The sequence below is a fragment of the Saccharopolyspora galaxeae genome, assembly GCF_016526145.1.
In the GTDB taxonomy this organism is placed as follows: Bacteria; Actinomycetota; Actinomycetes; order Mycobacteriales; family Pseudonocardiaceae; genus Saccharopolyspora_C; species Saccharopolyspora_C galaxeae.
In genome coordinates this window covers 171,973-229,643 of the sequence record NZ_JADDUE010000009.1, presented here as the reverse complement: position 1 = coordinate 229,643, position 57,671 = coordinate 171,973, and the positions used below count along the sequence as shown (strand labels likewise).

At 70.3% G+C, this 57,671-nt stretch carries 45 protein-coding genes and 1 tRNA gene (2 of these 46 only partly in view); 23 read left to right on the top strand and 23 right to left on the bottom strand.

Translation table 11 applies throughout. The annotated features are described in order from the left end of the window. Window positions 1–935, bottom strand: the 5' portion of a protein-coding gene (locus INP57_RS21175; RefSeq protein WP_233628029.1) for a TerC family protein. It extends 82 nt beyond the left edge of the window; the window shows 935 of its 1,017 coding nt (coding positions 1–935); its start codon is at window positions 933–935; its stop codon lies off the left edge, out of view. 543 nt (window positions 936–1,478) lie between these two features. Between INP57_RS21175 and INP57_RS21170 the strand changes: the two genes are divergently transcribed. The 7 genes from INP57_RS21170 to INP57_RS21140 all read left to right on the top strand — a co-directional run bounded on the left by INP57_RS21170 (window position 1,479) and on the right by INP57_RS21140 (window position 10,540). Beyond that, window positions 1,479–4,295, top strand: a complete 2,817-nt coding sequence (locus INP57_RS21170) for an alpha/beta fold hydrolase (RefSeq protein WP_200072028.1) — start codon at window positions 1,479–1,481, stop codon at window positions 4,293–4,295. Beyond that, on the top strand, window positions 4,295–5,254 hold the full coding sequence (locus INP57_RS21165; RefSeq protein WP_200072027.1) for an ABC transporter permease: 960 nt from the start codon (window positions 4,295–4,297) through the stop codon (window positions 5,252–5,254). The genes INP57_RS21170 and INP57_RS21165 overlap by 1 nt, the downstream gene beginning before the upstream one ends. A gap of 70 nt (window positions 5,255–5,324) precedes the next feature. Continuing rightward, complete coding sequence (locus INP57_RS21160) at window positions 5,325–6,215, top strand: LysR family transcriptional regulator (RefSeq protein ID WP_200072026.1); 891 nt, start codon at window positions 5,325–5,327, stop codon at window positions 6,213–6,215. Window positions 6,216–6,463: 248 nt separating this feature from the next. Beyond that, window positions 6,464–7,660 carry a CaiB/BaiF CoA transferase family protein gene (locus INP57_RS21155; RefSeq protein WP_200072025.1) on the top strand — a complete coding sequence of 399 codons (1,197 nt, stop codon included), beginning with the start codon at window positions 6,464–6,466 and terminating at the stop codon, window positions 7,658–7,660. Next, entirely contained in the window at window positions 7,657–8,394 is a 738-nt protein-coding gene (locus INP57_RS21150; RefSeq protein WP_200072024.1) for an acetoacetate decarboxylase, read from the top strand. Before INP57_RS21155 ends, INP57_RS21150 begins: the two co-directional genes overlap by 4 nt. 8 nt (window positions 8,395–8,402) lie before the next feature. Then, window positions 8,403–9,353, top strand: a complete 951-nt coding sequence (locus INP57_RS21145) for a 3-hydroxyacyl-CoA dehydrogenase NAD-binding domain-containing protein (protein ID WP_200072023.1) — start codon at window positions 8,403–8,405, stop codon at window positions 9,351–9,353. Between the two features lie 2 nt (window positions 9,354–9,355). Next, a complete protein-coding gene (locus tag INP57_RS21140) occupies window positions 9,356–10,540 on the top strand; it encodes an acyl-CoA dehydrogenase family protein (protein ID WP_200072022.1) in 1,185 nt (394 codons plus the stop codon). A gap of 195 nt (window positions 10,541–10,735) precedes the next feature. Here INP57_RS21140 and INP57_RS21135 read toward each other — a convergent pair whose 3' ends face one another. The 4 genes from INP57_RS21135 to uvrB all read right to left on the bottom strand — a co-directional run bounded on the left by INP57_RS21135 (window position 10,736) and on the right by uvrB (window position 17,913). Beyond that, on the bottom strand, window positions 10,736–11,848 hold the full coding sequence (locus tag INP57_RS21135) for an FAD-dependent oxidoreductase (RefSeq protein WP_200072021.1): 1,113 nt from the start codon (window positions 11,846–11,848) through the stop codon (window positions 10,736–10,738). A 76-nt stretch (window positions 11,849–11,924) separates the two neighbouring features. After that, the gene (locus INP57_RS21130; protein ID WP_200072020.1) at window positions 11,925–13,376 is read right to left on the bottom strand and encodes a hypothetical protein; all 1,452 of its coding nucleotides are present in this window, start codon (window positions 13,374–13,376) and stop codon (window positions 11,925–11,927) included. An 84-nt stretch (window positions 13,377–13,460) separates the two neighbouring features. After that, window positions 13,461–15,467, bottom strand: a complete 2,007-nt coding sequence (locus tag INP57_RS21125) for a P-loop NTPase family protein (RefSeq protein ID WP_200072019.1) — start codon at window positions 15,465–15,467, stop codon at window positions 13,461–13,463. A 289-nt stretch (window positions 15,468–15,756) separates the two neighbouring features. After that, a complete protein-coding gene (uvrB, locus tag INP57_RS21120) occupies window positions 15,757–17,913 on the bottom strand; it encodes an excinuclease ABC subunit UvrB (protein WP_307850196.1) in 2,157 nt (718 codons plus the stop codon). A 91-nt stretch (window positions 17,914–18,004) separates the two neighbouring features. On the opposite strand from uvrB, the gene INP57_RS21115 reads away from it, so the two are divergent. Together INP57_RS21115 and INP57_RS21110 are read left to right on the top strand one after the other, a co-directional pair. Then, entirely contained in the window at window positions 18,005–18,568 is a 564-nt protein-coding gene (locus INP57_RS21115) for a ribonuclease FAU-1 family protein (protein WP_200072018.1), read from the top strand. A gap of 139 nt (window positions 18,569–18,707) precedes the next feature. Then, a complete protein-coding gene (locus tag INP57_RS21110) occupies window positions 18,708–19,214 on the top strand; it encodes a DUF402 domain-containing protein (protein ID WP_200072017.1) in 507 nt (168 codons plus the stop codon). Window positions 19,215–19,224: 10 nt separating this feature from the next. Here the strand turns inward: INP57_RS21110 and coaE are convergent, their stop codons facing one another. Further along, window positions 19,225–20,421 carry a dephospho-CoA kinase gene (coaE, locus tag INP57_RS21105; RefSeq protein ID WP_200072143.1) on the bottom strand — a complete coding sequence of 399 codons (1,197 nt, stop codon included), beginning with the start codon at window positions 20,419–20,421 and terminating at the stop codon, window positions 19,225–19,227. Between the two features lie 184 nt (window positions 20,422–20,605). After that, window positions 20,606–22,141 carry a 30S ribosomal protein S1 gene (rpsA, locus tag INP57_RS21100; RefSeq protein ID WP_200072016.1) on the bottom strand — a complete coding sequence of 512 codons (1,536 nt, stop codon included), beginning with the start codon at window positions 22,139–22,141 and terminating at the stop codon, window positions 20,606–20,608. Window positions 22,142–22,742: 601 nt separating this feature from the next. Between rpsA and INP57_RS21095 the strand changes: the two genes are divergently transcribed. From INP57_RS21095 to INP57_RS21080, 4 genes are all read left to right on the top strand, one after another. Beyond that, window positions 22,743–23,645 carry a class I SAM-dependent methyltransferase gene (locus INP57_RS21095; RefSeq protein ID WP_200072015.1) on the top strand — a complete coding sequence of 301 codons (903 nt, stop codon included), beginning with the start codon at window positions 22,743–22,745 and terminating at the stop codon, window positions 23,643–23,645. A 63-nt stretch (window positions 23,646–23,708) separates the two neighbouring features. Next, window positions 23,709–24,641 (top strand): GNAT family N-acetyltransferase, encoded by a 933-nt coding sequence (locus INP57_RS21090; RefSeq protein WP_200072014.1) that lies wholly within the window; start codon window positions 23,709–23,711, stop codon window positions 24,639–24,641. A gap of 33 nt (window positions 24,642–24,674) precedes the next feature. Further along, window positions 24,675–25,319 carry an ATP-binding cassette domain-containing protein gene (locus INP57_RS21085; protein ID WP_200072013.1) on the top strand — a complete coding sequence of 215 codons (645 nt, stop codon included), beginning with the start codon at window positions 24,675–24,677 and terminating at the stop codon, window positions 25,317–25,319. Further along, the gene (locus INP57_RS21080) at window positions 25,316–27,382 is read left to right on the top strand and encodes a YhgE/Pip domain-containing protein (protein ID WP_200072012.1); all 2,067 of its coding nucleotides are present in this window, start codon (window positions 25,316–25,318) and stop codon (window positions 27,380–27,382) included. Before INP57_RS21085 ends, INP57_RS21080 begins: the two co-directional genes overlap by 4 nt. 55 nt (window positions 27,383–27,437) lie before the next feature. Here INP57_RS21080 and INP57_RS21075 read toward each other — a convergent pair whose 3' ends face one another. After that, a complete protein-coding gene (locus tag INP57_RS21075) occupies window positions 27,438–27,851 on the bottom strand; it encodes a VOC family protein (RefSeq protein ID WP_200072011.1) in 414 nt (137 codons plus the stop codon). 252 nt (window positions 27,852–28,103) lie between these two features. Beyond that, entirely contained in the window at window positions 28,104–30,794 is a 2,691-nt protein-coding gene (gene polA / locus INP57_RS21070) for a DNA polymerase I (RefSeq protein WP_200072010.1), read from the bottom strand. Window positions 30,795–30,899: 105 nt separating this feature from the next. On the opposite strand from polA, the gene INP57_RS21065 reads away from it, so the two are divergent. Further along, window positions 30,900–31,292 carry a PaaI family thioesterase gene (locus INP57_RS21065; RefSeq protein WP_200072142.1) on the top strand — a complete coding sequence of 131 codons (393 nt, stop codon included), beginning with the start codon at window positions 30,900–30,902 and terminating at the stop codon, window positions 31,290–31,292. A gap of 16 nt (window positions 31,293–31,308) precedes the next feature. On the opposite strand, the gene INP57_RS21060 is transcribed toward INP57_RS21065, so the two are convergent. Both INP57_RS21060 and INP57_RS21055 read right to left on the bottom strand, forming a co-directional pair. Continuing rightward, window positions 31,309–31,920 (bottom strand): ANTAR domain-containing response regulator, encoded by a 612-nt coding sequence (locus INP57_RS21060; protein WP_200072009.1) that lies wholly within the window; start codon window positions 31,918–31,920, stop codon window positions 31,309–31,311. Between the two features lie 147 nt (window positions 31,921–32,067). Then, on the bottom strand, window positions 32,068–34,830 hold the full coding sequence (locus tag INP57_RS21055) for an AAA domain-containing protein (protein WP_200072008.1): 2,763 nt from the start codon (window positions 34,828–34,830) through the stop codon (window positions 32,068–32,070). A 285-nt stretch (window positions 34,831–35,115) separates the two neighbouring features. On the opposite strand from INP57_RS21055, the gene INP57_RS21050 reads away from it, so the two are divergent. Further along, window positions 35,116–35,189, top strand: a tRNA-Leu gene (locus INP57_RS21050). 319 nt (window positions 35,190–35,508) lie between these two features. Here INP57_RS21050 and INP57_RS21045 read toward each other — a convergent pair. Genes INP57_RS21045 through INP57_RS21035 form a run of 3 tightly spaced genes read right to left on the bottom strand, consistent with a single transcriptional unit; the run spans window position 35,509 to window position 38,528 of the window. Further along, on the bottom strand, window positions 35,509–35,757 hold the full coding sequence (locus INP57_RS21045; RefSeq protein ID WP_200072007.1) for a hypothetical protein: 249 nt from the start codon (window positions 35,755–35,757) through the stop codon (window positions 35,509–35,511). 26 nt (window positions 35,758–35,783) lie between these two features. Then, on the bottom strand, window positions 35,784–37,127 hold the full coding sequence (locus INP57_RS21040; protein ID WP_200072006.1) for a TRAP transporter large permease subunit: 1,344 nt from the start codon (window positions 37,125–37,127) through the stop codon (window positions 35,784–35,786). 45 nt (window positions 37,128–37,172) lie between these two features. Then, entirely contained in the window at window positions 37,173–38,528 is a 1,356-nt protein-coding gene (locus INP57_RS21035; RefSeq protein WP_200072005.1) for an RraA family protein, read from the bottom strand. Window positions 38,529–38,567: 39 nt separating this feature from the next. On the opposite strand from INP57_RS21035, the gene INP57_RS21030 reads away from it, so the two are divergent. Continuing rightward, window positions 38,568–39,428 (top strand): IclR family transcriptional regulator, encoded by an 861-nt coding sequence (locus INP57_RS21030; RefSeq protein WP_200072004.1) that lies wholly within the window; start codon window positions 38,568–38,570, stop codon window positions 39,426–39,428. Window positions 39,429–39,460: 32 nt separating this feature from the next. Here the strand turns inward: INP57_RS21030 and INP57_RS21025 are convergent, their stop codons facing one another. Continuing rightward, on the bottom strand, window positions 39,461–40,540 hold the full coding sequence (locus tag INP57_RS21025) for an Ldh family oxidoreductase (protein WP_200072003.1): 1,080 nt from the start codon (window positions 40,538–40,540) through the stop codon (window positions 39,461–39,463). 270 nt (window positions 40,541–40,810) lie between these two features. Next, window positions 40,811–41,989, bottom strand: coding sequence for an ROK family transcriptional regulator (locus tag INP57_RS21020; RefSeq protein ID WP_200072002.1), 1,179 nt, complete (start codon window positions 41,987–41,989; stop codon window positions 40,811–40,813). A 121-nt stretch (window positions 41,990–42,110) separates the two neighbouring features. Here INP57_RS21020 and INP57_RS21015 point away from each other — a divergent pair, with 121 nt between their 5' ends. Beyond that, window positions 42,111–44,873, top strand: coding sequence for a glycoside hydrolase family 3 C-terminal domain-containing protein (locus tag INP57_RS21015; protein WP_200072001.1), 2,763 nt, complete (start codon window positions 42,111–42,113; stop codon window positions 44,871–44,873). A 336-nt stretch (window positions 44,874–45,209) separates the two neighbouring features. Continuing rightward, window positions 45,210–46,364 (top strand): xylose isomerase, encoded by a 1,155-nt coding sequence (gene xylA / locus INP57_RS21010; protein ID WP_200072000.1) that lies wholly within the window; start codon window positions 45,210–45,212, stop codon window positions 46,362–46,364. Window positions 46,365–46,413: 49 nt separating this feature from the next. Here the strand turns inward: xylA and INP57_RS21005 are convergent, their stop codons facing one another. Together INP57_RS21005 and INP57_RS21000 are read right to left on the bottom strand one after the other, a co-directional pair. Next, window positions 46,414–46,908 carry an MmyB family transcriptional regulator gene (locus INP57_RS21005; RefSeq protein ID WP_200071999.1) on the bottom strand — a complete coding sequence of 165 codons (495 nt, stop codon included), beginning with the start codon at window positions 46,906–46,908 and terminating at the stop codon, window positions 46,414–46,416. Between the two features lie 78 nt (window positions 46,909–46,986). Beyond that, window positions 46,987–48,060, bottom strand: coding sequence for a glycoside hydrolase family 18 protein (locus tag INP57_RS21000; RefSeq protein WP_233627975.1), 1,074 nt, complete (start codon window positions 48,058–48,060; stop codon window positions 46,987–46,989). Between the two features lie 693 nt (window positions 48,061–48,753). Between INP57_RS21000 and INP57_RS20995 the strand changes: the two genes are divergently transcribed. From INP57_RS20995 to INP57_RS20975, 5 genes are all read left to right on the top strand, one after another. Then, a complete protein-coding gene (locus INP57_RS20995) occupies window positions 48,754–49,059 on the top strand; it encodes a hypothetical protein (RefSeq protein ID WP_307850195.1) in 306 nt (101 codons plus the stop codon). Continuing rightward, the gene (locus INP57_RS20990) at window positions 49,049–50,302 is read left to right on the top strand and encodes a cupin domain-containing protein (protein WP_307850194.1); all 1,254 of its coding nucleotides are present in this window, start codon (window positions 49,049–49,051) and stop codon (window positions 50,300–50,302) included. The genes INP57_RS20995 and INP57_RS20990 overlap by 11 nt, the downstream gene beginning before the upstream one ends. Then, the gene (locus INP57_RS20985) at window positions 50,299–51,183 is read left to right on the top strand and encodes a sucrase ferredoxin (protein ID WP_200071998.1); all 885 of its coding nucleotides are present in this window, start codon (window positions 50,299–50,301) and stop codon (window positions 51,181–51,183) included. Before INP57_RS20990 ends, INP57_RS20985 begins: the two co-directional genes overlap by 4 nt. A gap of 147 nt (window positions 51,184–51,330) precedes the next feature. Further along, a complete protein-coding gene (locus INP57_RS20980; protein ID WP_200071997.1) occupies window positions 51,331–52,335 on the top strand; it encodes a 1-aminocyclopropane-1-carboxylate deaminase in 1,005 nt (334 codons plus the stop codon). Window positions 52,336–52,790: 455 nt separating this feature from the next. Then, complete coding sequence (locus INP57_RS20975; protein ID WP_200071996.1) at window positions 52,791–53,264, top strand: XRE family transcriptional regulator; 474 nt, start codon at window positions 52,791–52,793, stop codon at window positions 53,262–53,264. Here the strand turns inward: INP57_RS20975 and INP57_RS20970 are convergent. The 5 genes in view from INP57_RS20970 to INP57_RS20950 are tightly spaced (at most 30 nt apart) and all read right to left on the bottom strand, a layout consistent with a single transcriptional unit that may run on beyond the window. Beyond that, on the bottom strand, window positions 53,206–54,054 hold the full coding sequence (locus INP57_RS20970; RefSeq protein WP_200071995.1) for a TIGR03619 family F420-dependent LLM class oxidoreductase: 849 nt from the start codon (window positions 54,052–54,054) through the stop codon (window positions 53,206–53,208). The genes INP57_RS20975 and INP57_RS20970 overlap by 59 nt on opposite strands. Before the next feature lie 15 nt (window positions 54,055–54,069). After that, a complete protein-coding gene (locus INP57_RS20965) occupies window positions 54,070–55,260 on the bottom strand; it encodes an MFS transporter (protein ID WP_200071994.1) in 1,191 nt (396 codons plus the stop codon). A 30-nt stretch (window positions 55,261–55,290) separates the two neighbouring features. Further along, window positions 55,291–56,076 carry an alpha/beta fold hydrolase gene (locus INP57_RS20960; RefSeq protein WP_200071993.1) on the bottom strand — a complete coding sequence of 262 codons (786 nt, stop codon included), beginning with the start codon at window positions 56,074–56,076 and terminating at the stop codon, window positions 55,291–55,293. Between the two features lie 26 nt (window positions 56,077–56,102). Continuing rightward, window positions 56,103–57,167, bottom strand: a complete 1,065-nt coding sequence (locus tag INP57_RS20955) for a zinc-dependent alcohol dehydrogenase (protein WP_200071992.1) — start codon at window positions 57,165–57,167, stop codon at window positions 56,103–56,105. 8 nt (window positions 57,168–57,175) lie between these two features. Then, window positions 57,176–57,671, bottom strand: partial view of an acyltransferase family protein gene (locus INP57_RS20950; protein WP_200071991.1) — the 3' portion only. The gene runs 689 nt beyond the window's last position; 496 of the gene's 1,185 nt are visible here — the last part of the coding sequence; its start codon lies beyond the right edge, outside the window; the stop codon is at window positions 57,176–57,178.

The following is a 57,671-nucleotide window of genomic DNA, read 5'->3' as shown; positions in this document are numbered from 1 at the left end:
ACCAGCACCACCACGATCACGCCGAGCGACATCCAGTTGTTGATCTCCAGCCAGGTCGGCACCAGGTGGTACTCGTGGAATGCGTGCAGCACCAGCTTGATGCCGATGAACCCGAGGATCACCGAAAGCCCCACGTTCAGGTAGACCAGCCGGTCCACCAGCCCGCCGAGCAGGAAGTACAGCTGCCGCAACCCCATCAGCGCGAAGGCGTTCGCGGTGAACACCAGGAACGGGTCCTGCGTGATGCCGAAGATGGCCGGGATGGAGTCGACCGCGAACAGCAGGTCGGCGCTGCCGATCGCGACGATCACCACGAACATCGGCGTCAGGTAGCGCTTGCCGTCGATCTTGATGATCGATTTGGTCTCGTGGTAGTCCTCGGTGACCGGGAAGACCTTGCGCACCCAGCGCACCACGATGTTCTCTTTGTACTCCTCGTCCTCGTCCTTGTTCCGGATCATGCCGAACGCGGTCCAGATCAGGAAACCGCCGAAGATGAAGAACACCCACACGAACTGCTGGATCAGCGCCGCGCCGACGGCGATGAACGCACCGCGCATGACCAGCGCGAGCAGAATGCCGATCAGCAGCACCCGGTGCTGGTGGATGGTGGGTACCGCGAAGCTGGACATGATCACCATGAAGATGAACAGGTTGTCCACGCTCAGCGAGTACTCCGTTATGTAGCCGGTGAAGTACTCGATCGCGAAGTGCGCATCACCGAAGATCCACACGCCGATGCCGAAGGCGATCGCGCACGCGATGTAGAACACCACCCAGCGGGCCGCTTCGCCGGTGGTCACCTCGTGCGGTTTGCGGTCCACGATGACCAGGTCGAGCAGCAGCAGCAATGCCAGCCCGCCTAGCGTGGCCGCCCACACCCACCAATGCGCGTGCAGCGTGTCCGCTGCTTGGGCCTGGGGTGCGGCCGCCATCAGCTGGACACCCATGGATCACCTCCGGTTCAGGGCATGCGCCGGGACCGGAGGTCTCTTCCACCGGCGAACCGGCCGGCGGCACCGGGCCCCTCCCGGCGACGCGCCGGGAGAACGTGACCGTGATGACGATGCCGCCGCGAAGGAATACTCCCCTCCACAACGTTGCCAAGATTGTCACTTATGCGCGGTCCCGACCACCAGTCGGGGTGATGATCGGCACGAGTGCACGCGGAACGTTACGACTGCAGATTCTCCACCGGCAACTTCCTGGTCATCGGCTCACTCGAAGTGGGCGCAGCGACGTCGCGCTGTGACCAATCACATTCGATCGAACCAGCGTTGAACCGACCATCGGGGGATGGACTCGGCGCGTCGCGTCGCTACGATCACCGCGCCCGCCCCAGGCCCACGTGGCGGGACCGCACTCGGGGATGCGGCCGTGCACCGACGACTCGACGACCGTGAAGGTGGCGGCGCGGCAGGCGGCCGATTGCTGTTCGGTTGCTGCTTCATAGCGTCTTCGCCTTCACCCGCTCCAGGATGAAACCGTTGCCGCCTCGTTCCCCTAATGTCCGGACCGTGTCCCCGACCTCCCGCCGCAATGGCCTGCTGCTGCTCGTGGTTCTCGTCGTCGTGGCATTGGCCGCGAGCGTCGCGCTGTGGCCGGGCCGGACCGCCGCACCAGCGCTGCCGCAACCGCGGCAAGTGCTGATCGACGTGGCCGACGGGCCGGGCGGGCAGCAGCGCGCCCAGCTCGACGCCACGCTCTACGCGCCCGCCGACACACCGGCCCCGGCGGTGGTGCTCGCGCACGGCATCGGCGGGGACAAGAACACTTCCGCCGCGCAGGCCCGCGAGCTGGCTCGCCGCGGGTTCGCGGTGCTCACGTACTCGGCGCGAGGGTTCGGCGCCAGCACGGGCCGCATCGCGCTGAACTCGCCGGAATACGAAGTCACCGACGCGCGCCAGATCGTGGACTGGCTCGCGCGCCAGCCCGAGGTGCTGCGCGACGCCGACGGCGATCCCCGGGTGGGCGTCACGGGCGATTCCTACGGCGGGGCGTTGAGCCTGCTGCTGGCGGGCACGGATCCGCGGGTGGACTCGATCGCGCCGGTGATGACCTACAACGACCTCGGTCAGGCGCTGCTGCCGAACTCCGCGTCGCGCGCCCCGATTCCCGCGGACAGTCCGGCGCGCAGCGCTTCCTCCCCGCAGGGCGTGTTCAAACGGGCCTGGGCGGAGCTGCTGTTCTCCGCCGGCGCCACCCGGCAAGGCGCCGACTCCGGTGGTTCCGCCGGGCCGAGCCAGGCCAGAGCCACCCCCACACCGCCCGCGACCTGCGGGAACTTCCAGGCGGACGTGTGCGCGGCCTACACCGAGCTCGCCCGCACCGGCCGCGCTTCGCAGCGCACGCTCGACCTGCTGGCCGCGGCATCGCCGAAGTCCACCGGGCCGATCCGGGTGCCGACGCTGCTGGTCCAGGGCGAGCGCGACACCCTGTTCGGCCTGGACCAGGCGGAGGCGAACGCGCGGCAGATCACCGACGCGGGCGGCCTGGTCAAGCTCGTGTGGTTCGCCGGTGGTCACGACGGCGACCCGCCGGGACCTCGGGTGCATGCCAAGGTGGCGGACTGGTTCGCGTTCCACCTCGGGCTGCCCGGCCCGCAGCGCGACCCGGGCAGCGGGTTCGAGTACGACGTTCCCGGGACGCCGCGGCGCGACGGCGAGATTCCGGTGCGAACGGTCGCGGCGCCCGCCTATCCCGGGCTGGCCGCCGAGCGCACTCCGCGCTTTTCGCTGCCGCTGCGCGGTGCGGCGGCGACGGTGGTGAACCCACCCGGTGGCTCGCCCGGTTCCACGAGTTCGCTGCCTGCGGCCGGAGCCGCTCAGCACGGCGACGAGTCCGCCGCGCGCGATCTGCCCGGCCAGGTCGCGGCGTTCCGCACCGATCCGGCCTCGTCCCGGACGTTGATCTCCGGTGCCGCGCAGACCCGGTTGTCGGTGTCCTCGGTGCCCGGCCAGCCCGCGACGGGCGACGCCGTGCTGTTCGCGAAGCTCTACGACATCGATCCGGCGGGCAGGCGCGACCTGCTGGGCGACTCGGCCGCGCCGATGCACGTGACCGGGCTTTCCCCCGATGGCAAGCCTTCCGAGGTGAACGTTTCGCTGCCCGGTGTCGTGCACTCGCTGGAGCCGGGCCACCGCCTGGAACTGGCGGTGACCACGACCGATCAGGCGTACGCGACGCCGGTGGAGCCTTCCGTGCATCGGGTTGCCCTGACCGGGAACAACGCCGTGTCGGTGCCTTCGGTGCGCGGGACGACCGTGTCCGCGGCGACTTTCCCGTTCGCTCCGCTCGCAGGCGCCGGAGCCGTCGTGCTGCTGGCGTTGCTGGCCTGGGGCGCGTCCCGGCTGCGCGGCCGGGCGCAGGCTCCGGACGAAGCGCTGGCCGAGGTGCCGTTGCAGATCAGCGAGCTGCACAAGACTTATCCGCACCGGATCACCGCGCTGTCCGGGTTGTCGCTGCAGGTGCAGCGCGGCCAGGTCGTCGGGCTGCTCGGGCCGAACGGAGCGGGCAAGACGACGACGCTGCGCACGCTGCTCGGCCTGTTGCGGCCGGATTCCGGCTCGGTGCGGGTCTTCGGCCATCCCGTGCGCCCCGGCGCGCCGGTGCTGTCCCGGGTGGGTTCGCTGGTGGAGTCGCCCGGGTTCCTGCCGCACCTGTCCGGGTTGGAGAACCTGAAGAACCACTGGGCCGCCACCGGCCGCCCCGCGCTGCAGGCCCGCTTCGACGAGGTGCTGCAGATGACCGGGTTGGACGAGCACGCCGACCGCCGCACGGCGACGCTGAGCCGGGGCATGCGGCAGCGGCTGGCCATCGCGCAGGCCATGCTCGGGCTGCCGGACCTGCTGGTGCTGGACGAACCGTTGAACGGGCTGGATCCGCCGCAGATCCACCGGCTGCGCGAGATCCTCCGCCGCTACGCCGAGACCGGCCGCAGCGTGCTGATCTCCAGCCACCTGCTGTCCGAGATCGAGCAGACCTGCACGCACGTGGTCGTCCTGCACCGCGGTGAGGTGGTCACCGCGGGCGCGGTGGACGACGTCGTCGCGCTCGACGGGCAGGCGACCTTCCGGGTCGACGATCCGGAGCAGGCCGCCGAGTCGCTGCGCCGGCTGGAGGGACTCGGCGCGGTGGAGGTCGACGGCGATCTGCTGCACGCCGACCTGGCCGGGCAGCCCCGGTCGGTGGCGGTGAACGTGCTGGTGGCTTCGGGAGTGGCGATCAGCCAGGTCGGCCCGCGTCGCCGGCTGGAAGACGCCTTCCTGGACCTGGTCGGAGAGGAGCGACGCTGATGACGCAGGAACCGGCCACTCAGCAGGAGCGGGCCACCCAGCAGGAGCCGTCGCAGCACGCAGCGGAAACCGACGCAGCGTTGCTACCGGTCAGCGGCCTGGACGCGACCCAGCCGGACGGCAGCGTGCGCGGCTACCGCGCGTCCCGGACGTTGCCGGTCCGGGTGGAGCTGGCCAGGCAGCTCAAGCGCAGGCGCACCCGGTTCGCGCTGGGTTTCCTGGCGTTGCTGCCGTTGCTGCTGCTGGCCGCGTTCGAGATCGGCGACGCCGGTTCCGCCCGCCGCGCCTCCGGTGAACTGGTGGATCTGGCCACCGGCAGCGGGCTGAACTTCGCGATGTACGCGCTGTACTCCTCGGCCCCGTTCTTGCTGGTGGTGATCGTCGCGCTGTTCTTCGGCGACACCGTCGCCAGCGAAGCTTCCTGGAGGAGCCTGAAGTACCTGCTGGCCGCGCCGGTGCCGCGGGCCCGCCTGCTGCGGCAGAAGGCGCTGGTCGCGGCGTTGCTGTCGCTGTGCGGGCTGGTGCTGCTGCCCGCGATCGCGCTGGCGGTCGGGGTGTTCTGGTACGGCCCGGGAGACCTGGTGAGTCCTTCGGGCAGCGTGGTGCCGTTCCCGCTGGGCGCGCTCGACCTGGCGCTGGCGGTGGCGTTCCTGGCCGTGCACCTGAGCTGGGTCGCCGGTCTGGCGCTGTGCCTGAGCGTGCGCACCGACGCGCCGCTGGGCGCGGTCGGCGGCGCTGTGGTGCTGTCCATCCTGTCGCAGATCCTCGACCAGATCTCCGCGCTCGGCGGCCTGCGCGCGTACTTGCCGACGCACTACGCGACGTCGTGGACGGGACTGCTGGGCGAGGGTCCGGAATGGGCCGGTGTGGTCCACGGCGCGTGCTCGGGCGTGATCTACGCGGCGGTGTTCACCGCGCTGGCGCTGTGGCACTTCCACCACAAGGACGTCACCAGCTGACGCGTTCGGCGGCCCGCTGCCGGGCCCTGCGCGAGACGAGTTCGAACACGGGCGCATAAGCTGCTCCGCGATGGAGGTCTTCCACCTGCGCTACTTCGCGGCCGTCGCGGAGAACCTGAGCTTCTCCCGGGCGGCCCGCGAACTGCACATGGCGGTGTCGCCGTTGAGCCGCCGGGTGCGGGACCTCGAGCGCGAGCTCGACGTGCGCCTGTTCGAGCGGGATTCGCACAACGTTGCGCTGACCCCGGCCGGATCGGCGTTGCTCCCGCTGGCGCGCGAGGCGTTGGCGCGGTTCGACGAGATTCCGCGGCGGCTGCGCCAGGAGCTGGGCGCGCAGCCCGCCGTGGTGCACATCGGCATCGCTCCCGCCTTGAACGAGCGGCTGCGGAACCTGCTCAAGGAGTTCGAAGCCGCCCAGCGGTTCGAGGTGCGCCGCTGGCCGGGCGGCAGCCTGGACCTGGCCGGTCAGGTGCGCCGCCAGGAACTGGAGCTGGCGCTGGTGCACCTGCCGGTGCACGTGGCGGACGTGCAGGTCCGGGAGGTCATGCGGGAACCGGTGGGCGCGGTGCTGCCCGCCGCGGAGTTCGCGGGGCGCAGCTCGGTGTCGCTGGCCGAGTTGGCCGACCACGTCTTCGTGCGCCCGGGTTCGGGCATGAACCCCACGTACTTCGAGCAGCTCGAGGTGCGGATGGCCGCTGCCGGGGTGCACCGCTGGACGACGTTGAACTCGCTGGACTACTCGGGCACCGCGGAGTTCGTGGCCAGCGGCGGCGCGTTCGCGGTCACCATCCTCGGCAGCGGCGAGTCCTTGAGCGGCCCGCGCCGGGACGACGTGGTGGCGCTGCCGTTCGCCGATTTCGAACCGGCGCTGTCCACCGGGCTGATCTACCGCTGCGACCGGGCCGCACGCGGCGGTGACCTGCACGAACTGCTCACCGAAGCGATCACGGCGCTGGGCTGAGGCGCGCCCGGCGGTGTGCTGCCGGGCGGCCCCGGGTAATTCGAGGTGGCGGGCGTCCACGAACACCGGGCGGTGCAGCGGAAATCCGCGACCGCCGAGCTACCCGCTGAAATACCGCATCCCGCTGGACCGCTGCGGTCACGCCGTCGTTCTCCGATCGGGCGCACCGATCGATTGCCGCTGCGCGCGACCCGCTCCTAATGTCGTTAGTGAAGCAAACGAAATCGCCTCGTCCGGGAGTGCCCTGCATGAACGCCCCTGCCACCACCGCGACCTCGGGCCGGGAGGGCCCGCTGGCCGGGGTGCGCGTCATCGACATGTCCACTGTGGTCATGGGGCCGTACGCGGCCCAGATCCTCGGCGACCTCGGTGCCGACGTCATCAAGATCGAGTCACCGAAGGACACCGTGCGCAACAGCACGCAATACCGGAACACACCGGGCATGACACCGCTGCACCTCAACGTGAACCGGAACAAGCGCAGCGTGTCGCTGAACCTCAAGGACGAGGCCGGCCACGATCAAGCGCTGCGGCTCATCAGCGGCGCCGACATCCTGATCACGAACATGCGGATCGGTGCGCTGCGCCGCCTCGGGATGGACTACGACAGCCTCGCGGCCGAGCACCCGCACCTGATCTACGCGCACGCGCAGGGATTCCGCCCCGATTCCGAACGCGCCGACCTCGCCGCCTACGACGAGACCGTGCAGGCCGCCTCCGGCTTGCTCGACCTGGCCGAGCGCGCCGGGGACATCGGCTCGCCCGCGGTGCTGCCGAGCATCTTCGGCGACAAGGTCGCCGCGCTGACCATCGCCTACAGCACGCTGGCTGCGCTGCACCACCAGCGCGCCACCGGGCAGGGGCAGCTCGTCGAGGTCCCGATGACCGACACGCTGCTGGCGTTCAACATGGTCGAGCACTTGCAGGGAGCGGTGTTCGAGCCGCCGATGAGCGGCACCGGTTTCCCGCTGTCGATGAACAAGGGGCACCGGGCGCGGCCCACCAAGGACGGCCAGGTCATGATCATGCCGTACACCCCGCAGAACTGCCGGGACCTCTTCCGCGCCGGTGGCCACCCGGAACTGGCCGAGGATCCGCGGGTCAACGGCGAGGTGCTGGACGCCCGCGCGCACGGCGCGGCGATCGCCGAGCTGATCGAGTCGGTCACGCCGAACCTGACCACCGACGAGTGGATCGAGGTTTGCACCAAGAACAGCATCCCGGTCGGCCCGGTGCTCAAGCTGGACGAAGCCGCCGAGGACCCCTACGTCCGGCAAGGACACCTGCTGGACCTCGGTGAGCACCCCAGCGAGGGCTCCTACCGCGTCGTCGGGGTGCCGATGAACTTCTCCGCGACGCCGGCCTCGGTGCGCGAGCACGCGCCGATTCCCGGCCAGCACACCGACGAAGTCCTCGACGAGCTGGGCCAGGGAGGTCAGCGGTGAAGCGTGACGAAGTCCTGCGCAGCTTCACCACCCCGCTCGGCGCCCCCGCGTACGCACCCACCGCGGCCCGGTTCACCGACCGCGAGTACCTCAACGTCGTGTACCGGACCGACCCGGACGCGCTGCGGGCGGTGGTGCCGGAGCCGCTGGAGTTCGACGAGCCGCTGGTGCGCTTCGAGATCATGAAGATGGGCGAGGTGACCTCGTTCGGCCCGTACGTCGAGTCCGGGCAGGCGATCCCGGTGCGGCACGGCTCCGAGCACGGCGAGTACCTGCACGCCATGTACCTGAACAACTTCCCCGCCACCGCCGCGGGACGGGAGCTCAGCGCCTACCCGAAGGTGATGGGTTCGCCTGCGCTGTTCGCCGACCACGCCGCTCTGGTGGGCACGTTGGACTACGGCTCGCAACGGGTGGCGACCGCGACGATGGGCTACAAGCACCACGCGCTGGACCTGGACGAAGCGAAGGCGCAGATCACGGTGCCCACGTTCATGCTCAAGCTGGTGCCCGGCTACGACGCCGCGCCGCGGATCGCCGAGCTGGTGCGCACCCAGATCACCGACATCGTGGTCAAGGAGGCCTACACCGGCCCGGCTCGGCTGCAGCTGTTCGAGCACGCGCTGGCGCCGCTGGCGGATCTGCCGGTGCGCGAGGTCGTCTCGGCCAGCCACATCGTCACCGATCTCACCCTGGGTCCGGCGCGCCCGGTCCACGATTACCTCGCCGAATGAGGGAAGAAATGCCGAGCGATCCACAATGGACGAACGTGGCGGTGGTCGGGGCGGGCACCATCGGCCTGTCGTGGGCCGCCTTGTTCGCCGCGCACGGCCACGACGTGCGGATCACCGACCCGCGCGAAGATCTGGAGCAGCTGGTGGCCGACGCGATTCCGTCGCTGTCGGCCGGAATACCGGACTCCGACCCGGAAGACCTGCGCAGCCGGGTCCGCCCCGTGCACGACCTCGCCGAGGCCGTCGCCGACGCGGACCTGGTGCAGGAGAACGGACCGGAGCGACTCGAGTCCAAACAGGACCTTTTCGCCGAAATCGCCCGGCTGGCACCGGATGAAGCGGTGCTGGCCTCGTCCAGCTCCGGCATCGTCGCCTCCGAGATCGCCGCGAAACTGTCCGAACAGGACGCTGCCCGCGTGTTGATCGCGCACCCCTTCAACCCGCCGCACGTGGTGCCGCTGGTGGAGATCGTGCCGGGCGAGCGCACCGCGGAGCCGGTGATCACCCGGGCGATCGAGTTCTACCGCACGCTCGGGAAGACCCCGGTGCGCGAGCACAAGGAGGTCTCCGGTTTCGTCGCCAACCGGTTGCAGAGCGCGCTGATGCAGGAGGCGATCTCGCTGGTGCTGGACGGCGTGGTCAGCGCCGACGAGCTGGACACCGTGATGAAGTCCTCGCTCGGCGGCCGCTACGCGACCGTCGGCCCGTTCGAGAGCTTCCACCTCGGCGGCGGCCCCGGCGGCATCCGGCACATGATGCAGCACCTCGGCCACGGCATGGCCCGGCGCTGGGGCGATCTCGGCCACCCGGCGCTGACCTCCGGCGCGATCGAGGAGATCGCCGGGCAGACCGAGTCCGCCTACGGCTCCGGCCCGGAGGCGTACCGGGCGCGTTCCCAGCGGCGCGACCGCAAGCACCTGGCGCTGCGCGCAGCGCTGCACGACGAATCTGCGAGGTAACAATGCCCAGAAAGGCCAACTCCGAACCCGACTTCTTCGGCTACGCCGAGCTGCTCAGCGACGCCGAGCGGGCCGAGCTCGCCGAGATCCGCGACTACCTGCAGCGCGAGATCGCCCCGATCGCCAATGGCGCATGGGAACGCGCCGAATTCCCGCCCGAGGCGATCGGCAAGTTCGCCAAGCTGCGGCTGGCGGGCTACTCGTACCCGGAGTTCGGCGACGGCAAGCAGCGCAGCCCGCTGTTCCCCGGTTTCCTGAGCATCGAGCTCAACCGCGTCGATCCGTCGCTGGCGGTTTTCGCCGGTGTGCACAACAACCTCGCCATGGGCAGCATCTACGGCGGCGGTGACCAGGCGCAGCGGGACCGCTGGATGCCGCAGCTGGTCGGCATGGACAAGATCGGCGCGTTCGCGCTGACCGAACCCGAGGGCGGCTCGGACGTCGCAGGCGGGATGCGCACCACCGCCCGCCGCGACGGCGACGAGTGGGTGCTCGACGGCGCCAAGCGCTGGATCGGCAACGGCACCTTCGCCGACGTGATCGTGGTCTGGGCCCGCGATGTCGCCGACGACCAGGTGAAGGGCTTCGTCGTCGGCCACGACACCCCCGGCGTCACCGCCACCAAGATCGAAGGCAAGGTCGCGCTGCGCACCGTGCAGAACGCCGACATCGTGCTGGACGGCGCCCGGGTTCCGGAGGCCGACCGGCTGCAGAACATCGACAGCTTCCGGGACACCGCGAAGGTCCTCGCCCGCACCCGCGGCGGCGTGGCGTGGCAGGCGCTCGGGGTGGCGCTGCGGGCCTACGAACTGGCCCGCGAGTACGCGGTCGGCCGCGAGCAGTTCGGCAAACCCATCGGCGGCTTCCAGATGATCCAGGACCTGCTGGTGAAGATGCTCGGCAACGTCACCGCGATGTTCGGCATGGTGGTGCGGCTCAACCAGCTCACCGCCGAAGGCAAGGCGGGTGCGGATCAGGCCGCGCTGGCCAAGGCGTTCACCACCACGCGGATGCGCGAAGTCGTGGCGTGGGCGCGGGAATTGTTCGGTGGCAACGGGATCGTGCTGGACTACGAGGTCGCGAAGTTCTTCGCCGACGCCGAGGCGATCTACTCCTTCGAGGGCAGCCGCGAGATGAACACGCTCATCGTCGGCAAGTCCATCACCGGGCTGAGCGCTTTCACGTGAGGTACTCCGTGACGGGCTGCCGCTGAACCGGCAGCCCGTCACGAGCGGGCTGTTCGCTTCCGGTCGTTCACCGCGAGGATGTGCGGTCAGCGGGCCGGACGCGGGTGCCGTGCCCCGGCGGTCTCCGCAGGCGGCCCACCGTCCACAGTGTCCGGACACGGACTCCGGCGACAAGGTTCCGGAAACCGCGGACGCTCAGGCGGTTTCCACGTCCGGCAGCTCGACGTCCCAGCGCAGCAGTTCGCCGGGATCGTCGTCCGGTGCGTCGATGTGCCGCTGGTGCAGCCGCTCGACGTCTTCCGGACGCTCGGCGTGGCCGGCGTCGATCGCCATGGACATGCGGGCGCTGCGCGCCGCGTTGCGCTCCATGCGGGGCCGCCGCAACCGCTCGTAGACGTCGAGATCGCGGTCGCGCAGTGCTTTGCCCAGCAGCACCGCGTCCTCCAGCGCCATCGCGGCGCCCTGCCCGGTCGCCGGTGAGGCCGCGTGCGCGGCGTCGCCCAGCAGCAGCATCCGGCCGGCGCGCCACCTCGGAAGCGGCACCAGGTCCCGGGCGTTGGTGGCCAGCACTTCGTCCGCGGCCTCGACGACGTCCGCCGCAGGCGTCGCGTCCGGCCGCAGCGCGGCGAGCAGCCGAGCACGCCGCGAAGCCGCCGGCTCGCCGGGGTCCAGCGGCGGCGCGGCCAGCCGTGCGAACCAGAACGTCCGGCGCTGCGGCGAAACGGCGTAACCGAAGTTCACCGCGCTCCCGGTGATCATCTCGATGCGCCCCGGCTCGTGCGGCACTTCCGCGCCGGTCCCGTAGAAGACTTGCTGCCCCACGTAACGCGGCGGACCCGGATCGATCTGCGCCCGCACGGCGGAGTTCAGCCCGTCCGCGCCGAGCAGCAGATCCCCGTGCACCTCCCGTCCGTCGGCCAGCCGCACCGAAACCCGCTCGCCGTCCTGCTCGGCGGCGGCGAACCGAGCGTCGTGCTCCACCCGAAGCCCGCGCCGCAGCATCTCGGCCCGCAGTTCCGCGACCAGCTCGGCCCGCCGCAGACACAGGTGACCGTCCAGCGCCGACACCGCGCGTTCCACTCCGTCGGCGCTGAGGAAACGCGCCGTCTCCAGCCGGAATCCGGCCGTCGGCGAAACCCCGAGCTGATGCAGCGCCCGCATCCCGTTGCCCGCCAGCACGAGGAACGCCCCGGCGTCGACCGCGTCCTGCGGCGCCGCTTCGAGCACCCGGACGCCGATCCCGGCCGCATCCAACGCCAGCGCCGCGGCCGCACCCGCGACGCCACCTCCGACTACAACGGCCTCCACGGCGACTCCCCCAAGGCGATCAGCGACGTCGCGAGCCACGGTAGCGGCCCGCCGTCCCCGCCTGCCGAAGCGGTGATCAGTTCGCCGGGACGGGCCTGCGCTGCCCCTCGGAGACCTCCACGACGTGGACCGGGTGGTTCCGCGGCTCCCCGGTCTCGGCGTCGAACCAGAACAGCCCGCCCGCGCCGGTCACCTCGTTGTCCGGCCCGAGCTGGCGGAGGCTGTTCAGCACGCTGCGCGACGACGGCGGCGCGCCGGTGAGCTTGCCGCCCGTGGCGTTGGTGATGGCGGTGCCCGCCGCGAGCATCGCGTCGTACTCCATGATCGCCCAACCGTTGGCCAGGTCGGCTTTCGGGAAGTCGCGGAGGAACGATCCCTCGAAGTCCCGGTAGTTCTGCCCGAGCGGGTCGGGCGAGGCGCGCAACGCGTCCGGGTCGGCCAGCGCCGCGTAGACCACCTTGACGCCCTCCGGCACCTCGGCCGGGCGCAGGCCGGCCGCGTCGGAGCCGGTGACCACGGTGAGACCGCTGCCGCACTCGAGTTCGCTCACCCGCTCCAGGAAGTCCGGCAGCAGCGAAGCGCGTCCGCCGTAGAGCAGCCCACCGCGACCGCACACCTGCCGGGCCACCAGATTCAGCTGGTTGCGGATCGACCCGGGGTCCGAGTCGCCGCCGAACACCACCGGCGGCCCCTGCTGGACCTTCCCCGCGAACGCATCCCGCAGCGAGTTCGCCAGACCGTAGGTGTAGAAGTCCGCGCGGTTGGCGTCCCGCACCAGCGCGTACTCTCCGCCGGGCTGCGCCGCGTCGAGGTATTCGTCCAGCTTCTGCGCCTCCGCTCCGTTGCTCGGGCTCGCCCGGAACAGCCCCTCGATCCGGCCGCCGCCGGACACGGTGGAATCCACGCCCTCCACCTGCCCGGTCGCGTCGAGGCCGTTGGCGGTGAGCACCGCGCCCACCATCGGCAGCTCCGCGCGGTCCAGCGCCCGCGCGCCCTGCAACGTCTCGACCACGCTCACCCCGAGTCCGGTCACCGCGACGAGCGGGTGCCGATCGTCCTTCATCCGCACCAGCTGCCCGGTCACCGCCTGCCAGCCCTGTTCACCGGAGCCCTCGTTGGCCAGCACGACGCGCAGCGCCGGGCCGCTCCTGGCCGCGTTCAGGTGTTCCTGCGCCTTGGCGGCGCCTTCGGCCAGCGCCGCCACCTGGTCCTGCGAGGCCGGGCTGAATTCCTGGTCGGGGCGCGGCACGGGAATCAGCACCGCGACCGTGACCGCCGAACGATCCGGATCGCCCGTCGCCAAGGCGTTCTGCTCGCCGATCAGGTCGACGGCATCCCGGAGCCGCTCGTTGCCGAACGTGGAGGAGTCGGAGATTCCGATGCACCGCTCCACGTGCTCGTGATCGACCTGGTCAGGATCGACCCACCAGCCGCTGCCGCAATGCACCCGGGCGGCCAGCGCCCACCCGCGCGCGTACCAGCCGATCCCCGCGGCCAGGACCAGCACCACCACCGCGGCCGCAGCCACGATTCGGCGGTTCCGCCGTCTGCGGGTCTCCGTCCGCGGCTGCGGCGGAGTGAATCCGTCGTGCGCCATCAGCTTCCCCCTGATTCACCGGTATCGGTCCGCTTCCGCGCGGAACGCCTCCAGGCCCTCCCCGGAACGGGGCGCGATCTGGTCCAGGTCGGCGGCGATCTCGCCGCGCAGCTCGCGACCCGGCACCAGCAGCGGGTCCGCGGCCGTCCACACCGCCACCACCAGGCGGGCCACGGCCGCCAACAGCGCACCGGGATGGGAGTCGGACCCGTTCGCCGCATCGGCCCACCTGGTCAGCTCGCGCACCCTCCCGACCGGCGAGCCGCCCGGTTCGAGCTCGTTCGGCGCCGCGCAGACCGCGTGCAGCCGGCGCAGCCACTCGTGCGCGTCGACCTCCTTCAGCAACGCGGTCATCCGCTCCGCGACCGGCCGCACCTCGCCTGCCGCCAGCCGGTGGTGCAGCGCGCCGACCTCGTCGCCGTGGTTCTCGCAGTACCGGCGCAGCCAGCCGTGCACCGACGACCAGTCCGCGGCGTCCGCTTCGGTGCGCGCAGCGAGCCGCCGCAGCAGCAGGGTGCGCTGAACCCGCGGCATGGTGCGGTGAGCAGCCGCGTCGACGCTGCTCCACAGCGCCGCGCTGAAGACCTCCTGCTGCCGGTTCTGCACCTCCGGCGCCAGCGCGCTCTGGTTGACCAGCTGCAGCGCCTGCTCCAGATCGCGGGCCGCGGATGTGGTGATCAGCGCGGCGGCCGCTTCCTCGGAACCGGCGAGCAGCTCGGCCAGCAGCAGCTCCTCCAGCGGTACCGGTTCCTCCCGGGATGACGGGCGGACCGGGCAGGGCAGCAGCGAGCCCAGCTGCGCCTCCGCGAGCCCCTGCTCGGCCAGGGCGTCCAGCACCCGCCGGGTGGACAGCGCGTGCCCGCCGGTGAACCGGTGCACCGCCGCGGTGACCTGCCGCTGCCGCACCTTCGGCCCGAGCGCGGCGACCATGTTCCCCACCGCGCCTTGCGAGAGGTCGTCCAGCCGCACCGAATACCGGCTCGGCGCCCGCACTCCCCCGCGCACCGCGTCGGCGTAGCAGGCCGACTCGATCGAGGCGACCGCGGCACCGGGACCGCGCGCGGACAGGTCCGTGCGGCTGGTCGCCACCACGGTGAGCGGGTCGGGCTCGATGCCGTGCGCTCGCCGCTCACGGGCTCCGGTGAGCCCGTCCAGCAGCGCCAGCCCGGCAGGCGTGTCCACGTTGTCCAGCAGCACCGTGCAATTGAGCGTGCGGGCCTCGGCCCGCCGTCCGCGGGCGAAGCCCTCCCGCAGGTCCGCCAGGAACGCCGCCCACAGCAGCTCGCCGACCTCGTCACCGCCCTCGGCGGCGGGCTCGTGCGCTTTGTGGTTGAGGTCGACCAGCACGTCGATCGGGCGCAGGCTCAACCCGCGGTCCTGCTCGCCGTACCAGTCCCGGCCCACCGCGGGATTCCCGCGGCTGCTGCGGACGGAGTTCACCGCGGACACGATCCAACCGGGCAGTCGCTGCGCGACGGTCTGGACGGGTGCGTCCTGCAGGCCCGGCACCGTGGTCAGCAGTTCTCCGGCCAGCTCGCCCAGGTAGTCGGGCGGGTCCGGGATCCGCGAATAGGTCCGCAGCGCCTCGTCGATCTGATTGCGGGCCTTCTCCCACTGCGCGACCTCGATCTGCGGCTCCAGCGCCAGCTGCCCGGTGATGAGCCGGGCGAACTCCACCGCGCCGTAGCGCGGGCACGGCCTGCTGAGCTGGAAGGCCAGCGCGGCCAGCACCTGCGGCATCCTGGCCGCTCCGCGCTCCTCGCCGTCCGGGTGGTCGCGTTCGAGCCGCGCGCAGTCCAGCCGGGCGAACGGGATCCGCTCGCGGCACCGGTTCGCGAGATCCGCGAGCAATGCGGTCTTCCCGCTGCCCCGCGCGCCGGTGAACACCAGCACCGGCACCCGCCTGCTCGCGGGCCGACCGTCGTGCTCCGGCCGCTCCAGCATCTCCCGGACGAGGGCGATCTCCCGATCCCTGCCGTGCAACGGCACCTGCGTGGCGTAGCGCTCAGCATCCCGAGCCATGCCCACCCCCCTGCGGTAGCACCGAATTCCGGGTCCACCGATTCCCCAGAAACCGACCCGGCGGAAGAAGAAGTGGGAGCGTACTGACCGCGCAAAACCGCGGTCAACGATTAATCAGCAGAAAGAACCGTTCGGCCCAGCGGCTTGTTGAAATAACCATCGCGCACTGCGGCATTAGTGGGACGGACGGGAATATGCCGCGGTTGTCCGGCCGGATCACACGTAACGCGAAATGCCGCTGCACCCTAGAACCGCGCGGCGGACGCCCGTGGCCTCCGCCGCGCCGACCTCACTGGATCCCGGCGGCGTCCATGCCGCGCAGTTCCTTCTTCAGGTCCTGGATCTCGTCGCGCAACCGGGCCGCCAGCTCGAACTGCAACTCGCGGGCCGCGTTCATCATCTGGTCGTTGAGCTGCTGCACCAGATCCGCCAGCTCGGCGCGCGGCATCGAGCTGGTGTCCTTGCCCTCCAGCACACCGGAGGTCGCCACCGACTCCCCGCTGGGCTTCTTGCCGCGGGAGGCGTTGCGCCCGGAACCGCCGACCGAGACCGACTCCTCGGTGTCCTCGGATTCGGTGTAGACCCGGTCCAGGATGTCGGCGATCTTCTTGCGCAGCGGTTGCGGATCGATGCCGTGCTCGTCGTTGTAGGCGATCTGCTTGGCGCGGCGGCGGTTCGTCTCGTCGATGGCGTGCTGCATCGAGTCGGTCATCGTGTCCGCGTACATGTGCACCTGGCCGGAGACGTTGCGCGCCGCGCGCCCGATCGTCTGCACCAGCGAGGTGCCGGAGCGCAGGAAGCCCTCCTTGTCCGCGTCGAGGATCGACACCAGCGACACCTCCGGCAGGTCCAGCCCCTCCCGCAGCAGGTTGATGCCCACCAGCACGTCGAACTCGCCGAGCCGCAGCTGCCGCAGCAGCTCCACCCGCCGCAGCGTGTCCACCTCGGAGTGCAGGTAGCGCACCCGCACCCCCAGCTCCAGGAAGTAGTCCGTGAGGTCCTCGGCCATCTTCTTGGTCAGCGTGGTCACCAGCACCCGCTCGTCGCGCTCGGCGCGTTCGCGGATCTCGCCGACCAGGTCGTCGATCTGGCCCTCGGTCGGTTTCACCACGACCTCCGGGTCGACCAGCCCGGTCGGGCGGATGACCTGCTCGACGAACTCGCCGCCCGCGCGGCCCATCTCGTACGGGCCGGGGGTCGCCGACAGGTACACCGTCTGGCCGATCCGGTCGGCGAACTCCTCCCAGGTCAGCGGCCGGTTGTCCATCGCGCTGGGCAGCCGGAAACCGTGCTCGACCAGCGTGCGCTTGCGGGACATGTCGCCTTCGTACATCCCGCCGATCTGCGGCACCGTCTGGTGCGACTCGTCGATGACCAGCATGAAGTCGTCCGGGAAGTAGTCCAGCAGCGTGGCGGGCGCCGTCCCGGCGTCGCGGCCGTCGATGTGCCGCGAGTAGTTCTCGATGCCGGAGCAGAACCCGACCTGGCGCATCATTTCCACGTCGTACTGGGTGCGCATCCGCAGCCGCTGCGCCTCCAGCAGCTTGTTCTGCTTCTCCAGCTTGCCCAGCTGCTCCTCGAGCTCGGACTCGATGCCGCGGATCGCCTTTTCCATCCGCTCCGGCCCGGCCACGTAGTGCGTGGCGGGGAAGATCCGCAGGTCGTCCACCTCGCGCACGATCTCGCCGGTCAGCGGGTGCAGGTAATAGAGCCGCTCGATCTCGTCGCCGAAGAACTCGATGCGCACCGCCAGCTCCTCGTAGGCCGGGATCACCTCGACGGTGTCCCCGCGCACCCGGAACGTCCCGCGGGCGAAGGAGATGTCGTTGCGGGTGTACTGCACGTCCACCAGCGCGCGCAGCAGCAGGTCCCGGTCGATCTCACCGCCGGTCTCCAGCTGGATCGAGCGGTCCAGGTACGACTGCGGCGTGCCCAGGCCGTAGATGCACGACACCGAGGACACGACCACGCAGTCCCGCCTGCTGAGCAGGTTCGAGGTCGCCGAGTGCCGCAGCCGCTCCACGTCCTCGTTGATCGAGGAGTCCTTCTCGATGTAGGTGTCGGTCTGCGGGACGTAGGCTTCCGGCTGGTAGTAGTCGTAGTAGCTGACGAAGTACTCGACCGCGTTGTCCGGGAAGAACTCCCGCATCTCGTTGGCCATCTGCGCCGCGAGGGTCTTGTTCGGCTCCAGCACCAGCGTGGGCCGCTGCAGCCGTTCGACCAGCCAGGCCGTGGTGGCCGACTTGCCGGTGCCGGTCGCGCCGAGCAGCACCACGTTGGCCTCGCTGGCGCGGATCCGCCGTTCCAGCGCGTCGATCGCCTCCGGCTGGTCGCCCGACGGGTCGTAGTCGCTGACCATCCGGAAGCTGCCGCCGCTGCGCGGAATGTCCCCCACCGGGCGGTGGGTCGTGTCCGCCGGTGTCGGGTACTCAGTCGCGAATGCCACGTGTCCGAGGGTACGAGCCCCCACCGACACGACGCCCGGACCCGATGTTCACCCCTCCCGTGAGAGGCGTCTCGCGACTTATGGTTGCCACGTGACCACGCAACGCGAGATCGCGGAAAACCTCGGGCTGCCGGTGCACCCGCCGAAGGTCGAGCTGTTCGACCTGGTGCGGGGCACCAACACCGACCCCAAGCAGATCGTTCGTCACGTGGCCGAATACCGGGTGGAGCCGTTCGGGCTCTACCTCGCCCGGCCGGTCCCCGACCACCCGAAGCTGCGGGCGCTGGAATCCTGGCTGCTGCCGGACCACCGCCTGCGGATCACCCGCTGGAACTTCCTGCCCGGCCAATCGAACGGCTGGGACTTCTACGTCGACGTCGCAGCCATCGAACCGGGCCCGGACCACTGGCGCACCGTCGACCACTACCTGGACGTGCAGGTCGCGGAGGGCCGGACCGCGGAGCTGCTGGACGTGGACGAGTACCTGCTCGCGGTGCGGGCGGAACTGCTCGACGAGCGGACCGCGGAGCACGCGATGCGCGCGGCGTGCGCGGCGATGGACGGGCTGGCCCGGTACGGCTACCGGCTCGCCGACTGGCTCCGCTCCGAAGGCGTCGCGCTGAGCTGGCGCGGGCAGCCGTCGCAAGGAACCTGATTTCGGCCGATCGCACTACCGCTGAACCGGTGATCATCGCGCGGGCGGCCGAATCGGTACCCGGCGAACGCGCGAAAGTTATGTTAAAGAACGGTACTGAGGATCACATCGGCGCGAATCGACGTTACTGTCTGAGGCCGTGGGTACCGCAGTCACTCCTCAGTTGGTCGACGTGATCGACCTGTTCAGTGCGCAACGTTCCCATTCCTCCGGTTCCAGCGTCCCGCTGAATCGCTGCCAAGTGGAGCCGTGGGGCTTGTCGGTGGAGTGCGCGACGCCGGCGGACCCGGTGCACGAGGGCGAGGTGAGCTGGCTGCTGCCGGACCACGGCCTGCGGCTCACGCGGCGCCGCGCCCGGCACTGGACCACCCGGCGCGAGCCCAGCACGATCACCGCCGCGCTGATCGAGCACGACACGCGCTCGTGGGTCACCACGGACCTGCTGCTCGGGCTGCAGGTGCCGGACCACGGTTCGGCCCGCATCGTGCATGCCGAGGAGTTCGCCACCGCGGTCTCGGCGGGCATGATCCGGCTCAACCAGGCCGATTATGCGCTGCACACGGTGTACCGGCTCTTCGTCGAGCTGAGCAGGCACCGGGACGTCAGCCGGTGGCTCGCGCACCTCGGGATCTTCGACCTTTGGTGAGCCGCGCCGGTCAGTCCGGTGCCACCCAGCCGACGCGCGAGGCCCATTCCTGCGCGCTCGGCAAGGCTTCGACGAACCACGGTTCCTTCGCCGCCGCGTAGCGCTCGTGATCCGGGTCTTCGGCGAACCGCTGGGCCAGCTCCCGCTTGACCCTCGAGTAGTCCGCCCGAGCCGCCTCGTCGTCCCGCAACCAGTCGCGGAACAGCAGCGCGACCCGCTGCCCCGGGGATCCCTGGACCCGCAGGTGCAGGTTCACCGGGGAGCCCGGGTCCGCCGCGTTGTGGTAGCGCTTGAGCCACTGGTCCGGGTCGGGGGCGAACGAGTGCGGGTGGTCCCGCCGGATCCCGTCGTCGAGCGGGAATCCCGCCTCCCCCAAGGCTTCCGCGATGGCGTCGGCGTCGTCCAGCGACCGGACGGTCAGCTGCAGATCGATGACGTCCTTCGCGGGAAGCCCGGGGACCGCGGTCGAACCGATGTGGTCGACCCGCACCGCGTTGTCCCCCGCCGCCTGCCGGATCCGGGCACCGAGCCGACGCGCGGTCCGCGGCCACTCCGGGTCCGGCTCGACGATCCGCGGCGGCCGTTGCGGGGCGCGCCGCCCCGCGCGCACGTTCTGCTCGAAGGGAACCAGCCGCTGCGACCACAACCGGTCCACCTCGGCCACCAGGTCCTGCACCGGCCCGGAGTTGTCCAGCCACACGTCGGCCGCCTCGCGGCGTTGCTCGTCGGTCGCCTGCGAGCGGATCCGCGCCCGCGCGTCCTCGACGTCCAAGCCGCGGTCGACCAACCGCCGCACCCGGTCCTGTTCGGGAGCGTCCACGATGAGCACGAGGTGGTAGTTCGGCGCGTAACCGTTCTCGACCAGCAGCGGAACGTCGTGCACCACGACCGCGTCCGCGGGCGCCTGCGCCATCCGCTCGGCGGTCAACGCGCCGATCCTGGGGTGCGTGATCGCGTTCAGGTCGGCCCGCGCCTGCTCGTCGCCGAACACCTTCTTCGCCATCGCCGGCCGGTCCAGCGCGCCTTCCGGCGTCACGATGTCCGGCCCGAAGCGATCCACCAGCTCGGCCAGGCCCGCACTGCCCGGCTCGACCACTTGCCGCGCCAGCTTGTCCGCGTCGATGAGCACCGCACCGCACTGCACCAGCCGCGCCGCCACCGTCGACTTGCCCGATCCGATCCCGCCGCTGAGACCCACCCGCAACATGCGGCCCATCCTGCCAGTCCTTGCGGCCCCGAAGTTCGCACTTCAGCCCACGCGGTTGCGGGCTCCGCTGCGCGACCACCCGCGCAGCACGAGCTCGACAACGGCCGGACGCGAAACGGCCCCGCACCTGCGAACAGGTGCGGGGCCGTGCGCTATCCGTACCGGGTCGACCGGTCTGCGCGGATCAGGCGCCGCCGGAGAGCTTCTCCCGCAGCGCGGCGAGCTGCGCGTCGCTGGCCAGCGAGCCCGCGTCCTCCTGCTGCTCGGACGAGGAGGCCGCGGACGAGTAGTTCCCGCCGCCCTGCGCCTCGCCGGAGCCGGCAGCGGCACCGCCGCCGCCACCCCCGCCGGAGGCACTCTCGGCAGCAGCTTCCGCGTCGGCCTCGGCGGCCTTCTGGACCTGCTTCATGTGCTGCTCGTAGCGGGACAGCGCCTCGGAGTACTGCCGCTCCCACTCCTCGCGCTGGGTCTCGTAGCCCTCCTGCCACTCCGCGGTCTCCGGGTCGAAGCCCTCGGGGTAGATGTAGTTGCCCTCGTTGTCGTACTCGGCGGCCATGCCGTACTGCGTGGGGTCGAACTCGGAGTCCGGCGTGAAGCCCTCGTTGGCCTGCTTCAGCGACAGCGAGATCCGGCGGCGGTCCAGGTCGATGTCGATGACCTTGATCATCACGTCGTCGCCGACCTGCACGACCTGCTCCGGGATCTCCACGTGGCGCTCGGCCAGCTCGGAGATGTGCACCAGGCCCTCGATGCCCTCGTCGACCCGGACGAACGCGCCGAACGGCACCAGCTTGGTGACCTTGCCCGGCACGATCTGGCCGATCGCGTGGGTGCGGGCGAACTGCCGCCACGGGTCTTCCTGCGTCGCCTTCAGCGACAGCGAGACGCGCTCGCGGTCCATCTCGACGTTGAGGACCTCGACCGTGACCTCCTGGCCGACCTCGACGACCTCGCTCGGGTGGTCGATGTGCTTCCAGGACAGCTCGGAGACGTGCACCAGACCGTCGACACCACCGAGGTCCACGAACGCACCGAAGTTGACGATGGAGGACACCACGCCCTTGCGGACCTGGCCGTTCTGCAGCTGGTTGAGGAACTCGCTGCGCACCTCGGACTGCGTCTGCTCCAGCCAGGCGCGACGGGACAGCACCACGTTGTTGCGGTTCTTGTCCAGCTCGATGATCTTGGCTTCGAGCTCGCGGCCGACGTAGGGCTGCAGGTCCCGGACGCGGCGCATCTCGACCAGCGACGCGGGCAGGAAGCCGCGCAGCCCGATGTCGAGGATGAGGCCGCCCTTGACGACCTCGATGACGGTGCCGCGCACCGGCTCGTCCTTCTCCTTGAGCTCCTCGATCGTGCCCCAGGCGCGCTCGTACTGGGCGCGCTTCTTGGACAGGATCAGGCGGCCTTCCTTGTCCTCCTTCTGGAGGACCAGGGCCTCGACGAAGTCGCCGACCGCGACGACCTCGGCCGGGTCCACGTCGTGCTTGATCGACAGTTCCCGGGACGGGATGACGCCCTCGGTCTTGTAACCGATGTCGAGCAGCACCTCGTCGCGGTCGACCTTGACGATGGTGCCCTCGACGATGTCGCCGTCGTTGAAGTACTTGATGGTTTGGTCGACGGCGGCGAGGAAGTCCTCCTCCGTCCCGACGTCGTTGACCGCGACCTGCGGCTTGGTAGCGGCTGCAGCCGGGACGGTGGTGGTGTCGGTGGACATCAGGTGGGTTGCTCCGGTACGGATAGTTTTGTCGGTTGCCTGTGCGGTTCACCCCGCAGCGGCCGGCGGCTCGCCACCGGCCGATCCGGCAGACCTTCCAGCCTGGCAGACCACCCGGCGCGCACCGGCACCGACCCCTTCGGGGTTGCGCCCTGGATCTTAGACTCCGGAGCCGACACCGCGACGAGCGGAACCGGCGAGAACCACGTCCCCGGTACGGCTCAGCCTTGCTGATCGGCCCCAGTTCGCTGCTTCGGCGGGTCTCCGCCGACGATCCCTGGTCGCTGCGGCCCGCCCAGTCCGGTTCCGGGAGTCCGATTCCGGGCAGCCGGTGCCGGTTCCGCGCGGGCCGCCTCTGGTCGAACGCTGAACCCCCCACCGGTAATCCCGATCAGGGCACGGCTCCCGACCTGGTAGTTCCGTCCGTCCCGGTCGTGGCGGTGATCGCTCGGTCGGATCAGCGGCGGACCGGGCCGTGGCGGGTTTCCCAGCCGGAATGCACGGAGACGTTAAGACCCACGGCGCGGGCGGTATCGTACGCGGCCGTGCGATCGCCGGGCAAACCACATACCGGCGCAGTTGGCGAATCACAGGACTGGCGATGCCGAACCAGGAACCCGATGCCGCCGGATCTCCGACCGGCCCGGCGCGCAACGAACCGCCGGACGGCGGTTCAGAGCACGCTGCCGCGGAACTCGCGCTGGGCACCACGGGTGTGAGCAAGCGCACCGCGGGCACGGTCGAATCCCGCTTGGCGAGCCGTGCGTGGTGGGACGCCGACGCGGACGATTACCAGGCCGAGCACGGCGAATTCCTCGGCGCCGAAGACTTCGTCTGGTGCCCGGAGCGCCTCCGGGAAGCCGATGCGGGCCTGCTCGGCGACGTCGCGGGAAAGCGCGTCCTGGAGGTCGGCTGCGGCTCGGCGTCGTGTTCGCGCTGGCTGGCCCGCCGAGGTGCGGAACCGGTGGCGTTGGACATTTCCGCCGGCATGTTGCGGCACGCGCGCGACGGCGCAGCGGCCACCGGCGTGGAAGTGCCGCTGGTGCAGGCCAGCGCGGACCTGCTGCCGTTCGCCGCGGGCAGCTTCGACCTGGCGTGCTCCGCGTTCGGCGGGGTGCCGTTCGTGGCGGACTCCGGCGCGGTGTTCGGCGAGGTCGCGCGGGTACTGCGGCCCGGCGGGCGCTGGGTGTTCTCGGTGACTCATCCGATGCGGTGGATCTTCCCGGACGATCCCGGCCCCGGCGGGCTCACCGTCACCCAGCCCTACTTCGACCGCACTCCGTATCTGGAGGTCAACGGACTCGGGCAGGCCACCTACGTGGAGCACCACCGCACGCTCGGCGACTACGTGCGCCAGCTCGCCGCAGCCGGCTTGCGGCTGGTGGATCTGATCGAGCCGGAGTGGCCGAAGGGCGCCACGCACACCTGGGGCCAGTGGAGCCCGCTGCGCGGCAAGCTCTTCCCCGGCACCGCGATCTTCTGCTGCACGCTCGACGAGCAGTAGCCCGGTCCCGCGCCGCGGCTGCCAGAATCCGGGTCACCCCGGCACGGAGGAGGTTCGGCGGACGTGGGCGGCGCGCAGGATCTGATGGACCGGCAGTGCGCGCGGTTCCGCGAGCTGGATCCGCAGCTGCCGGACGACTACCTGCTGCCCAAGGGCGACCCGCTGATGGCCCGCTTGCCCGGTGGCGAGCCGGTGGCGGGCTTGGTGGCGCACACCCGCAATCCGCCCGGCTCGGCGCAGAGCCTGTGGCAGGCGTCGGACGTCTTCGAGCTCTTCCCGCTGCTGGGTGATCACCCGCGCGCCGGCATGGACGGCGTGCTGGGGGCCTGGCGGGAGTGGCTGGCGGCTCGTTCGATCCCCGCCGAGGACTCGTCCTGCGTGGTCACTTGGCCCAGCCGGGACGTGCAGGCCACCCGGGCGCTGCTGGATCACGGTTTCGCGCCGCTGTCCTGCATGGCGATCCGCCCGCCGACCCCGGACACCGTTACGGAACTACCTGGTACCGTAAAAGTGCGCCGCGCCGGACGGGCCGATCTGGACGCCGTCGTCGAACTCGCGATCGCCGAGCACGATTACGCCGCCCTCGTCGGCACGTCGGTGCCCCGCCCGGGAGCCGGTGACCTCAAGCGCATCGCCGCGCGCCAGCGGCTGCACTCCGGCACCGACCCGGTGTGGCTGGCCGAACAGGACGGGACGCCGATCGCGCTCGCCGAATGCGGCTGGGTCGACACCGCCCGCCAGCCCGGCGGGCACCGGTTGCGCCGGGGGCTGTGGGCCTACGTGAACTGCTTGTCGGTGCACGAGCAGGCCCGCGGGGACGGCGTGGGGCAGCGGCTGATGGCCGTGGCGCACGAGGAGTTCGTCCGCGCCGGAGCCGTCGGCAGCTTCCTCTACTACAACCCGCCGAATCCGCTGTCCTCGGTGTTCTGGCCGCGCCAGGGCTACCGGCCGCTGTGGACCATGTGGGAGGTGCGCCCCGCGACCGCGCTGCGCTGATCTCCCACGCCGAGAAGGAGTCGAGACGACGTCGTGGAGATCGCCGCAGAAGCAGTCGAAGTCGTCGGCGCGCACAGCACCTTGCTCGCGCCCACCTCGATGCGCGTGTCCAGCGGAGAACTGCTGGTCGTGACCGGTGAACCGAACTCCGGGCACACCGCATTGGCACTGGCGCTGTCCGGCAGGCTGCGTCCCGCCCGCGGTTCGGTGCGGATCGACGGCCGCGCCGACCCGAAGGCGCTGCGCCGCGCCGTCGCGGTCGTCGACGCGCCGGAGATCACCGAACCGGAGCCGAGCGTGCCGGTGCGGACCGTGGTCGCCGAGGGGCTCAGCCTCGCCGGCCGCCGCGCCGGGCGCGCCGCGGTGCGTTCCTGGCTGGCCGCGCACGAGCTGGCCGAGCACACCTCGACCCGGATGGAGAACCTGCCCGCCGCCGAACGCACCCGGCTGCTGATCGACCTGGCGTGCGCCGCGAAGCGCACCACCGCGCTGGTGCTGGACAGCCCGGACCGGCACGGCGGCGACCCGCACGCCTGGTACGAGCTCGCGCGGCGGGAAAGCCGCAGGCAGCGCGCGGTGGTCGTGCTGTGCTCCGCGCATTCCGCCGACCGGCTCGCCCTCGTCCCCCAAGCTCGCATCGGCGCGGACGGCCGCGCCGCCGAAGAAGGTGCCCGATGACCACGTTCCGCCTGACCATGACCGAGCTGCGCAGGCTCACCTCCGGCAGGTTGCCGCGACTGGCCCTGGTCGCCATCACGCTGGTGCCGCTGCTGTACGGCGCGATGTACCTCTACGCCAACTGGGACCCCTACAACCGGCTCGACTCGGTGCCCGCCGCCGTCGTGATCGACGACGCGGGCGGGCAGCGCCAGGACGGCAGCACGCTCAACGCCGGTGACCGGGTTTACGACGAACTGGCCGGTTCCGGTTCCTTCGACTGGCACCGCACCGGCGAACGCGACGCCGAGCAGGGCGTGCAGCAGGGCCGCTACACGTTCGCGCTGGTGGTGCCGAAGGACTTCTCGGCCGCGCTGCTCTCGCCGGGGGAGTTCGAGCCGCGGCAGGCGCAGCTGCGGCTGGTCACCAACGACACGAACAACTACTTGATCTCCACCATCGCCGACAAGGTCGCCGGTGAGGTGCGCAAGGCCGTGGCCGGCGACGCGGGCACCGAAGCCGCCGACCAGCTGCTGCTCGGCTTCGGCACGGTGCACGACAAGACCGTGCAGGCCGCCGACGGTGCCGGGAAGCTCGCCGACGGCGCGACGCAGCTGCGCGACGGCATCGGCACCGCCGAGCAGGGCACCGGTCAGCTCTCCGCCGGGGCGCACCGGCTGCTGGATGGCCAGCAGCAGCTGGTAGACGGATCAGGGCAGCTCGTCGACGGCACCGGGCGGCTCAGCGCCGGAGCCGATCAGCTGCACAACGGGCTGCAGCAACTGCAGCAGCGCACCGCACCGCTGCCGGAGCAGACCGCGAAGCTCGCCGACGGCGCCGACAAGGTCGCCGACGGCAACGAGAAGCTCGCGGGCACCGCGGACGAGCTCGGCGAAGCCTCGCAGCGGTTCGTCGACAACCTGGAGCAGAACAAGACCCGCATCGCGAACCAATTGCGCTCCACCGGCGCCGACGAACAGACCGTGCAGCGCGTGCTGGACGGCCTGGACCAGCTGAACCAGCCGATCACCGACACGAACGACCAGGTGCAGGGCCAGATCGGGCAGCTGGACGCGCTCGCCGACGGTTCCCGCCAGGTCGCCGACGGCAACCGGAAGCTCGCCGAATCGACGCCCGCGCTCACCGGCGCCATCGGGCAGCTCACCGACGGGTCCGGAACGCTCTCCGGCGGTGCCGCCCAGCTGGGCTCCGGTGCCCAGCGGTTGCACACCGGGCAGCAGCAGGCGCTCGACGGAACCGGTGCGCTCACCGACGGCGCGGACCGGCTCGATGGCGGTGCGCAGCAGCTCGCCGACGGCTCCGGGAAGCTCGAGAACGGTTCGCACACCCTCGCCGACGAACTCGGCAAGGGCGCCAAGGACATCCCGGACCTCGACGACAAGACCAGGACGGACACCGCGCGGACCATCGGCGACCCGGTCGCGGTGGACAACCAGGCGCAGGTCAAGGCGGCCACCTACGGCGCGGGGCTCGCCCCGTTCTTCATGGGCCTGGCGTTGTGGATCGGCGGGTTCGTGCTGTTCCTGATCATGCGTCCGCTGTCGCAGCGCGCGCTGGCAGGCGGGGTGGCGCCGTGGAAGATCGCCTTCGGCGGCTGGCTGCCCGCGGCGATCGTGGGTGCGGCGCAGGCGGTGCTGCTCTACCTCGTGGTGGTGTTCGGAGTCGGCGTGCAGCCCGCGCACCCGTGGCTGACGGTCGGATTCCTGCTGCTCACGTCGTTCGCGTTCACCGCGGTGGTGCACGCGCTGAACGCGGCGTTCGGGGCGCGCGGGAAGTTCATCGCGCTGGTGATCCTGGTGCTGCAACTGGTCACCGCGGGCGGCACGTTCCCGTGGCAGACCACGCCGGCACCGCTGCACCCGCTGCACAACGTGCTGCCGCTGAGCTACGTGGTGACCGGCCTGCGGCATCTGCTCTACGGCGGCCAAGATCTGGCCGCGGCGGGCACGTCGGCGTGGGTGCTGGTGGCTTACTTGGCGGCGGGCCTGCTGCTGAGCACCGCGGCCGCGTGGCGCCAGCGGGTGTGGACACCAGCCCGGTTGAAGCCGGAACTGTCCTTGTGAACCGGACGAGGAAGGGGCCGGAGGTGCGCACCTCCGGCCCCTTTTTCCGCGCGCCTCAATCGGTGACGGCGGACGCCTCGGCTTCTTCGTCGTAGCGGGCGACCTCGAGCAGGTTGCCGTCCGGGTCCCGCAGGTACAGCGACGTGATCGGACCGGCCGCACCGGTGCGCCCCACCGGGCCTTCCTCGATCCGGACGTCGTTGGCGCGCAGGTGCTCCTGCACCTCGCTGATCGGCTGCTCGGTGACCAGGCACAGGTTCGCCGAGCCGGGAACCGGGTGCGTGGCGGTGGGTTCCACCAGTTCGCTGGCCGCGTGCAGCTTGATGGTCTGGTCGCCGAAGCTCACCGCGCGGCGGTCGCCGGGGAAGGTCACCGTCCGCATCCCGAGGATCCGCTCGTAGAACTCCGCAGCCCGATCGACATCGGCCACGGTGAGCACCAGGTGGTCCACTCTGTCGATGTTGATCATTTTCCTCCTCCGGGGCGTCGAGCCCCGGTTCGCCGGGCGCGCACCGCGCACCGCAGTCGTCGGCATCCGTTGTTCCGCAAAGGAGGCAGGCTATCCCCCGTATCACCCGAAAGGCTCAGCTGGGGCCCGCCTGCTCGCGTCCCGCCATCTCAATGGCTGGGACGCGCCCGGCGCGGGCGAATGATCGTTTCGTGATCGACCCGAAATCCGCCGACCGGCCCACCGGTTCCGCGGAACCCGGGTCCGCCCGGCTCAGTGCGCCGCGGCGTCCCAGGATCCGCCGACACCGACCGAGACCTCCAGCGGAACGTCCAGCGGATGCGCCGCCCCCATCTGCTCCCGCACGATCCGCTCCACCTCGGCCCGCTCGCCCTCGGCCAGTTCGATGATCAGCTCGTCGTGCACCTGCAGCAGCATCCGCGAGCGCAGCCCCGACTCCGCCAGCGCGCGGTGCACGCCCAGCATCGCCACCTTGATGATGTCGGCCGCACTGCCCTGGATCGGCGCGTTCAGCGCCATGCGCTCCGCCATTTCCCGGCGCTGCCGGTTGTCGCTGAGCAGGTCCGGCAGGTAGCGGCGGCGGCCCAGGATCGTCGCGGTGTAGCCGTCCTCCCGCGCCTTCGCCACCACCTCGTGCAGGTAGTCCCGCACCCGGCCGAAGCGGGCGAAGTAGGCGTCCATCTGCGCCTTCGCCTCCTCCGCCGAGATCCGCAGCTGCTGCGCGAGCCCGTACGCGGAGAGCCCGTAGGCCAGCCCGTAGGACATGGCCTTCACCCGGCGCCGCAGCTCCTGGTCGACCTCCCCGATCGGCACCCCGAACGCCTGCGAGGCCACGAAGCTGTGCAGGTCCTCACCGGTGCGAAACGCCTCGATGAGACCTTCGTCGCCGGACAGGTGCGCCATGATCCGCATCTCGATCTGGCTGTAGTCGGCGGTCATCAGCTGCGCGTAGTCGCCGCCGACCACGAAGACCTCCCGGATCCGGCGGCCTTCCTCGGTGCGGATCGGGATGTTCTGCAGGTTCGGCTCGGTCGAGGACAACCGGCCGGTCGCGGCGATGGTCTGGTTCAGCGTGGTGTGGATGCGGCCGTCCGCGGCGATGGACTTGACCAGCCCTTCCACCGTGGTCTTGAGCCGGGTGGCGTCCCGGTGCTCCAGCAGGTGCTGCAGGAACGGGTGCTCGGTCTTCTCGTAGAGCCCTTGCAGCGCTTCGGCGTCGGTGGTGTAGCCGGTCTTGGTGCGCTTGGTCTTCGGCATCCCGAGTTCGTCGAACAGCACCACCTGCAGCTGCTTCGGCGAGCCGAGGTTGATCTCCTTGCCGATCACCGCGTAGGCCTCCTGCGCGGCCTGCTTGACCCGCCCGGCGAAGTGCGCGCCGAGCTCGTCGAGCCGCCACGCGTCGACCGCGATGCCCGCGGCCTCCAGCTCGCCGATCACCTCCAGCAGCGGCAGTTCCAGGTCGGTGAGCAGCCCGGCGCTGTCGATCGCGGAGAGCTCGGAGTCCAGCGCGTCCGCCAGTTCGCCCACCGCGCGCGCCCGGACCAGCTCGGCGGCCGCCGCGTTCGCCTTCTCCTGCTCCTCGTCGGCGAGCAGGGACAGCTGACCATCGCCGCCGTCCTGCTCGGCCCGCAGCTCGCGCTGCAGGTAGCGCACCACCAGATCGGGCAGGTCGAACGACCGCTGCCCGGGCCGCACCAGGTAGGCGGCCAGCGCGGTGTCGCTGGTCAGGCCCGCCAGTTCCCAGCCGCGGTTGCGGATCGCGTGCAGCGGGCCTTTGACGTCGTGCGCGGCCTTCGGCAACGCCGGGTCGGCCAGCCAGTCCACCAGCGCCTTCTCGTCGTCCGGGGTGAGCTCGGTGACGTCGGCGTGCACACCGGCTCCGTGCTGGTTGACCAGCGCCAGGGTGCGCAGGTCACCGCCGCCGGTGCTCCAGGTACCGGTGCAGGTCATCCCGACGCGTGCGCCGTCGGCGGCGTGCTCGCCGAGCCATCCGGCCAGCGCACCGGGCTCCACCGGACCGCCGGTGACCTCGAAGCCTTCCTCGACTTCCGGTTCGGCCGACGAGAGCGTCGCGAACAGCCGATCCCGCAGCACCCGGAACTCCAGGTCGTCGAACAGCCGGTGCACCGCGTCCCGGTCCCACTGGGCCAGCACCAGCTCGTCCGACGCCACTCCCAGCGGCACCTCCTTGACCAGCTCGGTCAGTTCCCGGTTCAGCTGCACGGCCGCGAGGTGTTCCCGCAGCGCGTCGCCGGCTTTGCCCTTGACCTCGTCGACCCGGTCGACCAGCTCGTCCAGCGAACCGAACTGCTGGATCCACTTGGTCACGGTCTTCTCCCCGACTCCGGGGATCTTCGGCAGGTTGTCCGAGGGGTCCCCGCGCAGCGCGGCGAAATCCGGGTACTGCTGCGGCGAGAGGCCGTACTTGTCCTGCACGGCCTGCGGGGTGAAGCGGGTGAGCTCGGAAACGCCCTTGGTCGGGTACAGCACCGTGACCTGGTCGTCGACCAGCTGCAGGGAGTCGCGGTCGCCGGTGCAGATGGAAACCCGGAAGCCTTCCGCGGTGGCCTGCTCGGTCAGCGTCGCGATCACGTCGTCGGCTTCGTAGCCGTCCATGCTCAGCACCGGCACCGACAGCGCGCCCAGCACGTCCTGGATCAGGCTGACCTGCCCGCGGAACTCGTCCGGAGTGGTGCTGCGATTCGCCTTGTAGTCGGCGAACTTCTCGCTGCGGAAGGTTTTCCGGGACACGTCGAAGGCGACCGCGAAGTGCGTGGGCTGCTCGTCGCGCAGCAGGTTGATCAGCATCGAGGTGAAGCCGTAGACCGCGTTGGTGTGCTGGCCCGTGCCGGTTTGGAAGTTCTCCTTCGGCAGGGCGTAGAACGCTCGGTAGGCCATGGAGTGGCCGTCGATCAGCAGCAAACGTCGGTCTTCGGAAGCCATCACGCCGCCGAAGTCTAGGCTGAGCCACCGACAGCACGTGCGGCGAGGCGCGAGGAGAGGTGCAGCGTGACCGCGACCGAGGATGAGCAGGCGGGCAACGCCGGGATGGACCAGGTGCAGGCCCCGGACAGCGGCCAGTTGCAGCGGCGGATGGGCATCGAATTCGTCGAATGGTCACCGGAACGTGTGGTGGCGACGATGCCGGTGGAGGGCAACCGCCAGCCCTACGGCCTGCTGCACGGCGGGGCGAACGCGGTGCTGGCCGAGTCGGTCGGTTCCATCGCGGCCGCGCTGCACGCGGGCGAGGACCGGATCGCGATGGGCCTGGAGCTGTCCTGCACGCACCACCGCGGCGTCACCGAAGGAGTCGTGACCGGTACCGCGACCCCGCTGCATCGGGGCCGCAGCACCGCGACTTACGAGATCGCGATCGTCGACGAGCGGGACAAGCGGACCTGCACGGCGCGGCTGACCTGCGTGCTGCGCGACCGGCCCTGATCACGACCGGCGCTGATCACTCGAGGTTGTCCAGCACCGCCTGGGCCACGGCCTTCATCGTGGTCCGGCGGTCCATGGCGGTGCGCTGCAGCCAGCGGAAGGATTCCGGCTCGGAGAGGTTGTGCTTGCTCATCAGCAGGCCCTTGGCGCGCTCGATGGTCTTGCGCGCCTCCAGCCGCTCGCTGAGGTCGGCGACCTCGGCCTCCAGCGCCTGCACTTCGGTGAACCGGGACACCGCGAGTTCGACCGCGGGCACCAGGTCCCGCTTCGCGAACGGCTTGACGAGGTAGGCCATCGCCCCCGCGTCGCGGGCGCGCTCGACCAGGTCGCGCTGGCTGAACGCGGTGAGGATCACCACCGGCGCGATCCGCTCCCCCGCGATGTTCGATGCGGCCTCGATCCCGTCCATCTTCGGCATCTTGATGTCCAGGATCACCAGGTCCGGCCGCAGCTCCTCGGCCAGCCGCACGGCTTCCTGCCCGTCCCCGGCCTCGCCGACGACCTGGTATCCCTCTTCTTTGAGCATCTCCACCAGATCGAGTCTGATCAACGCCTCGTCCTCGGCCACGAGTACGCGACGTTCGACGGGCTTGGCCTCGCGTGGGTCCTCGGCAGCCGGCGTGGTCACCGGGTCCTCCTGGGGTAGTTCTGACACGGTCCAGTGCGTTGGTCACCGGAAAGTTCAGCTTACCGGCCACACCCGAAGGCCGAGATGACCAGGGAGGGTGACCATGCCGACACCGGTTCGACCATCCGCCCGGCCCGACCTGCGTGATCATCCGCGAGTCGCCCAGTGGTCCGCGGCGTCCGCCAGGGCCCGCCGGATCCGTTCCTGCTCCCGGCTTCCCGTGGTCGGCAGCCGCAGGATCGGCATGTCGTGCTCCCGGAAGATCGCGTCCTTGACCCCGTCCCGCTCCAGTTGGGCCGGGTTGTCCTCGTGGTACTTGAAGCCGTCGACCTCGATCGCCAGCAGCGCCTGGTTCGTCACGCGGTTGTAGACGACGAAGTCGACCGAGGAACGGTGCTTGACGAGTGTCCGTTGCCGCTGCGTGAGGCGGCTCTGGTCGGGGAACAGGTTCTTCAGCAGGACCTGGGGCACCGCGGTGAGGTGCTCGTTTCCCTCCTCCCCGAGGATTTCGCCGAGCACCGTCCACGCGATGTTCTCGGAGGGGTACTCGGTCCGGCGCAGGATTCGTTTTCTCAACGCCTCCAACCGCTGCGAGAAATCCTGGTAGAGCAGGTCGAAGATCGAGATGATCGAGCTGTCCGCCACGCCATCGCCGAGGTCCTGGTAGCGGATGTAGCCGACCAGATCCCGGATGTGGCGGCTGCGCGGCATCATGTCGTGGTTGGTGACCAGGACGAACCGCTGCTTCGCCCGGGACACCGCCACGTTGATCAGCTTCGGCTCGTCCACGAACGGCAGCCCGGTCCGGCCGTACCGGGTCTCGTCGAGGACCGTGGTCAGCACGACCATCTCCTTCTGCCTGCCCTGGAACTTGTGCACGGTGTTGACGTCGATCCCGTCGAGGACGTCACCCGCCTTGTCGCTCTGCAGCCGGTACGGGGTCGTGACGCCGATGTCCGCATCCGCGATTCCGCCGCGGTGCTGCGGGATCACCTCGGCTTCGATGACGTCCACCTCGCGCTGGTTCGAGCGGCCCCCTTCGCGGTGCTTGCGCATGTGGTTGCCCTCGGCAGTGCGCCACACGAGCATCGAGCGCTCGGCGCCGCCGCTGGTGTACGGGATGAGCTCGTTGTCGTAGAACTTCTTGTTGCAAAAACCGATGATCGTCGGGGAACACCGGTAGTGCTCGCGTAGCAGCGTTCGCGGGAGCGCGTCGTCGCCGTGGATTTCCCGCAGCGAGTCCAGGAGGCTGTTGCGGCAGTCGTAAGCGGGACTCGGCGGTTGGAGGTCCTCCGCCGGCTTCGGTGCGATCGGGGCCAGCTGCCGCGCGTCTCCCACCACGACGAGATTGCGGCAGCACGCCAGCGCCAGCCCGGCGACGATCGGGTCGACCTGCGAAGCCTCGTCGATGATCAGGTAGTCGAGCAGGACTCCGCTCGCGATGCTGTCCGCGAGCGAGTGGCAGGTGCTCAGCACGACCGGGTAGTCCGCGAGGAAGTCCTGGAACTCGTTGCCCCGCTTGTACTTGTCCTGCCGATAGGTCTTGCGCGGACGGTTCCGGTACCGAGAACCGAGTTCGGCGCGCAGGGCCCGGATCGAAAGATCCCGGTGCTCCTCCGCGAGCGCCCCGAATTCCGCCCGCTCCAGGCCGTCGTCGAGTCGGCGGAGCTGTTCGTCCAACTCGGCGATCCGCTTTTCGTAGTACGCCCGCTGGAGCCGCACGACCACGTCGGTGTCCCCGGGGTCGATCCCGCGCAGCGATCCGTATTTGAAGTACTTCCGGATCCGCCGCAGCAGCCCCGGCCGGGCACCGTTGCGTTCCAGGTCGCTTTCGGCCAGGTAGTCCAGGACGCGGGCGGACGAGCGGCGCAGCAGCGGCAGCCCTTCCAGGTCGGGTAGCTCCTCGCGGCGCAGGTGCTGCTCGAAGTGCCGCAGTTCCAGCCGGTACGCCTCGACCTCCTGGCGGAGCTCGGCGCTGCGCCGCTCGTCCCGCTGCAACCGGCGCAGCCGATCGTCCACTTCGGCCAGCCGCGCGGGATCGGGGTTTTCCGGGGTCTCGGCGGCGAATGCGCGAACCTGCTCGTTGCGGGTGGTCTGGCCGGCGAAGAACTTCGCTTGCTTGTCCTTGTTTCCGAGGTTGGCGAGCACGTGCCCGAAGCCGAGCTCGGCGAGCTTCTCCTGCACGTTGTCCACGGCGGCGTTGGTGTGCGAGACCACTGCCACGGTTTCGCGCCGGACGACGATGTTCGCGATCAGGTTCAGGATCGTCTCGGTCTTGCCGGTCCCTGGCGGGCCTTCGATGACCGACAGGTCGTGGGTGAGCGCCCCATCCACCGCCGCGCGCTGGCTGAGGTTGCAGCGGAACGGAAAGATCGGGGCGGTGCCCGCCTGCCGGGTCCGGATCGGGGCGGCCGAGAGGTAGGAACGCAGCACGCTCTCCGGATGGATGAACTCCAACCTTTCGTACGGGCGCCGCAACGGATCACCCGCGGGGAGCCCCGCCACGACCGCGTTCCAGTAGTCGCGCACCCCGGCCTCGAGTCCCGTCGGCGGAGGGCAGTTCAGCACCCGTACCTGGGCCGCCGGATAGCAGCGGTGGTCCTCACCCCGCTGCGTCCGGTAGAAGACCCGAGACCACGCACCTTCCGATCCGGAGAACGTGCAGACCTCCCCGGCGCTCGACCACACGGCGCCGTTCACCTCGACCCGCTCGTGTTCACCGACGACTACCTGCTCCGGACCGGCGAGGATCGAAACGCGCTCCGGGCGGTACGCGTACCGGCGGCCACCGTTGAACACGATGCCGACCTTCCCGTCGGCCGAATCGTGTCCGGACACATCTCGCGTCTGGTCCTGGAACCGCCCGGACTGATCTTGGATCAGGACGGCTTCGCAACGTGGATCGATCACGCGGTCTCCTCGGTGCGGAGCTCACCGGCGCCGCACGACCGCGGGCGACAGCCCCGGTAACGCGACGCGGCACGGCCACCGGGCACTACAGCAGACGATCGACGCCGCCTCCGGCGAATGCACCGACATCACCCGATCGGCGCCTGGTCGGCGATCACTGCGGACCGGACCGTCCCGCCGAGAGCGCGCCCAGCCGAAGCCAGGGGCTCGTAGACGTCCTGCGCAGGCCACAAGCGAACCCCGCCCACAACCTTTGATCAAGCCCACGCTAGGCTGTTCCCTCAAGCCCCCGTAGCCCAACCGGCAGAGGCGGCGGACTCAAAATCCGTACAGTGTCCGTTCGAATCGGACCGGGGGCACCCTTTCTCACCTGGTCGGCGCGGCCTCTCACCAGGCATTTCGCGTGAAAGACCGCACCGATCCCCTCTGCGGTTGCCCCCGGGCTTCTGCGGCTGGCTGCGCCCAATGGGCGCCCGCAGGATCACCATTGCGCTGAGTCGGGCTCGGTACCGAGCGCTTCCTCCCGCAACAGCAGCGCGATACCTTGGCCCTGAACATGGCCGACCCGGTGCGCGCCCGTCCAGTTCGAAAACGGCGCTTTCGACGCAGACTCGATCGTCGGTCAGACGATGCCGCTCACGATCATCCGCGAGTGGCTGATCTCGACGGTCTCCATTACTACTCGCCACCGTCCTTGGTCGGCATGACGTAGCCGCTGATGAATCCCACGAGTCCAAAAGCGACGCCGGCGGTGATGCTCGGTGTGAGCAGGTGATCGGCGGCCCACGTGACCCAGTCGGGCTGCATGAACACGACACCGGCGAGCTGGGTGCCGACCAGGACCGCGGCCATGGTGAGGAAAACCAGCAGGGTAACGATGAACGCGGCACGGCAGATGACCTGCGAGCGTTGCAGAGCGGCGGTCATGGGGTTCCTTTCCGGTCGGGGGTGGCTCAGGACAGGACGGGCAGAACGCCCCAGGCGATCAGGCAGCCGATGAGCGTGATCGGCACCATGTAGTAGGTGACCAGCGGCAGAAAGGTCTTCTCCGGTTTCGCTCCGGTGAGACCTGCCGCGACGAAGATCGAGCCGGAGGCGGGCGGGGACGCACCCTCGGTCGAGGCGAACACGAGGATCGCCGTGACGGCCAGCACGGGGTCGACGCCGACGGAGACGAGCGCGAGCAGCGAGACCTGACCGACCGCGGTGAGGGTCGCCGTCGACGACAGCGGACCCGCGACGACCGCCACCAGAACACCGACCAGCACCGCCATCACGTACTTGTTCAACTGGAAGTCGGTCAGGAGGGCGTCGATGTCCGCGGCCAGCCCGAGTCCACTGAGCACCTCACTGGAGGCGACGGCGAAGTACAGCAGCGCCCCGATGCTGGCGAACCGCGGCATGGCGTCGGTGATCCACGTCGCCCAGTTCCGCGCACCGCGCGGAAGGGTGCGCCGGCCGACGATCAGCGCAAGCGCGGTGACCAGGAGGGGAATCCAGGTGAGGATGGAGATGTCCTCGATGGACTCTCCGAGCGGCGTCGAGTTGGTCAGCAGATTCGCCAGCGGACCGACGGTGACCAAGATGGGAACGAGTGCGCCGAGCACGATGATCAGCGCGGTTCCACCGTCCCTGAGCGCGCGGCGGAGCGGCTGGAGGTCTTCGTCGGGTGCGCGCTGGATGCCGTCCCGGCGCACGAAGTAGGCGACGAGCAGAAAACGCCAGACGAGCTGATAGAGGCCCGCGCACAGCAGGGCGAGGTAGATCTGGCCGGTGGTGACCATCGAGCCGGCGAAGCCGATCATGATGACCATGGAGGCGCTCGGCGGAAGCGCGGCCCCGAGGCCACCGTTGCCGGCCATGACGGTGGCGCTGCGCTCCGGACTCCACCCGGTGCGCACCATCCAAGGTCCGGTGAAAGCTCCGGTCGCAGCGGTGTTGCCGGAGTTCGACCCGGACAGTGCGCCCATGACGGCCGAGCCTGCGGTGTCGACGAGCGCCGGGCCTCCGCGCACCCTGCCGATGAGCGAGTTCAGGATGGCCAGCAGCTTGTGGATGAGACCGGTGCGGTCGACGACGTAGGCCATGAACACGAACGCCAACGCTGCGTAGAGCACTTCCTCGTTGAGCGCGTCACGCAGGCCGCCGAGCAGCGCCTCGGGGGCGCCGGTTCCGGCGAACGCTGCGGTGGTGAGCAGGCCGAACAGCATGGCCTCGCCCATGTTCCGTTTGAAGACGACGTTCCAGACGATGATGACGACGATGAATGCGCCGAGCGCGATGAGTCCGGCGGGCACGGGAAGTCCCCTCTGCGACGGTGAAGTGGGGTCGGCGGGCGACGGTCAGGAAGCGCGGTCGGCGAGGATCCGCTGGTATCGAGCGGATTCGTCGGCTACGACGGCACGGGAGTCGGCGAGTACGCGTTCGGCGTCGGCGAGCGGGACGACGGCGACGCCATCGTCGTCCGCCACCACGATGTCGCCGTGGTGCACGACGACTCCGCCGAGCGAGATGTCGGTTCCGATCCGGTATGGACCGGACTTGTAGGGGCCGGCGGGCGAAACACCCACGGCCCACACGGGGAAACCGGCCCCCTGCAGCGCGGCGGCGTCCCGCACGGCGCCATCGATGATCATGCCCCGGATGCCGCGGTTGATCGCTCGGTGCGCGATCAGTTCACCGATCAGTGCACGGGAGGAGTGGCCGCCCCCGTCGACGACGAGGATGTCGCCGCGACGGGCGCGGGTGAGCGCTTCATGGATGCCCTTGTTGTCACCCGGACGGCAGAGCACCGTCACGACTCGACCGGCGAGGCGCGGGCCGGGCCAGACCGACCGGACCCGGGGAGCGACCATGCCCAGGCGGTCGCGGGCGTCGCCGATCGCCGCCGTCGGAAGCTCGGCGAAAGCGGTGATCAATGCCTCGAGGTCCTGCGCAGGCCCCCTGCTCAACGCGCTGTGCCGGCTGGCCACTCCGGTCGTGACGAAGGGCGAGACCCCCAACGAAGCCAGTAGGTCGACGGCGGCCTCGGATTCGTGGGCGCGTCGCAGGGCGTGTTTGCGGGTCCCTTGGTCGAGCCGGTCGAGTGCCTGCTCGCCGCCGGTGAGCGCGGCCGAGATCTGCGCCCGGACCCACTCGGTCTCGTCCGCTGCCACGCCGGCGTCCATCGCCTCGGTGATCACCGCGCCCAGGCCCTTCATGAACACGGTCCGGAGGATTTTGCGCCGGGACGCAGCGCCGGGCCGCACTCCGACCACCTCGACGTCGGCGCCGAGTGCCCGAAATGATGCGGCGGCTCTTTCGGCAGCGGGACCCGACACCACGAGCGCCGTCCCGGCACCGAACTGTGGCACGGACCCGATCACCGCGACGTCGGCGAAGCGGTCGCCTGCGTCCCCGAGCGCCGCGGCAACGTCCTGCTTGCATTCCGGAGCCGCCGCGTTGAGGTCGGCGTAGACCGCGCTGGGCTCCAGATGCCCGGCGACGTCGCCGGCAACCGTGACCGCGTGCGCGGCAGTGACCAGGCTCAGCACCACGTCCGCGTGGCGCACGGCGTCCGCGCCGCTGGGCATCCGGGAGACGCCGTCAGGCGTCGGCACGTCACTGGGGTCGTACCCGTTGACGCTGGCGCCGATGGCGGCGAACGCCGTCGCGTAGATGGTTCCGGCTTCGCCGAGGCCCAGCACTGCGATCCTCATCGATCCAACCTCTTTATCATAGAATGATATTTACACTCAATGAGTGAGATTGTTGGTCATGAGATGAACGGCAGTCAATACATCGCAGCACGAAGCGAGGAAAGTTCTCATACAGTGATAGGCTCGGTGGCGATGACTGCCCCGAAACAGAGCCCCATGCGCTCGGTACATCGTGCGTTCGAGGTGCTGTCAGTCCTCGAGCTCGCCCAGCAGCCGCTGCGGCTGACCGACATCGCACAACGCGCCGGACTCCATGTCGCTACCACACAACGCCTCGTCAGCGTCCTCGCTGAGCACGGCTACGCCAGCAGGCATGCCAACGGCTACACCGCAGGGCCTGCCGCGCTGTCCACCGCGCACGCGTTCGCCACGACGAGCCCGTTGCGGCTGGTGGCACGCCCCGTGCTGGAAGAACTCGCTACCGCGACCGGGCTCACCGCTTCGCTCTACGTCCGGGTTCAGGACAGCCGCGTGCTCATTGACCGCGTTGAAGGCGGACGACGGCCGCTCTACTCGCTGCCCATCGGGGAACGACTTGCGCTCTACCCGGGAGCGGCGGGCAAAGTGTTCCTCGCCTGCGAGCACGACGCCGAACTCGAGCACGTAGCGGCCGAACTGCCATCGGTCACACTGGCTGATGGCACCGTCCTCGACGAAGCCACGATCCGCGCCGACCTCGAGCACATCCGCGCCCGCGGCTTCGCGATCTCGGTGGACGAACGGCAATTCGACACCACTTCGGTCGCCGCGCTCATCACCGACTCCACCGGCCAGCTGCTCGGCGCGATCGGCATCAGCGGCGCAAGCAGTGAACTCCGCGACGTGGAGTCGAGCACGCTGCCCGCCGATGTCCGCCGCGCCGCGCAAGCCATCGGCACTCGTGTGCCTGCCATCGGCTGACGACGCCGCTGCGGCTCCATCAGGTCCGGCGCTCAGGTCCAGTCGTCCACATCGGACGCCACCCCCGCCCGCTCGGCCACGGCGCGCAACTGCTCGGCCAACGTGTCCGGGATCGGAATTCCGGATCCGTTGCGTTCGTCGCGGGTGGCGGCCTCCGCATCACCCGCGACAAGCACGGGAGCGGACGGGTCGAGTGGCGGCGTCTCGTGCAACAGATCGATCGCGTCGTCCAGGTCGTCCTCGAACATGCCTTGCGGGCGGAAGAACTCAGGATCGAGCGCGAGGAAGAAGTGCCCGATGTTGTGGGGGTCCTCGGGTTCGCGCAGAGCGGGAAAAGCTCCACCGCAGAGGGTCGCTCCGAGAATGTGCGCCATCATGGCGAGGCCGTAGCCCTTGTGGCTCGACATCTCCGGTGTTCCGCCCAGCGGTGTGAGCCCGCCGAGATCGTCCTCCCGAAGGATGCGCAACGCCGTCCCCGCGTCGTCGACCGGCGTGCCGTCAGCGTCCGTGACCCAGCCGGTCGGCAACGGCGCCCGGTGGTAGTCGTAGACCTTGACCTTGTTCACCGCGGCCGTGCTCGTGGCGATATCCAGCATGAAGTTGGGATTCCGGCGCGCAGAAGCGGCGAAAGCGAGCGGGTTGGTCGCAAGCCTGGGTGCGGCCGAGCCGGTCGGCGCCACGGACGGAAGGCTCGCCGAGCTGGTGACCAGCCCGATTAAGCCTTCGGCGGCTGCCATCTCGGCATAGTGGCCGGCAGCACCGAAATGATGGGAGTTCACGACCGACGCCACACCGACCGCGTTGGTGCGAGCTTTCTCGATGGCCTTGCGCATCGCGAACACGCTCGCGGGGTGTCCGATCCCGCCCCCTGCGTCGACCAGCGCCACCGACGCGTTCTCCCGCGTCGCCGTGGGCCGCGCACGGAGGTCGAGGCGCCCGGATTCCCGGAGCTTCTCGTACGTCATCAACATGGACACGCCATGGGAATCGGTTCCGGCCAGATCAGTGGCTGTCATGACGTTGGCCGTGGTCTCGGCCAAATCGGCGTCCATACCCCACGCGGTGAGCACGTCGGTGATGAGCCGATGAATCCGATCAGCAGAAATGCGCATTGGATGTCTCCTTGAGATGCCCCCGGCGGTGTCGACGCTGTCCGGCTGCGGTTGCCGCGCGAGCAGTACGTGCGAAATCGTCTTCGCCCGAACGCTCGAAGACGTCGGCCGCCAGGTGGGATCCGATCTGCAGGCTCGAGGTGGCTGCGGGTGACGGTCGGTGGGTTGGTTCCGCGCATGAGTGAACCGCATCGACGAGATCGACGTGCCACGTGACCGAGAACCGGCTTCAGACCGGGGCGACGACCTGGTGCGCGGTTGTCCGGAGGATCAGTCGAAGCGGGTCAGGTACTGGTCGACGGCCGCTTCGGCCGCGCCGAGCAGTCCGCCGCGCTCACCCAGCTCTGCCGGGCACAGCTGCAGCGGTACGCCCGGGCCGCGGAATTCGGCCAGCGCGGTGTCGAGGTCCGCGCGGGCGTGCTGCAACAGCGGGGAAAGCAGACCACCAAGGATGATGCGCTCCGGGTTGAAGATGTTGGCCAGGCTGGCCAGCCCCTTGGCGACCGGGGTGCACAGCGCGCGCAACGCCTCGCTGGCGTCGGTGTCGGTGGCGGAGCGGGCGAGCAAGTCGTTCAGCGCCGCGTGCCGATTCGCCGGGGCGTGCACGCCGGCGTGGCGCAGCAGTGCATCGGCGCCGATTTCGGTCTCCCAGCAGCCGCGCCCGCCGCAGCGGCACCGCCGCCCACCGGGGTCGGTGATCATGTGCCCAATCTCGCCCGCGTAGCCGGTGTGCCCGGTGAGCACCCGGTCGCTGGTGATGATGCCGCCACCGACACCGACTTCGGCGGAGACGTAGACGAGTTCGCCGCAGTAGCGGCCGGCGCCGCGGCGCTGCTCGGCCAACGCCGCTAGCCGGGCTTCGTTGCCGACGACGATCGGCAGCCGCAGCTCCGTGGATCGGCGCAATTCCGCGCTGAGGTCCAGGTCGCGCCATGCCAGGTTCGGCGCGTGCGTGACCTGGCCGTCGGCACCGCGTACGAGGCCGGCCACGGCGATGCCGAGCGCGAGCGGCTCGCCGTCGCCTCGGCGCGCGCGGTCAACGATCAGCTCGGTGATCTGGGCGAGGCTGCGCCCCGGCGCACCGGGTTCCGACTCGTGCGGCACGTGCTCCTCGTCGAGCAATGTGCCGCCGAAGCCCACGCGGCTGATGCGGATCGTGTCCACTTCGATCGCCACGGCCAGCACCTGGGCGCGGTCGGTGCTCGGGGAGACGATCCGGGGCGGGCGTCCGCGCCCGCTCTGCGAGCCTGCGGCTTCGCCTTCGGCGGCCAGACCGCGGTTGGCGAGGTCGGCGACGAGGTCGGCCACGGCGCTGCGGGTCAGCCCGGTGACCTCGCAAAGATCCGCGCGGCTGGTGGGTCCGTGCAAGTGCAGCTGCTCCAGAATCGTGCGGAGGTTGTGGCGTCGCAGGCCGGCCGGGGCACGGCCCGAGGTGGTCGAAGCAGTCACTCGTTCCTCGTTTCGGCGGGATCCCAGGTCAGTATTGCTGATCGGCCGGGGGTTGACGGCCGGGGCATTTTGTTTTTTCCTCGGTAAAATAATAATCGACCGATCAGCCCGTCCCACCGACGTGACGGACCACCTGGAGGTCATCGTGCGCACCCGAAGAAGACGACCACTCCTGCTCGCCACGGCCCTGGGCCTGTGCATCGCGTGCGCTGGGGCGAACGCCTCGGCTACCGCTGCGGCGCCGGTGTATCGCGACCCGTCGTACGCACCCGCCGAACGCGCTGCCGACCTCGTCTCCCGCATGACCGTCCAGGAGAAGGCCCAGCAGCTCACCTCCAGCCGAGCGCCCGCGATCCCGCGCCTGGGCGTCAAGGCCTACGGCTGGTGGAACGAGGCCATCCACGGCGTCTCGCGCGAGCAGACCGAGGACGGCGCCGCTCCAGCGGACCTGGTCAACACCACGTCCTACCCGGTGAGCCTGTCGATGGGATCCACCTGGGATCCGGAACTCGTGCACGAGGTCGCCGACCAGGTGTCCGACGAAGCAAGGGAGGTGGTGCGGGACAACCGCTACGACCTCAACTTCTACTCGCCGACGATCAACCTCGGCCGCGACCCGCGATGGGGGCGAAACGACGAGACCTACGGCGAGGACCCGAAACTCACCGCCGCACTGGCCACCCAGTACATCAACGGCATGGAGGGCAGGGGCCGCGACGGCGAGCCGCGGCCGGACAGCGGCGGCTACCTCAAGACCAGCACCACGATCAAGCACTTCGCGGCGAACAACAGCGAGTACAACCGCACCACCGGATCGTCCGACATGGACGAGAGCACGCTGCGGGAGTACTACGCGAAACCCTTCGAGCAGGTGCTCGAACAAACCCGCCCAGCGTCGATCATGACCGCCTACAACCGTGTCAACAACGTGCCCGCCACGGCCAGCACGCACCTGATCGACACGCTGGCGCGCAAGACGTTCGGATTCCGCGGCTTCCTGACGACCGACTGCGATTCGGCGCGGGAGATGCAGCACGGGCACCACTGGCAGCCGCCAGGCCACGACGAGCCCGTCGGCCCCGTGGAACGCAACGCCTACGCCAACGCGGCCGGTGTTGATCTGAACTGCAACCAGGGCCTGCACGACGAGCACCACTACGGCAACACGCTGCCCACCGCCGTCGAACTCGGCACACCCACCGCGAACGGCACCTACACCGAGGATTTCCTGGACGCCTCGCTGGTGCGGCTGTTCACCAACCGCATCCGGCTGGGCGAGTTCGACGACGATGCGAACAACCCATGGGTGCAGCAGGCCCGGGAACGTGTCCCCCGCGGCAGCTGGGAGAACTCCGAGGCCAACAAGGCCGTCACGCAGACCGGCGAGCGACTCGACCTCGCCCGGCGCGCGGGCAGCGAAGCTCTCGTGCTGCTCAAGAACGGCTCGACCAGCGCTGGAAAGCAGCTATTACCGCTCGATGTGCCGCGCAGCGGGCCGTTCCGAGTCGCCGTCATCGGCGACTACGCCGCCCCGGAGCAGATGTACCTGGGCGGCTATTCGAGCGAGCAGGGGCCGTCCGGCCGGGCCAACAGCGTCAACGGGCTAGAAGGCGTCAAGCAGGCGATCGAGCGGATCAACCCGCAGGCGACCGTGGACTTCCTGCCCGGTACTGATCCGAAGGATCCCGCGCGGGCCAACGCCGAGTCGATCCGCAAGGCTGCGGACTACGACACCGCCGTGGTCTACGCGGGCACCGACGACGACCACGCCGAGGAGGAGAAGGACCGCGCGACTCTGCAACTGCCCGAGCCGCAGACGGAACTGATCGAAGGCGTGGCGCACCGCAACCCGAACACGGCGGTGTACCTGGAAACCGTTGGCGCGGTCGACGTCACGCGCTTCGCCGACGACGTGCCGGCGATCCTCTGGAGCTCTTACAACGGGCAGCGCAAGGGCCAAGCCCTCGCCGACGTGCTCACCGGCGAGCACAACCCGAGCGGGCACCTGCCGTTCACGTGGTATCGCGGTGACGCGCAGCTGGGCAGGCTCGGCGACTACGACATCCGGCCGCACCAAGGCCATCCCGGCAGCACCTACCAGTACTTCCGGGGCGAGCCGTCCTACCCCTTCGGCCACGGTCTCAGCTACAGCGACTTCGACTACGGCGAGCTGCTCCTCGACCGGGACCACATCGACGCCGACGGAACCGCGACCGCGCGAGCCACGATCACCAATCGCTCGGACACGGCCGGGTCCGATGTCGTGCAGCTGTACTCGAGCTCGCTGCAGCGTGCCGGCGGTTCCCAGCAACGGAGCGGGAACGACCCGCGCCCGGACAAGCGCTTGGCGGCCTTCCAGAAGGTACGGCTCGAACCGGGCGAGAGCAGGGAGGTCACCTTCCGGGTTCCCGCGCGCGATCTGGCCTTCTTCGACGAGCAGCACGACCGCTACGCCGTCGATGACGCCTACCGCCTACAGCTCGCCGGCTCCAGCACTGACGTCGCCGACGAGCGGCGTCTGAACGTCACAGGCGAGCTCGTGCCGAAGCCGCAGTCCGTCGCGGTGACGCCGCAGGCCACCGGTGATCCGGAGGACAGCAACGCCTCCCGGGTGATGTACGAGCCGGGAACCGACATCGATCCCCGCCTGACGGTGGCGATGTCGGACGGGACCCGACGTGGTTACGACGCCGAAGGCACCGCTGCGCAGTTGCCTCCGGGGATGCGCATCAGCTACGAGTCCAACCGGCCCGAGGTGGTGCGGGTCGACCAAGCCGGTGTGCACGCAGGCTCGGCCGGTGTCGCCACGGTGACCGCGACCGTCGAGTACCGCGGCCGGACGCAGCAGACATCGTTCACCGTCCGCGTCGGGAACGGCTCGTGATCGGGCAGCCGAGCCGACGCCTCCACGAATGCGGGGATCGACGAGTCCAGCTCGCTGCTGCTGAGCTCTTCCGCCTCCCGCCCTGGCAGTGCCCGCAACGGCCCAGTGCGTGGCGAACTTCCTCATTGCCGCAACGTTCCCACCGCTTTCAGAGATCAGCCTGCCGATGACCTGTCTCGGCTGCACCGCTTTCGCAGCGGTGTCGGTGCGGTTCGTCCTCGAGCGGGTTCCCGAGACCAAGGGCCTCTCGAGGACGTGGACCGCACCGCGCTGGCGCGGCCGGGCTGCTCCCGGCCGCGTCGTCCGCACCCCGTCGACATCACGCGAGGAGAGCGCATGGACCTCACACCGACCCCCCAGGACCGTTTCGCCTTCGGCCTGTGGACCATCGGCTGGCGCGCCGACGATCCGTTCGGCGCCCCGACCCGCGAGCACCTCGACCCGGTCGAGGCGGTGCACGGGCTCGCCGGGATCGGCGCGTACGGCATCACGTTCCACGACGACGACCTGATCCCGTTCGGTACGCCCGCCGCGGAACGCACGGCGATCATCGAGCGGTTCGGCAAGGCGCTGGCCGAAACGGGCCTGGCGGTGCCGACCGCGACCACGAACCTGTTCGGACATCCGGTGTTCAAGGACGGCGCACTCACCGCCAAGGACCGGGACGTCCGGCGGTTCGCTCTGCGCAAAGCGGCTCGCAACATCGACTTGGCCGCCGAGCTGGGGGCGCAGACCTACGTGTTCTGGGGCGGCCGCGAGGGTTCGGAGGCCGAAGCCGCCTACGACCCGACCGCCGCCCTCGAGCGCTACCGGGAGGGCCTCAACGCGCTGACGCACTACGTCAAGGAGAAGGGCTACCAGCTGCGGTTCGCCGTGGAACCCAAGCCGAACGAGCCGCGCGGCGACATCCTGCTGCCGACCATCGGCCACGCCCTGGCCTTCATCCAGACCCTGGAGCACCCGGAGATGGTCGGCGTCAATCCCGAGGTCGGCCACGAGCAGATGGCCGGACTCAACGCGGTGCACGGCTACGCCCAGGCGATGTGGCAGGGCAAGCTGTTCCACATCGACCTCAACGGCCAGCACGGCCCGCGCTACGACCAAGACCTCGTTTTCGGGCACGGCGATCTCATCAACGCGTTCTTCCTCGTGGACCTGCTCGAGAACGGCGGCTACGACGGCCCCCGCCACTTCGACTACAAGCCGCTGCGCACCGAGGACAGGGCCGGCGTGTGGGAAAGCGCGCGCTCCAACATGCGCACCTACCTGGCGCTGCGCGAACGGGCGCGGCAATTCCGCCAGGACCCGGAGGTCGCCCGAGCCCGGAAGGCCGCCCGCCTCGACCAGCTGTCGGTGCCCACTCTGGACGGGGACGAGACCGTCACCAGCGTCCTGTCCGAGGAACTCGACGTGGAAGCGGCGGCCGAGCGGGGCGGCGCGAACGCCCGGCTGCAGCAACTGGCCGTCGAACACCTGGTAGGAGTGCGCTGACCAGCTCCCTGGTCGCGGGTATCGATTCGCGACCCGGTTCCGGTGTTGCCTACTCGACCAGTGTTTGGGTGCCGAGCACGGTGGCCAGGGCGAGACGTTCGGCGTCCTCGGTCTCGGGCTCGGCTGTGTAGATCATGATGTGCAGGTCGCTGCCCGCCACCGTGAGCACGTCGCAATCCAGCGTCAGCGGCCCGATGTGCGGGTGATCGATGGTCTTGCGCGCGGCCTCGTGGCGGCCGACGGCGCCGGACTCCCAGAGCTCGGCGAATCGGCTGCTCTGCGCGTGCAGCTCGGCGATCAGGCGCCGGAGTCGAATAGCCGCCGGTGGAGCCGTCGGACGAGCGCAACGCCGTGTGGCGGAACTTCCTGGGTCCTGCCGGCAAGAGTCCGGCACACGCCGGAATCCCGGCGAGCACTCGAAGCCGCGCTGGTCGCCGACCTGCGCGCGGCCGCCGCCCGCTACCCGGCCGACCAACGACGCCCACGGGGCGCTGCCCTGGTAATGCAATCGGGTGGCCCACGAACCGTGCAGGTCGTGAGCCACCCGGGTGCCTGCGCTCGCGGCAGCGCACGGCGAGAGCGGGTGGTCGCTAGCAGCCCCGCGACCACTCCTGCTTCCGCGTCAGCCGCCGGCGACCGGCTGCGCCGGTGCGGGCGGTGCTGCGGTGGCGAACCGCGCGGTCAACTTGGTGAAGTCCCACGGCTGCTGCGGCACGCTGCTGCACGTGCCCGAGGTCTGGCCGCTGTCGGGCTGGTCGCACTGGCGGTCCCGGTTGAGCGACCAGAACGTGTACCGGGAGAACCCGCGGCCGAGCGCGTAGTCCAGCACCGCCTGCATGTCCTGCTGGCGGTAGTACTCGCCCGCGTCCGATCGCCCGTTCATCAGCGAAGCGCCCTCGTGCGCGTACGCGGTGGCGTCGTCCCAGCCGAACGTGGTCATCAAGGCGCGGTGGAACGCTTCGAGCGAGGCGATCTGGCGGTCGGCGTCCGGGAACCCGTTGAACGGCATGATCGCGTAGTTGTTCGGCACGAAGTTCAGCGCCTTGGCCGCGTCCAGCAGGCCCTGCCCGGCAGGGGTCGTGCCGGTCGCGGACGCGACGGTCGTCACCGAGACGTACAGGCCGGGGTTGTTCCGCTGCAGGATCTGGGCCGCCGCGAGCTCGTTGCGGATCGCGCCGGGCTGCCCGATCTCCGGCTCTTCCAGGTTGAAGTCGATCGCCCGGAGCCGGTGCGCGTCGATGACCTGCTGGTAGGCCGCGGCCGTGGCTTCCGGCGTGCCGCAGGTCTGGCCGAGGTTCGTCCCGCCGTAGCCGCCGACGGACACGGAGACGTCACCACCCGCCGCGCGAACGCCGTCGATCGTGTTCGCCGCTGCGTCGTCCGCGGAAACCGGGGCCGTGCCGTCCCAAGTGGGCCGGCACCCGCCGCTCTTCGGGGCGAGCACGAACGCCAGCTGGAACGTCTTCTGCCCGGTGTCGTGCAGCACTCGGGCCAGGTCCGGCGGATCGCCGTACATCGGCGTCACGTACGGCGCCGCCCCGTACCACCGGGCATCCAACGGCGGCGGCTCCGCGGCGCGGGCTGCTGCCGACGACGTCATCGCCCCCGGGCCGGGTGGCGACACCGCCAGCAGGGTCACGAGCCCCGCTAAGCCCAGCACGCCCACCAGCGTGCCGAGTTTCCAGGACGAACGCATTTCTCCTCCAAATCGGGCAGGTTGGGCGCACCGCCGCGCCGTCACAGCTCATCACCGGCGCCAGCCCGGCAGATCGCGACGAGGGGCCCGGAAAGCGCTTTGCGGGGATTCCACTCACGGAGTCGCAGGATTCGGGGAAAGCACGCTGCCCCTCCCGGACCCATCGCCGGCGACTCGCGGAGCACGCGTGGCGGTCGCCGACCACGGCTCGGGGTGCTTCGAACGTTTCGCTTGAGGTGGCAGCCGGCGACGACCGCCTGGTGCAGCACCGGAAACACCACAGTGGACGGACCCGGTTCCGGAGCCTGCTGCGACCGGTGAAGTGTTGCGTCGGTCGCGTGGGCGATGCTGCGCCGGTGGGTCAGCGCGGGTGTGGATCGCCTGCACGACGCCGATTCCGTCGTACCGCTCAACTGGGGAGAGGACGCGGGCCTGCTCGCCCGCTCGCACAGGCGGAACTTCCGGACGCTGGCGAGCACCGACGAGCCTGTGCGTACCAACGCGCGCTTGCACGGACGGGATCGCCGAGAACCCCCGTTCACTGGCGCCCCAGTTCCGATATCGGCCCTCAACCGTCGCATCGACGTGCCGGAGGTGCTTGGGCCTCTCCGCCGTGCTGCGGCATAGCCCCCGCGAGCCCCGGGTATTCGAATAGGGCACCACTGCGGTGCACACGACGCGAGGAGGTTGTCAGTGGCACTCGACGACGATGACATGCGGACTACGGGCGGCGGCGGCACTGAGGGTCCGGCCGATTCCGGAGCGGGTCGCGGCACGCCGGGACAGCACGACGGCGGCGCCGACGGCGGAGCCGACTCGGGTGCCGAAGGACCCGCCGACTCCGGAACGGGACGCGGCACCCCCGGACAGCACGACGGCGGCGCCGACGGCGGAGCCGACTCCGGTGCCGAAGGACCCGCCGACTCCGGAACGGGACGCGGCACCCCCGGACAGCACGACGGCGGCGCCGACGGCGGAGCCGACAGCGGTGCCCGCTGAGATCAGCGAACCAGCGCAAGGCGCCGCCGCTCCCCCGGACGCGCTGTCCCGAATCGTCGGACCGGACGTGGACGAGTTCAGCCAGCGGCACTGGGGCCGCGCACCGCTGCTCGTGCGCGGCGCCGACCCGGACGCCTTCCGCGATGTGCTCGACCTCGACGGTGTCGACGAGCTGCTCTCCCGCCGCGGGCTGCGCACGCCGTTCCTGCGGCTCGCGCGGGAAGGCGCGGTCGTCGACTCGAGCTGGTTCACCGGCCCCGGCGGGGTCGGCGCGGAGATCGGCGACCAGGTGCACGACGACAAGGTCGCCGCGCTCTTCGGCGAGGGGACCACGGTGGTGCTGCAGGCGCTGCACCGCTGCTGGTCCGGCGTCATCGACTTCACCACGACGCTCGCCGAAGAGCTCGGCCATCCCGTGCAGGCCAACGCCTACGTGACACCGCCGACCTCGCACGGGTTCTCCGCCCACTACGACGTGCACGACGTGTTCGTGCTCCAGCTCGCCGGGGGCAAGCACTGGACAGTGCACGCTCCCGTGCACGGCGACCCGTTGCGCGATCAGCCCTGGAACGACCACGCCAGTGCCGTGGCCGATCGCGCTCGCGAGGACGCCGAGATCGACACCGTGCTTCAGCCGGGCGACGCGATGTACCTGCCGCGGGGCTGGTTGCACGCCGCGACCGCGCTCAGCGACGTCTCGGCGCACCTGACGGTGGGCGTGCACGTGATCACCAGGTTCGCGCTGGTGGAGGCGCTGACCGCGCGTTGCGCGCAGGACCCGGAGCTGCGCGCGTCGCTGCCGCTGGGCATCGACGTGGCGGACCCGGAACAACTCGCCCCGCATCTCGACGCCGTGCGCACGGCGTTGGCCGCTGCGCTGCAGGACGTGTCCGCCGAGGACGCCGCGCGCCACGTGCGCGGCAAGGTCTGGTCGGGTGGCCGCCCGGAACCGATCCGGCCGGTGGCCGGTGCCGCTTTCGCCGACGGCTTGGCGGTCGGTGACGCCGTCCGACGGCGCACCGGGCTGCACCACCGGCTGCTCGAAGGCCACGACCACGTCGTGCTGGAGCTGCCGGACCGGCAGATCTCGCTGCCCGCGGCCACCAGCGCGCCGCTGCGCGCGCTGCTGACCGGCGGCACGTTGCGCGTGGGAGACCTGCCCGAAGCCGACGAAGCCGACCAGTTGGTACTGGTGCGCCGACTGCTGCGGGAAGGCGTGCTCGTACCGGCGTCCATGACGTGACGGAGTCGCTAGCACCGACGTGGCCGCGCTGCTCCTTCGTGGCCGAGGCGGCGGGCGACCCGCTGGAGGGATCCGCGCCGCCCGCGCAGCGATGGTTCCTGGTCGAGCATCCCGGCCCGTGGGGACGCGACGCGCTGACCGGGTCCGGCATCCATCCCGGTGCCGTGACCGCTCTTTCCGAGTGGGCGGCCACCTGGAACGCGCGGCTGGTCCTCGTGCGCAAACCGGGACGCGAAGAACGGAACAGGCCCAGGCGCCGCTGGTTCCGAGTGGACTCCCGCCCGGGCCACGAGTCGATCCGCACCGGCGAATTCACCGCGGACGCGGAACTGCCCGCCGCCGTCGGATCACCCGGTGAGCCCCTGGACGGCCCGCTGACGCTGGTCTGCACCCACGGCAGGCACGACACGTGCTGCGCGGTGCGCGGGCGTCCGGTGGCGGCCGCGCTCGCCGCGGCCGAGCCGGAGAGCACCTGGGAGTGCAGCCACGTCGGCGGCTGCCGGTTCGCACCCGCAACGGTCCTGCTACCGCACGGCTACCTCCTCGGCAGCGTTCCGGTTCCGGACGCGCTCGCGGCCGTGCAGGACTACGGCGCCGGGACGCTCGACCCGCGCTGGGTACGCGGCCGCTCCTCGCTGTCCCCTGCGGCTCAGGCCGCGCAGCACCACGCGCGGGCGGCCACCGGAACCACCGGCGTCGACACCCTGCGCCTAGTCAGCGCCGAACCCGACGGGGAAACCGGCTGGCGGGTGCGCCTCGCCGAACCCGACTGCACGGTGCTGCTGCACGAGCGCTGGCTCGACACCGGACGGCCGCTGACCTGCGCGGCGACCGCTCCGGGCCGGATGCGCGTGTTCGACCTCGTCCGACTGCTCCGCTGACCGACCGCCGGTCGGGGCGACGCAGCACTCGGATCGAGACTCCGACACCTGCCAGCGGCGAACCGCCTCGCTCACCGGGCTTCTCGTTCGCCCGGCAAGCCCGCATCATCGAGCCGGCTCACCCCTCGACCCGACTAGGAGATTCGCGTGCCCGTCGACGAGTTCCCCCGCTATCCGCTGCTTTTCGGCCCCAGCCCGGTGCATCCGCTGGAACGGCTGACCGCGCACCTGGGCGGGGCGAAGATCTGGGCCAAGCGCGAGGACTGCAACTCCGGTCTGGCCTACGGCGGCAACAAGACCCGCAAGCTCGAGTACATCGTCCCGGACGTGCTGGCCTCCGGCGCCGACACGCTCGTCTCGATCGGCGGGTACCAGTCGAACCACACCCGGCAGGTCGCCGCGGTCGCGGCGAAGCTCGGCCTCAAAGCGCGCCTCGTGCAGGAGAACTGGGTCAACTGGCCCGACGCGGTCAACGACAAGGTCGGCAACATCCTCCTGTCGCGGCTCATGGGAGCCGACGTACGACTGGACCCGGCGGGGTTCGACATCGGCATCCGCGATTCCTGGGAGCGCGCGATGGAAGAAGTCCGCGCTGCGGGCGGAATCCCCTACGGAATTCCGGCCGGCGCCTCGGAGCACCCGCTGGGCGGGCTCGGGTTCGCGAACTGGGCGCGCGAGGTCGCCAGCCAGGAGGCCGAACTCGGCGTCCACTTCGACACGATCGTCGTGTGCACCGTGACCGGGTCCACGCACGCGGGCATGATCGCCGGGTTCGCCGAGCAGGACGGGCCGCGTCGCGTCATCGGGATCGACGCATCGGCCACGCCGGCCAGCGCACGGGACCAGGTCGACCGGATCGCCCGCAACACCGCCGAGCTCAGCGGGCTCGAGCGCGAACTCCGGGACGACGAGATCACCGTGCTCGAAGGCTGGGCGGGCGATCGCTACGGCATCCCGGTGCGATCCACCCTCGACGCGATCCGAACGTCCGCCGAACTGGAAGGCATGATCATCGATCCGGTCTACGAGGGGAAGTCGATGGCCGGTCTGATCGACCTCGTGCGCTCGGGCGAGATCGGAGCCGATTCCAACGTCCTCTACGCCCATCTCGGCGGTCAGCCTGCCTTGAACGCCTACGCCGGCGCCTTCTGAGGTTGCTGGACTTCACCGGCGCCGGGCACCTCGCCCGGCGTTGACAGCGGCGCGCGGAGCGCTGCATACTGCCACCTCCAGTACCCGTTACTTCCAGTAACACGCGGAGCCGGTCACCCGTCGCACCGCCGAACCGACCTGGACACCGAGCCGTACGTGCGCCAGATCGCCTGGATGTTCCGCAAACTCCTGGGCAACCGCGGCCACACCGACGCACGCGCCCAGGATTGGGTGGTGGAACGGGTCGGTCGGGTGCAGCTGGTCGCGCAATGTGGGCGTCCGGGGTGGCGGCCACCCGAACAGCGCGGGCAAGAACCAACGGCGCCCGGAACCGGATGCCACGCGGCACATCCGCGCTGCCTGCGGTTTTGGCTCCCGCGCCCGCGGGCGGTCCCCGATGGCCGCGAGGTCAGCTAATCTGGCAGTGGAGGTAGTTCGTTCGGGTGGAGGTACTCATGAACCGGGCCGCCGACCCCGCCGAGCAGCTGCCGAAGACGCTGGCGGACAAGCTCGGGTACCTGATCGACATCCACGTGCGGCAAGCCGACCAGCGCGGGGACGGCTCCGGGCGGTGGCCGACCTTCGAGAAGCTGGCCGCGGAGATCAGCGAGGCTACCGGCAAGTCGATCTCGCACGGCTACCTGCACCAGCTGTGCCGCGGTCACCGCGACAACCCGACGCTGCACCACCTGCAGGGGCTGGCCGAGTTCTTCCGCGTGCCGGTGGCGTTCTTCACCGACGACGAGAGCACCCGTGAGATCATCGCGCAGTACGAGCTCGTGCTGGCGATGCGCAGCAGCCGGATCCGCGAGATCTGCACCTACGCCCCGCTGCTCGACGGGGAAGGGCTGGACGAGGTCACCGCGCTGGTCAAGTCCTTGGCCATCGGCCGGCAGAGTTCCGCAGAACCTCGTTCGCCGCAGGGATGAACTCGGCCATCCGCTCCGGCACGCCGGCATCCGAGCCGAACCAGATCGCCGTCGCGGCGGCTCCCGCCCGCTCGTAACCGCTCACCTCCGCGAGCACCTGATCCAACTCCGCGGCCCCTCCGGTCCACGACGTGCGCACCGACGCGCGAACCGGGCGCGCCGAGTTCGCGCGCAACCAGGCGAGGTCCGCGGCGAACCGTTCCGGGCACGGGCGGATCGGCTGCCACTCGTCGCCGAGCCGCGCGGCCCGCCGCAGCGCCGGCTTCCCGGAACCGCCCACCGCGATCGGCACCGGCCCGGTCGGCACGGGTTCGAAGACGCCGCCGGGCGAACCGCAGTGCCGACCGGTGAACGCGCCGTCACCGCCGAGCAGCTGCCGGATCAGCTCGATGGCCTCGTCCGCACGCGCCGCTCGACCGGTGAACTCCGCCCCGACCGTGCTGAATTCCGCTGCGTCCCAGCCGATTCCGACGCCGAGCGTGAAACGGCCCGCGGAGATCCGCTCGATCGTCGCGGCCTGCTTGGCCACGACGAACGGGCTCCGCAACGGCAGCACCAGCACCGACGTGCCGAGCCGGATCTCGCTGGTCGCACCGGCGATGGCCGCCAGCGCGACGAGCGGGTCGAAAACGCCTCCGTAGCTGCCCGGTTCGTACCGCCCGGGAGGCAGCAGGTGGTCCGGCAACCACGCACCGCGGTAGCCGAGCCGTTCGGCCAGCACGGCCAGTTCGCGGAGTTCGGTGAACGGCATGTCCGGTGTTTCCGCCGGAAGGATCAGGTGCAGCTGCACCGGGAGTTCCTCCTGTCAGCCGGCCGTCGCGGGCACGGCCGTCCGCTTCTGCGCGCCGTGTCCGAGCAGGTACGAACCCGCGGTCAGGGCCAGGCTCGCGCCGCACACGACCGCGGAGGTCAGCAGCACCGACCGGGTTCCCATCCCGAGGTCGATGACCTGGCCGCCGAGCCACGCTCCGAGGCCGTTGCCGAGGTTGAACGCCGAGACGTTCACCGACAGCGCGAGGGTGGGTGCGGCGGCCGCGATCGTCTCGATGTGCGTTTGCAGACTCGGGATGATGGAGAACCCCGCCGCTCCGAACAGCAGCACCGCGCCCACGGCCAGGGCGGGCACCGGCGCGACCACCCAGAACAGCGCGCACACCGCGGTCAGCGTGCTCAGCAGCAGCAGCACGCCCCGGAGCACGTGCCCGTCCGCGATGCGACCGCCCGCGAAGTTCCCGCAGACCGATCCCACCCCGAACACCACCAGCAGCGCCGACATCAGCCCGGGTGCGAACCCGCTGACGTCCTGCAGGATCGGGACCAGGTAGGTCGAGGTGGTGAACACCGCGCCCTGCGCGAGCACGGTGATCACCACGGCCATCCCGAGCGCCGGACTGCCCAGTTCGCGGACCTCCGCGCGCAGGTTCGACCGCCCGGCAGGCTGCGCGCGGTCGGCGGGCGGGTGCAGGAACACCGCGATCAGCACCACCGTCACGATCGCCACCACCGCGATGACCGCGAACGTGGATCGCCAGCCGAACCGCTGGCCGACGAAGGTGCCCAGCGGCGAACCGAGCGCGTTCGCCAGGTTGAACCCGAGCGAGATCTTCGCCATCGCCGAGCCCTTCCGCCCCGGCGGCGCGATGAGCACCGCGAGGTAGAAGGCGAGGGCGACGAACGTGCCGTGGCTGGTGGCGGTGAATACCCGGGCCGCCATCAGCAGCCCGTAGTTCGGGGCGACGACGGCGACGAGGTTGCCCGCCACGAACACGGCCATCAAACCGAGCACCAGCGGTTTGCGCCGCACCCTGCTCGTCAGCAGGGTGACCGCCGGGCCGATCACCGTGACGCCGAGGGCGTAGCCGGTGACCAGCAGGCCCGCTGACGGCACGGTCACCACCAGGTCGGCCGCGACGTTCGGGAGCAGTCCGGAGATCGCCACTTCGGCGGTGCCGACGCAGAACACGCCGAGCATGAGAGCGAACACGGGAATGGGCATGGGGCGGAACCTCGTCTCCGTCCTGGTCCGTCAGTTCTCGTCGTGCAGGAAGTCGCGAACGGCGGCGACGAGTTCGTCGGGGCGTTCGGCGACCACGAGGTGCCCGCTGTCGAGTTCCAGGTAGCGGCTGCCCGGGATCGATTCGTGCAGCTGCCGGGAGTGCTCGACCGGCACGAGCTGGTCGTGGGTGCAGCCGATGACCAGCGTCGGCGCGGTGATCTTCGGCGTCAGGCCGGTGATGTCCGCGGCGAGCCCGAGGTCGATCTGCCGGTTCGTCCCGTCCGAGCACGCCGTTCCCGCCACCGCCTCCTCCAGCGCGTCGGCACCCATCCGGCTCAAGAACCCCGGCGTGAACAGCAGCAGGTTGATCATCTGCGCGTACGCCCGCGCGTCCAGATCGGCCAGCCGCCGCCACAGGTCGAACGCCAGCCGGTGCCGCGGATCGGAGGAGTCCTGCCAGCCCGCGATGAGCACCAGCCGCCGCACCAGCTCCGGATGCCGCGCAGCGACCGATGCCGCGACCACGGCGCCCAACGAGAACCCGGCCAGGTCCACCGGCTCGTCGGCGGCGTCGCGCAGCACCGCGGCGACCTGTTCGGTCAGCGCCTCCACGGTGATCGGCCGTCCGTCGTCCTCGGTCGCGCCGCTGCCCGCGTAGTCCGGGGTGATCACGGTTCGCCGGTCGGCGAAGCGCTCGACGAGGTGCCCGAAGTTCGACGCGGAATCTGCCCCGGTTCCGTGCACCAGCGCCAATCCGGGGCCGCTGCCGGAAGCCGTGTAGTACACCTTCGCCGTCGACGTGGAAACAGTGCTCACAGGTTTCATTGCTCCTTTTGCGGATTTCACCGCGCGTTCATGCGCAGCAGGATCTTCGGACGTCGGCGGCCGCTGGCGGCGAGCTGACCGAAGGCTGCGCCGACTTCGGATCGCGAATGGATCGAATCTACCAACGGTTCCAGCCGCAGCAGCCGTTTTTCCACGAATTCCAGCATGTCCGCCCAGTACCCGATTCCGGACAAGACGGCATGCAGCGTCACGTTCTTCACCACCAAGGTGGCGGCCGGAAATCCGTCGATCGCGTGGTGCGGAGTGCCGAGCTGGGCGATGCGCCCGCCGGGCGCGCACAGTTCCGGCGCGCCGCGGACGGCTGCGACCGCGCCGGATGCCTCGATCACGGCGGAGTAGGCGTCGGGCGCGGCCTGCTGCGGAGCCCCCACCTCCGCGATGCCCAGCTCCGCGGCGAGTTCCCGCGGTCCGGGCTGGGGGTCGAACACCGCGACCCGGGCTCCCAGCCCCGCGCACACTTGCGCGGCCACGAGCCCGAGCGTGCCCGCGCCCAAGACCGCCACCCGGTCCTCGCCGGTGATCTCCAGCCGCCGGACCGCGTGCACCGCGGCCGAACCGGGTTCCAGCAGCACCGCGGCAGCGTCGCCGACCGGGTCGGGAAGCCCGATCAAGGAATCCTCCGGGACTTCCAGGTAGTCGGCTGCCGCGCCCGGCTCCGCACCGAGCACCCCGATCTCACTGCGCTGCGGGCAGTACCGGGGAGTTCCCCGGGAGCAGGAGGCGCACCTGCCGCAGGGCCGGAAATTGTGCCCGGAAACGCGCTGTCCGAGCGCGAACCGCGTGCCGCCGGCACCGATGCCGACGACCCGGCCGCTCCACTCGTGCCCGAAGACGAACGGGAACGATTTCAGCCCGTCGGCGAGGTAGTTGCTGGAACCGTCGTAGAAGCCGAGGTCGGTTCCGCACAGCCCCAGAAGGCCGATCTCGACCAGGTAGTGCCCCGGGCGAGGAGCCGGCGTGACCATCCGCTGTTCGGAGATCGTCCCGGGAGCTTCCAGCACCAGTGCGGACATCTCCGCCCGCGGCGTCCGGTCCGCGGCGGCGTCGGCGGCAGTCTGCATGGAAGACCTCATTTCGCGGTGGTGGTCGGTGCGGCCGCGGGCGCAGCGGAGTCCACAGTGGAGCGAACCGCGCGGCGGCGGCCGAACCTGCGCATGACCGGTCGTTCCACGGCGGTGTAGAGCAACCACGCCCCGAGCACCGAGACGACGAGTTCCGCGAGCACGACCAGCCCCGCACCCCCGGCTCCGAAGTAGGTGTTCTCGCCCAGCAGCGCCCGCGTTCCGGTCAGCACCAGCGCGTGCACCATGTAGAAGGCGAACGAGATCTCGCCCAGCCACACCGCGAAACGCCCGCGCAACGGCGATCGCCGCCCCCGGATGTCGGCGCAGGCCGCGGCCGGGATCAGCAGCGCCAGCGGAATGATCGTGGCGGCGTTGAGGTGGAACACCCACGGCACGAACGAGGCGAGCACGTAGCTCACGGCGGTCAGCAGCGCTGCCGGACCGAGCCCGAGCCCGATCCACCGCCCGCGCAGCACGATGCGCGCCATGACGATGCCCAGC

Excerpts from the sequence above, each read along its gene's own strand:
- INP57_RS21170 (WP_200072028.1), top strand. The coding sequence starts at position 1,479 with ATGAAACCGTTGCCGCCTCGTTCCCCTAATGTCCGGACCGTGTCCCCG.
- INP57_RS21165 (WP_200072027.1), top strand. The coding sequence starts at position 4,295 with ATGACGCAGGAACCGGCCACTCAGCAGGAGCGGGCCACCCAGCAGGAG.
- INP57_RS21160 (WP_200072026.1), top strand. The coding sequence starts at position 5,325 with ATGGAGGTCTTCCACCTGCGCTACTTCGCGGCCGTCGCGGAGAACCTG.
- INP57_RS21155 (WP_200072025.1), top strand. The coding sequence starts at position 6,464 with ATGAACGCCCCTGCCACCACCGCGACCTCGGGCCGGGAGGGCCCGCTG.
- INP57_RS21145 (WP_200072023.1), top strand. The coding sequence starts at position 8,403 with ATGCCGAGCGATCCACAATGGACGAACGTGGCGGTGGTCGGGGCGGGC.
- INP57_RS21140 (WP_200072022.1), top strand. The coding sequence starts at position 9,356 with ATGCCCAGAAAGGCCAACTCCGAACCCGACTTCTTCGGCTACGCCGAG.
- INP57_RS21125 (WP_200072019.1), bottom strand. The coding sequence starts at position 15,467 with ATGGCTCGGGATGCTGAGCGCTACGCCACGCAGGTGCCGTTGCACGGC.
- coaE (WP_200072143.1), bottom strand. The coding sequence starts at position 20,421 with ATGTTGCGGGTGGGTCTCAGCGGCGGGATCGGATCGGGCAAGTCGACG.
- rpsA (WP_200072016.1), bottom strand. The coding sequence starts at position 22,141 with ATGTCCACCGACACCACCACCGTCCCGGCTGCAGCCGCTACCAAGCCG.
- INP57_RS21095 (WP_200072015.1), top strand. The coding sequence starts at position 22,743 with ATGCCGAACCAGGAACCCGATGCCGCCGGATCTCCGACCGGCCCGGCG.
- INP57_RS21080 (WP_200072012.1), top strand. The coding sequence starts at position 25,316 with ATGACCACGTTCCGCCTGACCATGACCGAGCTGCGCAGGCTCACCTCC.
- INP57_RS21075 (WP_200072011.1), bottom strand. The coding sequence starts at position 27,851 with ATGATCAACATCGACAGAGTGGACCACCTGGTGCTCACCGTGGCCGAT.
- polA (WP_200072010.1), bottom strand. The coding sequence starts at position 30,794 with ATGGCTTCCGAAGACCGACGTTTGCTGCTGATCGACGGCCACTCCATG.
- INP57_RS21065 (WP_200072142.1), top strand. The coding sequence starts at position 30,900 with ATGGACCAGGTGCAGGCCCCGGACAGCGGCCAGTTGCAGCGGCGGATG.
- INP57_RS21045 (WP_200072007.1), bottom strand. The coding sequence starts at position 35,757 with ATGACCGCCGCTCTGCAACGCTCGCAGGTCATCTGCCGTGCCGCGTTC.
- INP57_RS21035 (WP_200072005.1), bottom strand. The coding sequence starts at position 38,528 with ATGAGGATCGCAGTGCTGGGCCTCGGCGAAGCCGGAACCATCTACGCG.
- INP57_RS21030 (WP_200072004.1), top strand. The coding sequence starts at position 38,568 with ATGAGTGAGATTGTTGGTCATGAGATGAACGGCAGTCAATACATCGCA.
- INP57_RS21025 (WP_200072003.1), bottom strand. The coding sequence starts at position 40,540 with ATGCGCATTTCTGCTGATCGGATTCATCGGCTCATCACCGACGTGCTC.
- xylA (WP_200072000.1), top strand. The coding sequence starts at position 45,210 with ATGGACCTCACACCGACCCCCCAGGACCGTTTCGCCTTCGGCCTGTGG.
- INP57_RS21000 (WP_233627975.1), bottom strand. The coding sequence starts at position 48,060 with ATGCGTTCGTCCTGGAAACTCGGCACGCTGGTGGGCGTGCTGGGCTTA.
- INP57_RS20975 (WP_200071996.1), top strand. The coding sequence starts at position 52,791 with ATGAACCGGGCCGCCGACCCCGCCGAGCAGCTGCCGAAGACGCTGGCG.
- INP57_RS20965 (WP_200071994.1), bottom strand. The coding sequence starts at position 55,260 with ATGCCCATTCCCGTGTTCGCTCTCATGCTCGGCGTGTTCTGCGTCGGC.
- INP57_RS20955 (WP_200071992.1), bottom strand. The coding sequence starts at position 57,167 with ATGCAGACTGCCGCCGACGCCGCCGCGGACCGGACGCCGCGGGCGGAG.